This window comes from Gilliamella sp. Gris3-2 (assembly GCF_001690345.1).
GTDB lineage: Bacteria > Pseudomonadota > Gammaproteobacteria > Enterobacterales > Orbaceae > Gilliamella > Gilliamella bombi.
Genome location: NZ_LZHB01000040.1, coordinates 1 through 53,891, shown reverse-complemented (window position 1 = coordinate 53,891; position 53,891 = coordinate 1). Strand labels below are relative to the sequence as shown.

Below are 53,891 nucleotides of genomic sequence, written 5' to 3'. Positions count from 1 at the left end.
CCCATTTTTTAGCTTTGATATCCCACTTACAAAATTCAAACGGCTCTAACAGAGTAAAACCGTCTTTAATTTTACCGAGATAATCGATTTTTTCCGCACTTTTTGTATCAATGTTATATACCGTTTTTTCTCGATGATCCTCAACTAAAACCCATTTTCCGTTTTGTTCACATGGACAATAGCCGTTTTTGAATTCAGGCGCTATGCGTAACGCATTATCTGGCGGTAATGTGTCATCGTTCGCTTCTAATTCATGTGTGAATGGTTTTAGTTCATTTGTGTTATCAAAATAATAATTAATCATATTACACTCCCAAGTAAATAACAGGTGTCATACCGATGTTGATTGGTCTATTTTCGTGAGCTGTGGGGACTACATTTGAAGCATGAAAATCGTAACCGAACGCTGGCCAGTCCTTTTTCTGTTCAAACGCACCGTTTTCGGGATAAATTGCATTTGAGCCAGAAAACGCGCCGCGAGAGTAATTAGAATGATTATCTACAACACCTGTATCGAAATGTCCCCAGATGTCTCGAATAGCATCATCTTCTGGACTGCCTACCTGCCTACTTATACCATTAACCGCACGCTCAAAATAACCTCGACCGTCGGGCGCAAACGCTGTTGGTACATTAATGTATTGTTTGCCGTCAATTGTTTTGATTGTTATCCAGTGATCGGATTTATAATTAGCCGACAAATTATTTAAAGCTTGCCCTTGCGGTGAATCTAGCAAGAAATTATCACCGTTGCGAAAATACCACCCGAACGGCAGCTCATCACGACGAAACGGCATTAAGCGCTGGTCGCCAATCATGTCTTTTACAACTATATGATTACCAACAATGTAAGTAGGTGAACCGTTCACGTCCTCTTTAACGGCCGGAACAGCGCCGACATCATCAGCCGTCGGTTTATTATTCGGCGAGTAAACTCGTTGGCCTTGTTCATTTAGAACTTTTACATCTAACGCCCCGTCTATTGACTGATTTTCTTCACCTGTTTTCTTGATAAAACTTGTAGTGTCAACTGATAGCGCAGCATTTTTAGCTTCATCTGCTGATTTTTTAGCTTTTTGTTCAGATATTTTAGCGTTGTTTTCAGACGCTTTAGCAGCATTAGCGCTATTACTAGATTGCTGAGCTGAGTTACGAGATGCTGTTGCTGATGCGCTAGCACTATTTGCATATGATTTAGCTGAATCTGAATACGATTCAGCTGATGTACTAGCATTAGTTGCTATTGTTGCTGATTCACTTGCTGATTGTGCAAAATCTTTGCTTTGTTCAACAAGTTTTATCAACTCTTTTTGTATTGCATATTGAGATTTTATTGTGACAACTTGTCCATCTGGTGCTGTTAATGTTACCTCTCCATCACCCGTTAATAAGGTTTGCCAAGCGTCTAGTTGGATTTGATAATAATTCAACATTTCTGATACGCGCAATGCTAAAGCTTCAATGGAAACTTTGGGGGAAGTCGGTATTTCGTACGAGACTCCCGTCTTACTTACTCCGTTATACTCTTTTGCTAGTGTTAATTGAGTGTCTGATTGAATGGATGCAATCTCATAAATTTCTATTGTGCTTGATGTTTGTAGTATCAACATTTGCCCAGAACAAATGCCTATTAATGGATTAGCCCACTTAGTGTTAATTCCAGTTATTATTTTGCTGTTATTGGTTACGTTTACCGTACCAGTTTTGTACCAAGACATAATTTTCCTCAAATTTTAAACATAAAAAAACCGCCACATGAGCGGTTTTATTGAACAAATTGAATTATAATTTAAACAATGCCTTTAATTGCTTTTCTTTTTCGGTGTTTGCGCATTTGATATCAATTAAAGTATGAGTTTTCTCAGTCGGGAAATTATCTAATTTCTGCCGTATAGAGCCAGCTAACTTGAGCTTTAAATCATAGTGATTGTCATTGATTTTTTTAATCTTACTGATTTCAAAGCTTTTTATTGCACCTCCCAACGTGTTTTCTTTGTAAATTGCCTCACAATTTAATTGTTTGGAATACGAATTGCTAGAAAATAACAACATAAATAACAATATTATTTTTTTCATCATTGCTCCATTTTTAAAATTTAAAATAATTTTCAGCGTCTAAAATCATTAACGGAAAGTTTGAAGTAAATTTTCCATTAAATGGGTGGGTCCATTCATAATTTTCGTGATTTATATAAGATGGCGCTAGACTAAATCCATTTGAAGCAAAGCCAACTTGCTTAGTGATGCCACTGTATTTATCGAAACTCGCATAACCGCCAATTGATGTCGGAATGAACATGGGGCGTCTAATATTAGGTATACTGACGAATTCACCATGGCTAACAGCTCCAAAGCTGTATAGCTGTGGATTAATTAAAAGCCCTGATGTTGAATCACATACTGTTTCCCCATATGAATTATAAATCCTCATCCCGTATTTTGACAGGGTATTTATTGTTTCTTGTTTTGCAAAAACAACTACTTTTATGGAAATATCATAATTTAATCTTACACCATCTTTATTATGAGCAAATAAAGCATGTTCATAAAAATCACGATTAAACCCGATTCCGATTGAAGTATTTTGTTTGTCACTATAAACAAAGACTGCACAATTGTTGAAATTCAGGTGCGGATTAATATTGCTTGGTCGCCAACCATCTTTAGCTGATATTGTAATGTCTCCCTTAAATACCACGGGTGCACATAATGATGCTTGATTGATGGAAAAAAAGTTATTTTGACCTGTAAATGAAATCCCTATTCCTGAAGCCGGATTATGCATCGGATAACCAATTATTATACATAGTTGGTTATACCCACTACCGCTATCACCACCATACCCCCACGCGTTTGGGCCATTTGCCAAAATAACTTGTCGATTATTGTCTAGATAACTGCGTGAATCAAATGCGCCACAAACCCAAATATTGGTACCGTCTTCATCCATCTCAAAGTCAACATTATAACCAGAGCCGTTTGTTAAATGCACATAATACTGATACCCATCAGGAACATAAATGCCTGTTTGGTGCTGTTCAACACTACATATCCCTAAAATACAACACATAGTGTGAGATGAATCTAATATAATATCAGGTCCATCAGTACTAAAAATCTTTAAGCCGTAACTTGACACTTTTACCTCACAATTTACCTAGTTTTACTCTTAGTACATTTCTTTCATCAAAGACAGCTAATCCACTACCGTTTAATTCAATTCTTCCGCCTCCAAGAAATGAGCTATTTATCTCAAAATTGCCATCCTTAAATAACCGCCATCCCGATTTCCCGGGAACATAATTTTCAGATTGAATTGTGTCCGAAATTGTTGCGAAATTTAATGACGCCCTGCCGATGATTGCGCCATTCATGATTACATTGCCATCTTTTATGATAAAAGCTGGGACAGGGTTGCCATTTGCTTGGTTCATAACCATGAATTTATCAGCAAGAAAGATGACATTTGACTGCATGCCATTATCGGTATTCTCAACGCCCATTGTCATGCCTGCGACATATTGCTGTCCTTTATCATCGATCTTAACTTTCATTGTTCTGTGAGCTGAAATTTTGCCATTGAGATTATTTACAGTTTCGCTAACGTCAGAGATTGATGTAGATACGTCCCCCACTTTCGTGTTGATGGATTGAATGGCTTGTGCTGTAGCTGAATTTTGTTCTGCAGTAGTTTTTTTAAACTCTGTTAAATTACTGCTAACATCACCGTATTTAGAGTTTAACTCGCGTAATGCAATTGCGGTTGCCTCTTTTTCAGTTAATAAAACAGAATTAGTTTCTTTTATTTCAGCCGATAAGCTACCATTTTCAACTCTGCGACGGCGTGTTTCGGTATCATTAGCTAACGCATTTTCAATGATCGCTTTTGCGTTTTCTATTGAACTAATCGCCGCATTATCAACTGAATCAATAAGAGAGTTCCAAGCATCGGTTTCTTTGATTTCATCAAAAATATGGTCAGTTAAATCGTTGGTATTTGTACTAGAAATCCCTCTAACCCATTCTGTCCAATCACTAACGTTTCCGATCTTATCAACCAATCGAGCACGGTAGAAAAACACTTGACCAATTGATAATCCTGTTTGTGAATAACTACAACTTGGATACGTAACATTACTTAACAATAGCGCCTTTTCTTCACTCTCATTTGTAGAGTATTGGATTTCAGTATGACTTGTGTCACCGCTACCGTCAGGAAACGACCACTTTAAATCAACGCCAAAAACAACGTCATCACTAGCTGTAAACCCAATTGGTTTGTCTGGTTTACCAACCTTACCTTTAATTGAAGTCGCTTGTGAGTATGCCCAAGGTGAAGATACGTCAATTGCATTAACAGCTCTTACACGAACTTCATAGACACCTGAATAAACCCCCTCAACAGTAAAATTTGTGCCGTTTGTACGACCAACATTAATCCAAGCTGAATTATCTTTTCGCCATTGAGCAACGTAGTTTGTTGCTCCTTCCACTGTATCCCATGTTGCATTTAAAGATGCAATTGACAAGCCTTGAGAGATGTAGCTACTTTCTGAAACAACAATATTTTTTGGAGTAGAAATTGAACTTGGTGGAGTAACGGTAATAGGTTTTGACTCAATCCGAATACCCTCATCAATATATTTGAATTTATCAGGATCGTGCTGAATAGCCGTTATTGTAAACCGACCTTTTTCAGTTGCCGATATTGATGTCACTCTAAAATATTGAATTGCAATATTATCACTATCTATACACCAAACTGCACCAGCTACAGGTTCAATTTTATAGTTAGCAGAAACCGTAATCGTTTTTTTATCGGTACTGATTGCTTTGATGGTTCTGCTTTGAGCTGTACCATCTGGCAAGTTAATTACTAGTCGATCGCCAGCGCTATAATCAACAACTCTATCTAGCGTTATTTTTCGCCCAGAAACGGCATGAATTCGCCCACCGTTTTCTTTACCTGAACGAGACGGATCGGCTACTCCAATAATTCGTGCAGGCATAGGAATATAACCATCCAAGCCAACAGTAAAGGTTATTACTTCATCTTTCGCATTGGAAAGTAATGCCCAACGCCCTCTTCTCTGCGCCTCTGCTTGTGATGTACAGCCGATAGCTGTTAATTTCATTACATTAACATCGTATCGACGCATTAAATCATAGTCCCATACAGCTTCTACATCATCACAATAATGGTTATTGGGGTCAGAATAAGCAACTAAGCACGAAGTATATCTATTTTTATATGAACCACCTGAATATGCAAAATCACCGATAACGTTAGATGGATGATAGATGAAATCAGGCTCGTCTTGTGGCATGTCAGCCGTTAAACAAATCTGGTCATTACCCCAAAAAATTATCCCACGAAATGACGCCACCAAGTCTTTAAGTACTGTGTAAGCGTCCTCTTGACTTTGTATATATTCATTACAAGCAAAACGTGGCTCTTTGCCACCCTTCCCATCAGATACCATCTGATCGCAGTATTGCCCTAGTTGATAGATAGACCATTTATCTATCATAGTAGAATCAATCCGTAACCCCATGCCTGCTATCTCATCACGCATTAGATAATAAGCAAGCCAAGCAGGATTATTCGTGTAAGCCATTTTAAAGCCACCTCGCCAAATTCCCGAGTATGTTCGACTAACAGGATCATAATTATCGGGAACTTGAACAAGTTTTCCTTTTAACTTGCAACTAATCTTTGGCACGGCTCCGTTAAATTGACTAGCGTCCAACTCAATATAAAGCAAAGCGGTGTTAGGGTAGCGTAATTTGCTATCAATCACTTCTGCGTAAGAAGATACAGCAAATGCGTTAATTAATTTACTATTAGAGTTAGAATCTGGTGTTAATCGTCTTACTCGAATAGCCCAACCATTTACCGCACTTGGCAGATTTATGCGATGATCTCTTTGATATTCAGATGTGGTTTTACCATTAAATTCAGCATTCACAACCGTTTCAAAAGCACTACCATCTGTTGATAGATCAATTGCATACTTTGTGACTGTACCAACCATATCGCCATTTTCTTTATATTCAACATGAGTAGGCAAACTCAACTTAATTCTAATTGCATCTAAATCTAAATTAGAAAATGAGCGAACCCAAGGTTTATTGGCTTTTACTATATAATTCGCTCGCAACTCATTACTGATTTCAGGAATACCCTTAATATAATCTTGAGTTTGTGAGCCATTACGAAACTCCCACGTAACACCATTAAAATTACGTGAACCATCGGCATTAGCCAACGGGGTGTTATCAATATAAATATTTTGTTCTGTAATATCGCCTTGAATCTCACCCTCACTCAATGCAATCAATGCTTTAAGCTTAGCTGTTGAAAGTAGATTATCTGGTTGTTCATACGGCTTATGCTGTTTTTTACTACCACCTTTTTGACCCTCTATCAAATGCATAATTCACCTATTGTTGATCTTCTGAATAAATACCAGCATTAATTACTGCACCACCAATTTCACGCTCACCTAGCAAAATAGCTACAGGATAACCCACCGCGTTGGTATTAACTGGCGCACCAAATCCATAATTGGGCTTGTTTTCTGCGCTAGATGAACCGCCAGCGTTAAATTTCGGCTGAGGTGTGAGCAATTGAACAACCCCGCCAAGCATCATGCTAATACCGATTCCTGTTAAAATCGATGTTGCAGTAACCGTTGTGGCAGCCATCGCTGCTCCCCACGCCGCCAGTGACGCACCTGCCGTAAAAAATGCAGCCACTAACGCAATAGCACCAATAATAATTTGTAGCATTCCGCCACTTTTAGAGCCTTGAGCTACAGGCATGATCATGTAATTTTTACCACTTGCATTAATATCAAACTCATCAATACCAATGTTTTTGCCGTCAACAAAAAAAGCAAATTTGACACCTTTCATATGCGCTGAACTCATGTATTTTTCAAAGCCTTTTATCGTTGCGCATAACGCTCTTAACACTTCTTTAATATCTTGCACATCGTATTGATGATTCTTGCCAAATTGCTTAGCCATTGCGCCTTTAAACGTTACATTACTCAGCATTAAATAACTCCTTGTGTCGTACTATTCGAACGGTTCTATCTCTAAAATATTTACCGTATGGTGTTCTTGATGATAATTGACCATAAAGATGATGAAGAATAAGATTGTCACCAAAATAAATAGCAGCATGGTTTGTAACTTGCGCACCAATTCGCATCATAATGATGTCGCCAATCTGCATGTCTTTGAGGTCCACCTCAACAAACCCCTCTGATTGCCAGTTGTCATCATAAATATTTTCATCTCCACTCTCCCACCATTCATGAGTAACAGAATAGTTTTTTAAACCGATGTTATACTCACGTTTATAGTAATCCATGATCAATGCCCAGCAATCAGCATACCCTAGCAGCCATTGACGCCCCGTATAATCCCGATTTATACGCGGTGATATTGTGCAAAAATCACCATCAGGGACAGACATAATTCCCCATTCAACACCCGAATAATCGCATTGAATACGGTCAAATTCCGACGGGACAAGTGATACCACATCAGGATGAGAGTGAATAATCATAATGATTTCACCCTGTTTCTCAGCTTCTAGTTGCTCATCAGGTGAGATTAAAAAATGCTCTTTGGGATTGTCTGATATGTTTTTACAAGGTATATATTTTTGAGTTTTACCCGTATCCACAATTAGACCACACGCCTCGTTAGGATATTCACTTTCAACATGTTTTTTTATTGCATCTAATAATTTTTGTCTCATATTATTTACCTTGTAAATTTGCCGCAGGGAAACCACCAAAAGGAAGCGGATTATTACCATGGCGAGCTTTACAATCCTTTAATAAGCCACCGCATTGATCTTTAGCAGGATCATCAGTCTCTATGCCATCTTTAGTGAAATACTTATTGCCTGCATAGTCACATCCCGTCCCAGTTCTATACCAACCACGCATACACCAAGTGCAAACTGTTGTTATTTGCCGTGTGGGTAATTTAAGATTTTGTATGTCAAAAGGTGAACACAGCTCAAATTCAACGGTCGCTTTTGTTTCTTCGCGCTTGTTATTGATAAAAAATAACTGGACTCGTTCTTGTGTTGGGTCTGCAGTAGGATTTCCATTAAGCCAATTATCCGCATCAAGGTACTTAGCCATTGTCGTGTGGATTTTGACTTTTGCTTGGACCAAGTCATCATAATCAATACAAAGCCGAGTTACCCTACCGTCTATATTGCCAACCGATAATCTTGGTGTTGGTTGTGAGCCAGTGCTACTTAATTCAATGTCTTTTAACTCATATGGATACGGTAAATATTCTTTACCTTGCCATTTTATTGATGGTAAATTCTCAGTGGCAAATGACGCCCAACCGTCAGGTGAAATATTATGAGCATGAAATCTCAGTACTTCATCAAGACCAAATTTTGTGCCATCCACCTCTATTAGTTGTATAAGCTGGTTACCCTCAAGTGCTTGTAAATCTTGTGTTATTGGCATAGCTTTCTCCAGACATAAAAAAACCGCCACATGAGCGGTTTATTCAAATTAAAAATAAATTTAATAAAATCAACACCTTTACTACCATTTTTTAATCAAGGTGAATAAGCTTGAATAAATTTGAATGATAATGAAACAACTCTGCCGCCAACAAATTCGGATTCGATAGATTTATTCACAACTCGATACAATTTTTCTTCGCCGTACGGGTTTTTCCACTTAAACGACTTTATGATGTGCGAGTTTAAAAAATCACGAACTTCTTTTATTTCATTGATGCATCCTGTATAAGTTAAGTCCCAAGATTCGCTAACATTATTAATACCCGACACCCAAATTTGCGAATAACCGTCACCAAATCCAGCTTCGTTAATGTTTGATGAATCTGTATGTTTCGGATTGCCCATTGTTTTCCATTTAAAAACATCTATTGTCATTTCCTCCTCCTAATACCTATCTTGCGCGCATCAGGTTATATAAATCACCGCCCGGTGAAACAAGTTTTTTTATCGTTTCATTTACGCGCCGATCAATTATTGCAGCAGCTTGACTTTCAATAGAATTTGCATCAATGCTTGAGTTAGCCGCCCCTGATTCACTATTAGATTCCATGTTTAATGTCACATTAGTATTAACATTTATAGCGCTTGATGATTTATTAGACTTACGAGTAAAAGCAATTGGCGATGCGTGACCAAGATTAACTGCTCCACCGCTTGCGTACCCTCGCTGTGCTTCATTCATCAACGCGTAAAGATTGCCAACACCAAGGCGTTTTGTCGCTTCTTTAGTGAATACGAATTCGCCCTTGTGAACAATGCCCGCTGGTTCATACTTATTGCCTCGCCCTGTAAAACCGCACGAGTTAATGCTGTATCTAACATCCCCACCAGTTGCATATCCACGGATTAACCCTCCGTTGTATGCTTGCTGTAGCCCTCCCGTTGCTGCACCAGCACCAGCGCTAGCCATTCCAAACCATTTCATTGATGACTGTATTGCTTGAGCAACTAGCAACTTATTGATAATTTCAATAATGTTGGTGAGAATTGACTTTGTCAGGCTCTTGAAGCTCATTTTCCCAGTCGTAACAAATTCAGTTAATGAGTGGCTAACAGAACTCATGGTTTGTTGTCCTAAATCACGAAATGCATCAAACATGTTCCGTGAAGCATCTGAAAACTCATTAATACCCACTTTTAGCCCTGCGAACCAATCAGTTTGATTAATGTCTTCCTGCTGCCAGCTTTGTTGTAACGCTTGTTTTGCCTTGTTATATTCCTCGGTGATTTTTGTTATTTCTGTAGGGTTACTAGTACCTTTAAGCGCTATATCACGCTGAGCGTCAAGCTCTGACATTTCATTGTAGCGATTCGCATTTTTTGACGTCATGCCGAACGTAGCTTGACTAGCTTGAGATTTTGCAGATAAGTTTGTTGTGTACTCTTGCATTTTACGAAGCGCTTTAGTCGCCGTTTCGTATTGTGTAATTTCCTCACTAATGGCTGCATTTTTAGCAAACTGAGCAAGTAAAGCATCTTTATGTGCAAGTACATACTTTTCATGCGCTGACATTCTTGATTTATTGCCAGTACTTTCTAGCGTTTGAATCTGAGCTTGTAAATCAAAGTACTTTTTGCGCTCTGAAGTAATCGTGTTAACTGTTAAACTCTGTTCACGCAGTGCTTGAAGCTGACTTTTTAAGCTGATTTCTTGCTGTTGTGATGTGCGTAATAAATTGGTTGCTGAGCTTGTTTTTTCGGCGTTGTTAGCTCTAATCTTTGCTGCTGCTTTGTCTATATCCTCTTTTGTGACCGAGCCTGGAGCAATTTCGTTGGCTCTCTTTGCTGCGGCTTCCATTTCTTCAATTTCAGCTTTTGCGCGCTCGCTACGCGTCATTATCATTTGTGAGTATTGGTAGAACGGGCTTTTTGTTGGGTCTGTTGCTTTATCTGCATTCCCGCTTATTGCTTTTAAAAGCTGTAACTTTAATGATGCGTCGCTTGCTTTATTTGCAATTTCAATTAATCCATTAATTAGTCCTTGAAATTTGTCATTGCCATTGTCAGAAGTTTTATATAAATTTCCAAGTTTATTAATTAAGTCATTAATCTTTTCTGATGCTTTAATTGAATCGGTCTCAGCTTTAATGTTAGATAAATCAACAAGCAAATCTTGAGCTTGCTCTTCTGTTATATCGAAATATTCTGCATAACTAGAAACTTTACTTCTAATGCCGGATGCCGATTCCAAAGCTTCATCATTAACATTTTTAAGCGCTGCACCTAAATCCTGTCCACCCTTAGTGAGACGTTGAATAGAATCAAGAACTGCATCTAAATCCGAAGTGCCGCTACGCCCGAGCCTCTTAAGCGTTTCTTTCCACCCTACTTCAGCATCTTTAAATCCGTCTTGAAGCTGAGCCTTAATTCCTGAAATAGTTTTTTTTACATCTCTTTCGCTTGATTTTAACAACCCCTCAACTAACGGCCTATTTTTCTTAAGTAACTGCATCATATCGTCAGACAAGAAAGTAAAACCTGTTTTTTTGTCTGTATTCAGCACCCTATTTAAACGATCTTGCGCTGCCGCTAATTTATCTGTAGCGCTTTCAGTTTCAAAAAGCTTCGGTATCATGCTACCAAGCAAGCCGACCATGGCAGAAATGCCGATGTTCACAGGATTTAACGAGGTTAACAGCGTGCTAAAAGTATTGCCTATGCCATTTTTCATGATCATAGACATACTAGAAGTTTGTAGACCTGTGAAATTTCCTCGCATCATCTGTGTCGTCATTGTAGCTAACTGGTGCTTAGTAGCTAAAGAAGCTGTGCCTAATTTTTGGGTTTCTTTCGTTGCTTGCGTTAGTTTTCGAATATAAACATCAGCAGATGAGCTAACTCCAAGTTGTGCAGCTTGATATCGCAATAATTGCTCTTTTGATAGATTCTGAGTAGCAACCTGCGCTTTTAATTTATTTAAAAAATCAGTTCGCGCTTTGCTTGCAATGTTTTCAGCCGTCGTTACTTCTTTTTGCTTGATTGCAATATCTGAGAGCAATTGGCTATAATTGTGGATATCTATTTGACCGTCTTTATAAGTTTTTGCAAGCATTTTTCTAACTCTTGCAAGCTCTTTTGAGGCAGTATTAACATCTTTTAAACTGTCAATTTGATTTCGAAAACCAACATATAATCTATCGCTAGATTCAGCAAATTTTTTCGCCGAGTTTGTATTTTCTGTAAGGCTTTTACGATATTCGGCAATACGTCGATGAACTTCGTCAACCTCTTTAGCTGTTCGAGATAATGAGCTTTTGATAATTTGTTGTGAGTTTTCGAACTCATCAGTAGCAGACGCCGCACCCTCCGCCTTTTTACTAAAATCATCTAGTTTTTTATTCGCTTCATCGACGCTTTGCACATCAATCTTAAGCTTTAGCGATGTGATTTCTTCTGCCATAATTTTCTCCAGACATAAAAAAACCGCAATTAAGCGGTCTTATTTATTAAGTTTTGTGTTTAATTCTTTTTAAATACAAAAACGAATTTAATGCAATCTAAATCATAATCTAATGTTATTTTTTCTGCCAATTCAAAATTCATATTAACAATGCTATCAAGATCGGCGTCAACATAGATATAAAAAGCATGTATTTCATTTGCAGATGATTCCGTTTCTGTTCGTACGGGTGTTGTTTGATGCAATCTGCATATATTGACAAGCAAATTAAATAATTTATCGAATTGTATTGGTGACAGCATATTTTTTCCAGATAACAAAAACCCGCCGAAGCGGGTTTGAATTGCTTTGGTGGTCAATAACAAATTAACTAAATTTAAATAAGCCCGAAAGGGCTTTATGGTTATTTGATTCTGGTACAGTGCATTAATGTTTTAATTTTCTCATTGTCCTCTTGTTTATCTTGCGTTCTAGTGGACTCAGAAGTAAGTTTAAACTCATTATCTGATATATATTCAAGTTTGGTGAATCCGACTATTTTCCTGTCACCCAAAGAATCTTCGTAACTTTCGTTCAATTTTTTGAAATCCTGCTTTATTTTTTCATCACTATCAGGCAGCTTTACAAAAAGACTATCATTTTCTTTTAAATACGTAACTAATGATTTTCCGTGGTCAATTGTTGTTGAATAGTTTTGAAATACCCCATTCTTCCATTTTGCTCTTTGTTCGGTTGCGCCACACTCCCAATCCCCAATAAGCATTTCCTCAGTTACTTTTTTTTCTTCACAGCCAAATAAAACTAAGCTAACCAAGCTAATTAGTAAAATTCCTTTCATGCGATACATATGATCCTATTTTATATTAACTATTTTACGTTAATATTATGTGATCATTGAGTTAAGAGCAATAAAAAACCACCTTCAGATGGTTTGACTGATGGGTGATTTTTCAAATGTTACCCTTTAAACTAACAATTATTTTGATTTGTGCATTAATTTCAGGGCTTCGCTTTCCATGATTTGGATATCGTTAAAAATAGTCTCGTTTTCAGCTATGTTGTTAACTTTCATAACCCATGGTAAGCAATTGTAATCAAGCCCTGTAACGCCACCCATGCTTGTACGCCATTGGGTGGACATTGCTTTAAATAGCTTAAAAACATCTAAATTGTCTTGCCATATTTCTACATACTCATCAGCGTAATCATCTTCGGTTAGACCGAATGCCGCCAGTTCATCTTTTGACGGCTCGGGGGTATATAGAGCAATGGCAAGTTCAATTAGTTTTTTTCGCGCTGACCTAACATTTCTTTATAGTATGTATCGGTTATCGCACGCCAAGCAGCAGGATAGTTATTTAATAAGATTTGCATGTTTTCTTGATTAAATTCTTCATCCAAGCTCCAGCCTTGAACTATTTTCATGACAAGATCGATAATTTGTTTATCTTTAACTTCATCTTCAAGTTTAGTGAGTTTATCTGCTGAGTAATGGTTAAAGGTTAGTTCGATTTGCCCGTCCTCTTGACCTGCACGAGGAATTAAGACATTACACTTAAACGTTGGTTCTGCGACTAATTTAAATTTTGCCATTTAGTTTATCCTTATTTATCTTTATAAAATGTGATCGCTGGTGATTCGACGGTTGTGTTGATTTTTACGGTTTCAATCTCGTTGATAGCCGTCTCAGGTGTTGGGTCAAATGACACTCGTACAGCGTCGTAGCGAGTTTCTTTTGCTTTCGGTACATACATTTTCATTGCTACCACATCATTAGTTTGGTCCAACTCTTGAAGCACTGGATAAGCCGGTAAAGAACTATCATGAGCAATGGTGTAACTTTTACTTTTCGCCGATTTAATGGTCGGCAATTGCTTTTCTTTGTCATCTTCAAGGAATTGAATTTGAACATATTGTTGCTCACCACCCTCGGTTGAAACTTCTTTGATTTGAGGTAAACGTTCCCAAGATGTAATTTTAGTAACCGTCCCAGCCCCCTCGTCAACAGGAAACATATTTACATTGCCGGTGTTAATATTGCCCAATGTTACATCCGCAGCATTAACCCGAGTAATTTTGGCCACAACGTAATTAAGCCTTGCCCAACCCGATGTGATTAGAACCTCATCACCGACCACAAGCCCGTGATTCGCTTTCAATGTAACAACCGCTTCTTTGGCGTTTGTAATAGTTTCAAATGCTAAAGCCTCGCCTTTTGATTTTTGCACGTAAACACGTGCGCCGTTAGGTAATGCAAAACCCATAGTAAAACTCCTAATTTAATTAAATTAATGTATCAGCACGGTAATTCATGCTAATTGGTATGGTGTAAGTGGTTTTATCCGTGATAGCTGGATAAACGCTTGGTATTGAGTTGATGTAAAGTGAAAAATTATCTTTGGTTAACTCTGTATTGAGTTTGAAATGCGTAATAATCGCTTCTGATATCTGCTGAGAGTGTGATTTACCAGTGTTAATTGGAGCTACTACGCTAACTTGATAAACTCCTTTGTAAATCCGTGAATTACCGCCCAAATCAAAGCTGGTTGTGATTGCTGGCAATATGTTGGATTTTAAGTAGATTTCGTCATTAGGTGTTGCTTCGATGTTTTCATAAATGATTGGTAAACCCAGTTGGTTGGCAATGATATCTAAATGCGATTCGAGCAATCCTGAAATTGTCGAAATCAATGATTAACCTCCTTTTGTGGCGTTTTCAAAATGAACTTGAGCATTTAGTGCGGCGACCCTGACAATGCCGTTAGGCGCTTGTTTAGAGTGTCCAAACTCTAATCTCACACTATACGGTAGGTTGTTAGTAAAGTAGATTGACTGAACACCATTTGTATACCGCCCAATCTGCTCGATACCATCTTTTAACGTGTCCATTCCTGATGGATCAATTCTATCTAGTTCAACAGATGCAGGCACATTAAAGGTAACTTGCCAGTTGCCACGAAAACGTCCACCGACATAGCCTTTGGGTGCATAACCTTGCCATAATTCAGGCTGTCCTACTGGTGACATTCTGATAATGTCTTGCAAGATTTCGATACTAGCCTTTTTAACTACAAGCTCATTTTTTGCTTTCGCTTTATCTACAAACGCATTGATAGACGATAGAAAATTTTGGCTATTTGACATTTACGCTTTCCTTAACTGTGTTTTGTAGCATATAAGAACATCAGCAGGTTTTACTGGGTTTGGCTGTTTAATCAGATATTTTTTACCGTCAATGATTACAATATCGTTGATTTTTAGCTCAACATCAGCAGAAAAAACCATCTGAATATCGCCTGATTGAATGACAGTACCGTCAATCTCAATCGGGTTATAATTGGTTTTTATACCAATTGTCGTAAAGGTCTGATTTTCGGTAATAACTTCTTTACCGTTAACAATCGATACCTTACCCTTTCTTAATACTGAGTATTCCATGCCGTATTTTGAAAGGAGCTTCAAGGCTGTATTAAATGAACGTTCATAAAAGTTCACCATCACGACCTCTCGGCAATACAATTTATTGAAAACCCACTGCTAACAACCAAATCGCCCAATATTGATATAACAGCCGTATACTGCGGTTTAAAGCCAGATTCATCGACCGCATAAGCGACTGTTAACGCACCAGCTATAGACTCCGACTTTACTGGAGCTTCACGCACACTAGGTAATAAATCACCCGAAATAGCTTCAATAGCTAACATGCATTGAGCTGTTATTAGTGGAGTTGGGATCTCATTGCTAGGTAATAAATAGCCATCCAAAACAATATCCTTTCTAGGAAATGGTAAAGGTTGGTTTTGTTTGGCTTTCTTACCTGCCCAATTTAATCCATTCAAATAGTCCATTGCTTTAATGAGCAATGATTCTTTATTGTCAGGTAAACTTATATCTCTTGCATTAGCAAAATGCTCTAAATCATCAATGCTTGCATAACTGTTAAAGTTGCTAGAATTAGGATCGGCATTAATCATTCATTGCTCCATAAAAAGGGCGTAAAGCCCTTTGTTTTAATTATTTCCTTTGGCAGATCTGCTGTTAACGTTTGGCGCTCCTAGTTTTATTAAAACGCCAGCGGTAGATTTATTGCTGTCAAAGTGTTTTTTCCAGTTAACTTGATTGCTCAACTTAGCTAAATCTGGGTTAGCGCCTTTTGATGTATCCCAGCTGTAACCAAGTAAATCGATGTTAACTGTACCCTCTGCACGATATCCGATTGCTAAGTTTTCCTGCGTATTGATGTCATAAGAACGGAAGCCCGGAGCTTGTGACTCAGTGATTTTTACAGCACTTGCAACTAAACCTAAAATCGCATCAACTGGCGCAGAATCTGTAACTAATACAGGTTTGCCTAATGTGCCTGGTTGACCACCATAAACCACAACACCAGCTTCTTCGTATAGCTTGTTATCCATTGCCTGATCTACAATGTCAAAGTAGGTTGTAGAATGCATAACAAATAAAGCGACACGATTAAATTTGTCGCCATATTTGCGTAATCCTTTGGTTAATGTTTTCTTCCCATCAGTAGCTATATCTGCAGTTACTGTCATGTCAGTGTTAGCGCCAATAGCAGCCATTAGAGAATTGATGGCATATTTAACGTAGCCCTCTAATGTTGCATCTGCCACATCAACGCCGATCACCTCTGAAAATTCAGAAATATCACGCCCACGGCGTTTAAATGCTTCTTCTGTTGTTTCATAAGGTCCATATTTCCATGGCACTTTGACGCCCACAGCTTCGCCTGCACCGATTTTTTTACCTGTAACAGGATCAACCGAATTAACATCACGAGGGTCAATAGAGCCGTTAACCTTATAAAATGCTCGTTTACGAAAATCTCCTTCAATTAATTCATTGTCGATAAGAATTGCGCCATTAGATGCCGCATTAAATACATCCAAGTTATCTTGGCGTCGCTCTAAAAATGCGGTTTGTGCTAAATCGTTGTAAATGATTAAATCTGTATTTACTGTTGTTGCCATTATTTAACTTCCTCTTAATCTTTTGGTAATTTTAAATATGCTTGTTGACCATATTTCTGGATGTAGTTGTGTTTTTCCGTACTGGTCATTTTTGAACGAACTAAATTGGAACCACCTGCCTTATGTCCTCCTCCTCCAGTGCCTTCGGCTCTTGGAAATAGGTGTGGAGCATTATCTTTTAATGATTCCACCCACTCTTGAGGTGTTAAAGGAGTTTTACCGTCTTTACCAAGTAAAGGTTCGCCATCTTGTCCTACTGCGACAGCCTCGCCGTCATCACTTAAAATAAACATGCCTTTGGCACGTAAACTAATATCTTCTAATGCTTCTGGTAACGCTCCTGCTTTCAATGCCGCATTAGTCATTTTGTTGCTAAGCACAATACTGCTATACTTTTCAGCTTTCTTTTGCGCACTATCAGCTCGCTCTTGTTCCGCTTTGAGTTTTTTATCAAACTCGCTTCTAAACCGCTCTGTGCGTTTGTTTAATACCTCATCGATTTTCCCTGCTGAAATAAGTTTAGCTTCTTCGTCATCTGAAAATCGCTGTAAGATTGTTTTGACGGCGTCAGGATCAATTCCTTCAAACTGCTTTAGTTTTTCAGATAATGCCTTTTGCTTACCTAATAATTCGTTATTTTTATTTTTTAAGCCTTGCGTGTTTTCAGCAACTGCTTTATCAATTAAGGCTTGTACTTCTGGGGTGATTGTTGCGCCACCACCAGCATCGCCACCTTCTTGCGCTTCTGAATAAAACTTTCGGTTGATTTCTCTAAATAACATAATTTCCCCTCAGGATTTGAGCTTTGCTCTGAAAATAAAAAAGGCCGCATATAGCGACCTTGTAGATGTTAATAAATATTTATTTATCTATTGTTTTGCTGTTTTCCATTTTATTGGTAACTGCACTCATACTCATAGCTATCATACGTTTAATGGCTAAATTTGGCTCGTTATCAATTAACTTTTGTATCTCCACTAAGATATCATCATCCCACGGCTGTTTTTGAATTAAAGCGTGGACCTTTCTTAGATTATCGTTTGTCATGTTTTATTAACCATTCTAGTATTAAAGGATGAATTCTCTTTCTCGATTCAGTATCGCCAAGCATATACAAAGCAAAGCTTTCAGAAAAAAGTTCTTCATTTGAATCAGAAGAATAATAACTTAGCACATGCGCCCATTTGTCATTATATGCAATTTGAGTGATTTTAGATAAATACTTCTCATCTTGATAATACAGATAGTGCCCGAATTCGTGCGCTATTGTTCCTTTTATGCTTTGAACTGATGCGTAAGGCAAGACATCCAAGTTAGCAATTATCTGTGCTAGCTGTTTTTTATCTGGAGATAAATCAATTTCATAAATGGCCATATCTTTAAACCCTAGCATGGCGGCGTTTTCTGCAATTGCCTCCCATTCGCTTGGGTCTAACATCCATTGTGCCATGTGAATTGAGTTTTGAGATAAATTATAAGCACCAGCCGCAGTTTCCGAAAATTTATCTTTTGTCCCTAACCAAGAGAGTTTTGATAAATTGAACCTTTTAATAATATCTTCTGATATTTCAGCAACATCTTTAGCGCTTTCGAGAGATGTATCTTTCGGAAATTTAACATTAGCAGCTATGCTTTTTCTTTGCATCCAATTTTCAACTTCTTCAACTGTTCTTAAGTTTGAAAGTTGACCACTGAGTTGGTTGTTTAACTCGTCAATTGTTAATAAGTGTCCATCGCGAGTGAAAAACTTTTCTGGCTCAATTTCTCCATTTCGTAATAACCTCGCTCTTTCTACCCCTAATATTTGCTCTTGCCTCTCCTGTGATTGTGTTTTTAGCCAATCAAGATAAGAGGTTTTGGCTGGAACTTGACCATCCATTGATGCTCTTGTGCCTGTTGGCACCTCATCAATGTCGATCCCTAGTTCTCGATAACTTTTTAAGACAAATGTCTCAACAGACCGACAACAAAAATGTAATTTACCCGGTCCGTCACCGTATGGAATGTCATGACCTATAGGCTGGTTATCTAATGTATACTTTTTTAAATCGCGAATAATACACATCGGTGTAGTACTAGTATCAAGCGTAGATAGCCATTGTTTACCTTTTATTAAATCGCTATTAGCCTTTCCGAACTCATCACGAGAAACAGCGGCTGTGTGAGATACAGCAGAGCGAATTAATGATGATACATTTCTCTTACTCGTTTCTAAAACGCCATCTTTATAATTATTCTTTTTAGTACCTCTTACTCTCCTAATAATCTGTTCAGTGGTTTCGCCAGTTGCATAACCAGTTCTAACGGCATTGGTAACACGTTTAAGCCTGTCATCTTCGATATTGCTTACCCATTCAGATAATAAGCGCCCTTGAAATGGTTTTGCTTTTACCGCCGCAAATAACTGATTCGGCGATATCTGCATTAAAGGGTACTTATCTTTAACAATATCGGGTAATAACGATTCAAACAGTGAATATTGATAATTACTCTCATATTCACTAAATGCATTTAATTCACCAAAGAGATAATCAGAAAATGAATTTAATGATTTAACACTACTGAGCATTGATTCAAGTCGTGATATTTTAAATTCGCTAGAAGATAAATCATCTAACGCAATATATAGTTGGGCTGTTAACTGTTTATCAACGACGTTTAGTAGTTTAAGCGATTCTCTTATTAAGTTATGTTCATAACCAACTAGATTAACGCGGTGATAAATTGCTTCATCGCGAAGTTTTTTGTTAATTGTCATAAATTAATCCAGCAACTGAGGATCTGCGTCTTTTAGCTCCTGCTTAACGGTTTCAGGATCTGCGCTTGGGTCAATGATATCTAGTTTTTGCATTGCACGTATCATATCCTCATCCCTGATTGCGCCTGATTGCCATGAGCTAACAATAGCGGTAATCATGCCAGCATCAGCAATCTTAGAAATAAACTCTTGATTGATAGAACAGACAATGTCATCAACCACTATCCCAAGATAATGAGCGCACCATTTCAGCGCTATCGTGTAAGCCTCCGAAACGTTAGAGCAACATATACCGAGTACGGATGTTGATGCTGTTTGATCACCATTAGCTTGTGTTGCCGTTTTAGCTGATGAGTTTTGTTCTATTAACCTAGCGCCTAGTGCCACCATATAATTGCGCTTATCGTCCATACCCTCTTTAGCTAAAGTGTTAGGTTGCGCTTGAGCGTAAACAAAATTACCACCCTGAGGAAGTAATAATGGGGTACGAGATCCAATCTTGACACCATTCTTTTCCAAGAAATCTCGCCATTCAGTGTCTAATCCGATGATTGCAGGCTGAACCTGCCCACAAAAGAACAAACTATCTTCATAATCAGCACTATTGCGATAGTGTCCCAAATTGATTTCAATTAATGAAGATAAAGGGGATTCATCAATTGTTGGGTCGTTGTTTTGAGCCCCCACAAATGTAAATGGAATTTCGTGCCAATGATCTTCATTTTTTGGTTTTGGCTCATAAATAGAATCAATTTCATAAGGTCCACTGTTATTTTCTCCTGTGCGACGCCAAACCTTACAAATGAACTTGCCATCTTCAATAGCTAGCTCTCTGTATTGAGTGATATCTTTAAAACCATATCCATCTGAGACTTCAACAACTTCCCTAAGAACAACTAAAACCAGCTTATCTTTACCGTTAATTCGTTGTGTTCGCCAGTTAATAATATCTTCTGCTTTATACGATAAAATCATAGCCTCATTAGAATCTGAGGAATAATCAACATACAGACCATGACGACCAACTTCTAATACTGATTCAAGCGTTGATTGTGACTGTTGGTAAATACTTGTTCCCGCACCATCTGCATTGGTTTTGAGATATTCCAACTTTTTGGGTATGCTAATTGTTGGATCTTTGCGGAAAGCCATGCCAATTAAACCAATTTTTGTGTGACCAGTAATACTATAAAAAACCGCCCTTGCAATATAATCCTGGTTGCGTTTTTTATTACGTTCACTCTTATCGGTAGGATCTAAATAAGGTAAATACTGATTACCTTTTGATTTAATTATTTCAGCGCCAGCACAAACATCCCGCATTTTTTCCCAGTTAATAGATGCTTGTTTGTGCTCAGGTCGAATAAAAGTAATGTCATGATTCATTAGAATGTTGTTTCCATTTGAATTGTAAAAGCTTGTCTGCGTGCATTTCGATTAGCCACAGCAAAATATCTAAACGCATCCGCACCGTGCGATGTATGGTCATGTAGCGGTTTATCTCGCCAACAGCCGTTTTTATCATCCCATGCTTTTCGATAGGCTTCTAAATTAGCAATACCCTGTTCGCATTTGCTTGAATCAAATGCACAAAGAGGAAGAATTTCGCGAACTGATTCGATGCCATCATCAACACTTAGCCTTGGTGCTACATTAAATTTAATGCTGTATTTCTCACCGTCAATTTCATAGCCTTCTTTTGCTATCTGTTTACGGCTCTTACCATCACCCGATAATTCACGATTATCAATATCGTGCGGTGCCCAGTGCTCAGCATATTCATAACCAAGATTTTGGGCTTTATCTTTCAGGACCTTCATGTAGTGCCTGAGACCCTCGCCACTATTTTCGTAGTAGTCGATGATGTGAAATTCTTCACCCACTTTGCGCACAAACCAAATAGCGGTTGAATCACCAACTCCCAAGTCCCAATAGGTATAAACTGGTAAATGGCTATTATCAGGTAGTACGGTAATGCGTTTTTCTTTGTATAGCTCTCTGAATTGCCTTGCATAGTAAGCACCCTCGATTGATTGCTCAAATGCTTCACTTGGAATAGATGGATATTCGCGCTTCATATCATCGCCAAGCGTTTTCTCTTTAGCGTGATACCAAGCTTTTTGTTGTTCGGTTAAGTCGATACCATGCTTAGCTTTTATTTCGCTAAAATACTCTTCTAATCGAGTTGGTATCGGTTCAACTGGAGGAATTGCGTATAGCGGATTTTTCCACCAAGAGAAAAAAAAGAACTTCCAATCAAGTGATGATAATGGCTTTCCTTGAATATGGGCTTTTTCAGCTGTATTACAGTAATCGTAAAAATAACCACTTTTACCCTCAGCGGTACTTTCTATTGTAATGAAACAGCCTGTAGCAACCGCCTCAAACGCACCCGTGACGATTTCCTTGGCTTTATCAGGAAACTTAGCACAAATCTTACCAAACTCAGAAACATGTAAGTAACGCAGTGTACCACCACGGAATGAAGTTGATACATAAAGCGAGCCACCTTTTTTAAAGACCAACTCACCTGCCGCATCATTACTAGCAGGATTCGCTTGCTTTATTTCTTCTGGCAACCTGTCATACGCATATTTTACTTTTTCTCTAAATAATCGTTTAGCATCATTTAGAGTATGAGCAATCAACGCACACTTGGCTGATTCAAATAATGCCGCGTCTAGCTGAATAATGCACACCTCGGTAGTAAATCCTAATTGACGAGCTTTTAAAATGATATTCCTTGTATGCATCCCCTCGAAGTATTCAAGCTGTTCGGGGGTCATTGTGAAGCGAATTTGCTTACCTGCTTTATCCGTGATGTAGTAGAGATTATTTAAACGCCAAAGCTTATTACTGAGTTTTTTTAAATGACCAGGAGATAACATTAACCCTCCTGTGATAGTTTATCCATTAAATCCGAAAGTTGGCCAACTGAATTATCTTTTGGTGTGTCGTCAATGTTGTAAGCTTGACGCTCTAAAGTGATTAAATTTTTCAACGTTTCACTTAATGCTTTCATTGATTTTACCCTTTCAGGCATAGATATGACGGACATATAAACTTCATTGAGTTTGTCCCTACCGTTTTGGCCTGGATTTGCTAATAACTCACCAAGTTTTTTGAATGCCTCTATATCTGCACATTCAGCGCCAAGCTCTTCAAATAAGGCGTTGGTAATATTACGAGCTTTACGAATATCGCCTCGGTGTTCCATGCGAATATTGGCTATTACTTCGGCGTTAGCTTCAATTAATACCCTTTCTGATAATGAGTTTTCCGTGCGTACCTTTGTGCGTACCTCTTTAGTGCGTACCAATTCATCAGATTTATTTTTAATCTTTTCTGATAAGTCTCTGGACCAATTTTCTTTTTTTGCCCTTTTCCTGATAGCTCCGTCGGTTATCCCGTTTTTGCTTGCTATCTCTCTTATGGACAACAAACCAGCCCTGTAGGCTGATTCGATAGCCTCCCAGTCTGGCTTTTTCATAATCTTTCCTTAAATTAATAATTGAATTTGTGATTGCTCTTGTAGTTTTTGCATCCTATTTGTTAACTCTGGCTTTTTCTCTTTACCCCAACGTCTTAATAAGCGACCTGACATACTAGCTACATCTTTTTCTTTCATGTACTCAAGCATTAAGTCATTATGTTGTTTCATGTAGCTATGTTGCATTTTAGTAAGTTGTTCAGCCATCCAGTTAAATGCGTCGATGTAAGCCTCTTTAATTTGCGCAGCTTTCTCTCCAGTAAACCCCATAATTAAAAATATGCAGCCATCTTTGGTAAGATTGTACATTTCCCTAGCCTCGCCTTTTTCATCAATATAATTAACGGGCACAAAATTGCGCTCGTTAAACTTCTTCGAGCAATTTAGATTTCTAATTGCCCTTAATATTGTTTTATGCTTTCTTCCAAAATATTTGGCAACTTTTAAAGATGTGGTCATCACTTGATTACCTTGTAAAGTAACCATGTTTTCAAATTTGAATTGAGTTATAGTCATATTATGTCTCTCTATAGAATGAGCCTAAGTCACACAGAATAAACAGCCCCAAGAGTTCAGACATTAGCTGTCATTCTCTTAGGCTCATTCTGTAAAGCTCTTGGTTAATATTTGCCGTGTGATGGCATTATGATTGATTGAAAAGTGAATTGGATTTGTGGTGTTTCAAACATTTTAGATATAAAAAAACCGCACGAGGCGGTTTAGCAAATTTTATATTAGCAACATTAAAATGCTATGAGTTAAAAGATAGCATATTGAGAAAAGCTGTTGCAGAAAAGGTTAAACTTAAAAGAGCCATGCTGAAAAGTATGCATAAAAGAAAACCACAAAGCTCTCTAAAATGTTCTCTCACGCTTTTGATAAAACCTTTAAAGTTTAATTTCTTTTCTTTTATTGCGTATAAACAATAGCTAGAACGGATTATATAAAATGCAATTAAAACGTATATTAATATAGCTAAAACGTATAATTTTTTATTATCCAGAATTTCCGACAACGAAATGAATAAAGCTAATATAAAAGATAAATTAAATAATTTATTAAAAATATTAATAACATTTTCAGCTAAATTAAATAAAAAATTATTTTCTTGTTTCATTTTTTCCTCTCATAGTTTTAATTAATGGAGGAAGATTGTACTTTATTTTTTAATATCAATAATATGTTTTTGCAATTTACTAATTACATTAATTTGATTAAATATGCAGTTATTTTTTATAACCGCCCGGGATTTTTTATAGTTTATGCGGTAAAAGTGAATAGTTATTTATTAATTTCCCTTATCGCCCTTTTATCCGCATTACACTTCTCAATAACATTTAGCAAATGCTCGTTATATCTGAGGCTATCGCCAAATGTCATTGATTTCGGCGGTAAATTTGGTAGGCAGTCACTTAATAGATTGGCTGGTATCTGCCGATTGACGTAAACCTTTCGCTCTGTTGTACAAGCTGTTAGAGATAACACTAGGAACACGCTCATTAGCACAGCCATTATTTTTGAGTTGCTCATTGATTTGCTCCTGACGTTCTAGTGATTGGTTTTCTAGCTCGCGCTTGCTTTGCTCATTATCTGCTATGATTTTATTGTTTTTAGCGATATTCTGCTCCAACTGTTCGATTTTTCCGAACAGTTCAGCTTTATCTTTTTGTAGCCGTTTCTTCTCTTGATAATTGTTGTAACCGAAATAGACAGCAAAGACAAAAACAGCAATGGTTAATGCGATACTTAATATCTTTTCTTTACTCATACCAAACCACTTAAATAAACCGTTTTACCGCCCTGCTTAACTGCTGTTAACACTATTTGACGATTGTTAGTTGGACTAAACCCGATATGCACCCATTGATTATGCTCTTGAATTAATTTATCGAACTGTACGCCAGAATCGATTAATCGTTGACAAATCTCTTTAGGTGTTCCAAATGATGATTTAAAATCTACCGCTAATCCTTGCGTATGGGCACTTGTTGCTACACCGCCAACTTTAGCATTTAGTGCAGGACAACGATATCCAGACGTGATAATGATTGGCTTACCCAAAGCTTTTCTTACCAACTCCAGCTTAATAGCTGTTAATTGCACGTTAGGCATTAAATTTTCAGGCACAGAGTTATTGATTTTTAATCTGCTGGCTGTTGTCGAGCGAGTAAATTCTTCTAGTGTGAAATGTTCAGTTAGCTTGGTCATCGTTGTTATCAATCCTTTTTCTTAACATTGAATTTGATATTTGACGTAATTTATCAACCCCTAAAAATCCAATTGCGCCACCAATAAAAGGATTCATGCTAACGGGTAAGCCAAAATAATCTAATCCACTGCTAGCGGCTAATGACAACGCACCACACAATAACGCTTCTACCCATTTACGACGTCCACCCACACCATCATACGTTAAACGACCGTAGGCGATGATGATGGACAAAACGACGCCATAAATTAACGGCGCATTCGATTGCAACCATTCCATGATTGATGATTTATACATGTTATTATTCTTCTTGTTAGTTAATGATGTGACAGCGTACTAGCTATTGTGTAGTTATGTGTGCGTGTCTAGCTTTGCTGTCGATTTGGCTAACCACGTCAATGGTGACGAGGTCGTAATTTTTTCTACACTTGGTAGATAAGATGTAAAACAATACACCGAGATCAATCGGTGTTGCCAAAATGAACGCATCTTAGATTGGTCTTCAAGCTCCTCGCAGGGAATCAAAAATCATAGATGCCCCCAAACGTATCAAATCTCAGTATTAAGCAGAATTACTGCTACTTGACCAAAATAAGTAGAGGTGCGAGGGGGACTGTTATGGTGGGTCTAGCTGGACTCGAGCCAAGCTACCTTTCAATTATGAGTTGACCGCTCATACCGTATGAGCTTTAGACTCTTGAAAATGATTGACCTAAACGTAATTACAGAGGTTTAGGCACGGTCACGACTCGACGACATCAATGTCGCCGACATTTGTAATATTGATTATTAAAGCGACATAACCCAAGCTAACATTGCTTCATCGCTTTCTAATGCGTAAAGCGGAATTTCTAGCGAACCCGCTTTTTCTGAGCTGTTTAGCGCATCTAAAATATCGATTAAATATTTATCTTGTAAATCCGCTAGTTCTTTTGTTGATGTATTTTGCATATAAAAAAACCGACTTACGTCGGCTTAAATTAATTACATTGTGAAGTAATGAACTTATTATCATTACCCTGAATTTTTTCTATTAACTTGTTACGCTCGCATTCCCATTTTTTTGGCGGAAACATTTTATCCCACGCTGTCATCAGTTTTTCTTCTTGATTAGATAAATTAATTTTGTATTTATCAGACATATATAGATATGTGCGTGCTATCACCCCTCGAATTTCATCGCGCGGCTGAAATTTTCTTTCTTTGAAATCTACAGCAGTTTTACATTGCCCGTATTGATCAAACATATCTGTAAACAGCGAATAACGATAGTTAGAACGGTCACCGTTTACTTCACCGATAGCGGGTTGCAAGTTGTGCATGTCACCTTCCATTTTATTAAAAGTAACATCTTTTTTACACGCTTTACGTCCACCGTCTCGCCAACATTGCAGGTGACGTCCGAAATTCTCAGCAGGCATGACATGCTCCCATTCAATGCGTTCAGCTCTATTTAAATTCTTTCTTGGCTTATAACCGCATTTACCAAAATCGACAACACCTTTTTTACCCACCCATGAAATATCACATCCGCAATAAAATTCTGTTTGTGTTGAATTTGATTTATACAATCTAGTAAGCTGAGTTTTCGCATTGTCAAAATTTTGCTTACTAATTGCAACCTGTTCGGCTGTTGGTGTTGGCTTTTTCGGCTTAGGCGTCGGTGCTACTGAATACGTTCCTATTCGACATGTTTTAGATGCTGATATGCACGAATTGCCGCAAGGTATGCCTTTTCTGCAATTCTTAGCGTTTGAAATCGACGGGAATAATAAAAATAAAACCAAAATTAAAGCTATTTTTTTCATAATTTAATATTACCTGCGTTTAAAAAACACGCAGTTTAATATAAAAAATTACAAAATGAAAACAAAAAAGCCCAACTTATTAAAGTCGGGCTTCTATTTAAAAACAGTTTGGATACAAAAATTCCAGTCTGGGTACTTTATACCACTGTGCTCTTAAGAAATCAAGATTTTTTTAAAAAAACCGCTTATTCAGCGGTAATATTGCTAAAAAAATAAAATGTCATGTTTTTCAACTATCTATTCGATAGTAACTGTACTTATAATTTAAACATTTAAACTATTTAGTGAAAATTAATTCCACACATTGAAGCTACATGTAAAAATCTATCCATTAAATTGTAAGGGTCATGTGGCAATTCTTCATGCTTTTCACTTGTTAAATCAACTACAAGTGAATTTCTAATCTTGCAACCACCTCTTTCCGCAATTAAGCGATAATCTGATTGATCTTTATTACAATATACAGCAACAGAAGTACCATTTAAAGCCATTCTTGAAATATAGTGAGAGAATTTAAAACCTTTCATAATAATTTACCTTTTAAGTAACTCTGGAATCTGCCAGATCAGTTGAGCTATGTCTTAACTCTGGATATATAATATAATGGCGCGCGCCATTGGTCAACTGTTATTTTTGGCTTTCTCCAATTTTTCTTTAAGCAATGTTAGACCTTGAAATATTGCCGCTTTCTGGGAGCCATAGATAACGGCTAATTCTTTTAATAATAAACTTTCTTCTTCTGTTAAATATGCACCTGGCAGACGTGGTCGTCCAGCATTACGAGATCGGTACGCTTGTTCGTTTTTTCGTTGCTTTTCTCTATTCATTATTCAGCTCTGCATCTTTCGAAAGATAACAATCATCACCAGTTTTCGACTGATAACGATACACATTAATTTTTTTGCTATTGCATGTCATCAATAAAAGATGTTTGCTATCGTACTGCTGATTGTATAATTGCCAAAAAGCCATTTTTGCTATCTCAAAGCTGGTAGTATTTGTTCTTGTTTCTGAAAGTATTTCACTGCCACCTTTTCTTTGTTTTAATACGTAGACTCTGTATGTTTTTAAATTCTCAGATGTTGCCACTCTCTTCCCCTTAGGTCGTTATAAAGTTCTGTTGTAGTGCTGTATTTATGCCCAAGCAAAACTTGCGTATTAATTCCTTGTTGCCTGTATAATCTTTCGGCCAATGATCTTATTTCAAAAAAAGAAGGCGGGTTATATTCTCGCCAATACTCTGACGGAAATAACTCGTCTCGTAATTTACAAAAATCTCTATTAACTCGCCAGTATTCAACTCGTTTATTTTTGAATTCGATAAAATACTGTTTGCCGCCTGATATTTCTATTATATCACGCAATGACATGTCAACTATATTTAGTCGTAAATCAAGCGGTAAAGCTATCTTACTTCCCTTTTTAACTAACTTTAGTTCTTTGTCAATTTCAATATATTTTCTACCTTTTTGTTGATGAATGAATAAATGATCATCCTTAATAAAATAATCCAACTGGTTTGCTCCCATTTCTAAAACATCGGCAGGGCGTTGCGCTGTAATTATAGTCAACATAAACATATTATATAAGTATGCTGGATAATTCGTTTTCGCTCGCGCAGTTAAAGCCAAAAATTCATCAAACAGCAAGCGTGCACGTTTCACTCTTTGGGAGGGATATTTTAGCGGCCAAATTGGATTATTTTCTATATATCCGTAAATTATCGCCTCATTGAATACATCTTTTATCAAAGCATACATTGACTTTGCTGTGCTTGACTTATCGGCTAACACATACCCATTAATGATACTTTTTAAATGAATCGGCTTTATCTCACATAAATTTAACTCACCAATTTTATTACAAATAATCTTCAAGAATCGTCGTTTTTCATTTACTGTTTTAGCGCTAAAGTTCTTCTTCAGTAAAAGACTTTCATATTGTGACAACCAATGGTGAAAAATAATCATTTTTATTCTTCTCCTTTTGTTGTTTTAATTTCTTTCAAATTAAGAATTTCATCTAATCCAATACTGCTGGGAAAATCACGATCTGGACGGTTATAGTTCATATATACTAATTTATCTAACCCATTGCTAGATATACCCGCTTCTCGAAGTTGCATAACCGCATTTTCAATAACCTTTTGCGCATCCCAAAAATCACGCTTTGCATTAGCTCGCTGTATTTTAATCGTTCTAGACATAATGCTTATTGATTTTTGAATTTCATCAATACTAATAACTCGTTTTAATTTATCAATCAGAACTTCTTTTTTTGCTTCCGCATCATTTCTTATTGCGCTATGTTTAGCTTCTAGAATTGATAAAGATGCTTGTTTGTTATTGAGCATATCAATGCAATCTTGATATTTTTTGATTCTTTTTTGATATAGATTTATTTTTCGATTAGTTGATTCAATTAACAAATCTAATTTATTAATAATGGATTTTAATTCTGCAAGTGTAGCCATAATAATTTACCTTTTAAGTAAACTCGGAATCTGCCGAGCCAGTTAGAGTTGTTTCTTAACTCTGAAGTAATAATATAATGGCGCGCGCCATGAGTCAACTATTATTTTTATCTTTTTGTGCTATTAAATAATTCTGTCTTTAACCATCTCTAACTCAAATCCAGACTGAACTTTTAAAGATGCAAAATAACCTCGCAAGTAGTCTTCACCTCTTTTTTTTAGCTTGTCTACCGCATTCCAGTTTGTATTAAGTTTTCTTGCTATATCTTGTACTGACCGAGGTTTAACTATATAGATGTTGTCAACTCTAATACCTTTAGATAGTTGTTTACACGGCGCATCATGAATGCCACTTGCATGCTTTTTCCATTCATTTCTTACATATCCTTCCGTTGCAATGTAATCCGTAATTACCTGTTTTTCACCGAAATAAGACAATATGAGCGTGTCATAAATATCTTTTGATTGCTGACCGCTTAAAACTAAAATAGACAAAAAAGCTTGATTAATTACTTGAGCATCATTGTCGGAGCAGATTTCTCTCATTTTTTTTGGTTGAGAGTTATAATAAGATGGCGTATTTTGCTTTAAATATAAATTTTTTCTAGACCAGTTACCGAATCGTGTGCAAACCTCGGTAATATCATAATCAGCTTTAAATCTCACGCTTTTAATCTGCTTGATAATTTTTTCTGGCTCATCATCAACGTATACATATTCTGCTAGCATTTGTTACCTACCCTTTAACTCTTTTAATTTTTGCTTATACTCAGCTTTAATCTGCTTTATTTGCTCTATCGTGTATTTTTTCGGGTCATGATACCCTTCTAACCATTCAACTTTTTCTACACCTATTTTTTTCACTAAATTAATTCTGTACTCAATGATATTCCCTGATTTGTGATTGTTACATGCTGAACATTGCTTATGTACATTTAGTTCACAGAATCGTAACTCTGGACACGCACCGACACTTCGATAGTGTCCTGCGTGATATTGCCCGTTATGATGACGCCCACAACTGATACACGGCTCGCTTTTATCTCTTTCTCGAATAAATGCATTAAATGCTGTTTGTGCATCTCTTAAATGCTCTGAGCGTGTTTTTATGCTTTCTTTTGCTATTCGTGCTAACTTAATTCTTGTTCGCTCTTGAACTTTGTTATCTTTTGCATACTGAATAGCACAATCAACCGAACATACTTGAGCAAGCGAGTTAAATAGCGCAAATTTTTTGCCACAGCTTTTACATTTTTTCTGTTTTATTTCTCGTTTCATCGTCTAAACTTCGTTTTATTCTTGTAAAACTTACCGCAAGAGCCTTTTACTTCACCATCAACGCCAATTAGCGGTCTATTGCAGACATACAAATCCCAATCAACGTTATATAAGCACTCTCCACCGCATTCTGGGCATTTAAAATCAGTTTTAATTAGTTTGTGTTTCTTCGGCATTGTCGTTAACCCTGTTTAAATTATGCTGATTAATGTATTCTCTGCGCTGTTCTCTAACTATTGCTATTGCTCGCTCTAATTCTTGCTCTTTATCATCGTATAATTTCAGTTGTTCTTTGTGTTCGTTGTTCATCATGCCACCTTTGATAATTGGTCTTTGTACCAATCAAATATTAATAAATCTGTCTTAGACTGCTCGCTCCAATTAACGCCTTTCTCAGCTCCAAATGCATATGCTAACTCCAATAAATTACTCAATTCTTTTTTACTCATTCTTCTTGTTGATTGACCTAAAACAATAAAGCCTGTCCCATCTAAATTGGGTACCGTTTTTTGTCCTTTTAGTGTTGCTGTAAAAACGTGCTTCCATTCTTCTGGAGTTAGCGTTAATCCGTGCCAATTAACTTGTTTCGATATATCCGTTAATGTTGCCCACATGCGGGCGTTTTGCTCTAAAGTTCTAGTCATCTCTTGAATACAAACTACTAATGGATTTTTACTATCAACTGGCAATGAGCGAATAAAATTAATTAAATTGTTTTTTACTGTTTCGCTAACTAGTTTAAATATTTTCTTATTTGCCATTACTTAGTTACTCTCCAAATTACGAATCCCCAAAAAACAAACTCAACTATCAATACAATCGCTGCATCACTCATCGTCTACTCCCCAGTCAACGCACAGATGTTTTTTATTTTCAAAAATCTTCTCGTACTCGTTTGCTTTTGCGATATCTTGCTCTAACGCATCTTTTTTACCTGCCCTGATTCGATATTTCAGAATGTTACCTAGGCAAAATCCCCTAAACTGCTCTACAGTCATGCTACGCGCTATGATGTCGATAGATTCGACACCCTCGATTATTTGATAGTGCTTTGGATTTTTTACGTTGTCGTTCATCACTTATCTCACTCATAAAATTTTTTAATTCTTTGTTGTTTTTGCTTTTCTATCTCTTTTAAAAAGGGTTTTAAAACTAAATTATCAAATCGATACTGAGTGCGAATTGATGGTCTAAACTGTTCTTTATCACTTAGATATGCTCCATTTTTTGCTTCAAGTTTGTACGAAGCGTATGGGTAACCATCAATCCAAATTTGATAACTATCACCGTTGTGTTGAAGTGTTACGTAATATCGATTCGATTCTACAATCTCAAAATCATCAAGAATTTCATTGAGTTTTCTGTCCCAATCTTTATTAAATTTATTGAGATGCTTTACAAAAACTCGTCTTAAAAAATATATTAAATATCTCATTGCTCACCCCGATCCCCGTCTAATTCAGCTAGCACCTGCCAACTTGACCAACGCTCATTTATTGATCCGCTCACATAACGATTTTCATCAATTAAATAATCGTGACCACCAACAAAACCATAAACACTCGAAAGCCATTTTTCAAAAAGCGCACGCTCTTTTTCTAACTCTTGCTGTGTTAATTTAGTCATCACTAAACCCTCACGCACTCAAAATTACGGACCAACACATCAACTTTAGTATTGCCAAATGAGTTTTTAACTGTAGCCAGTGTTTTAATTAAACCTTTTTCTGTGAGTTTTGAATTACGATGCAATACGATTGTCCCCCACGCTTGCCAACCCTTTTTTACTTCTGCTGTTATTTTGTAAACCATTTCTGTATCAACTCCCTCAATTTTGCCTTATCTTCTTCTGAATATTTTTTAACTCGTTCTGCCATTTCATGCTTAATCTTTGCCGTATTTGCTCCCCTGCTCTTTATCGCTCTCACATAGTCGTACGCTATTTTGTCGAGCATGTGATTAAGACCAAGTGGGCAGTGGTTAACTCTCCGCAACACAAGCTCTACCTGTTTTTAACATCTGCTTAATGCTAGCAATATGCATCATGCTTTTACTTGATGCTCCCTGCTCAGTTTTGCATTCCAACATTGCAAACGTATTCTCTGGTTTTGGTAGATAATGATTAGCTCGCTCTTGTGTTAATAGCCCAGTAAAAACAGCATGGTTTATAGCATCAGCACGCTTTGCTTTATCGCTACCTAGCGAAACAAACACTTCAACGGCACGCCCGTACATCATCGATTCATCAACCATTCGCTCATATGCATCAATAAACGTTCGTCTTGCTCCAATTTTGTCGCCATTTCGGTAGACAATTTCAGCTTGTGCCCACGCTTTTGCTATTTCATTAGTCCAAACAACCGTATTGGTTTCATCGCTAGCAAGTATTGCAATCGACCACGCTTCATCTGGTGATAAATGATTACTTGAACCACCCATTAGCTTGATTAAATCCGCAGGCTTAGGCATAAATTGACTTTTAAGCACCCAAGCATGTGCAGCGGCTTTTAACGATTGAATCGGATATTGCCCAAGTGTTGACCAGTAAATATTAACCTTGACTGTGCTTGCTTGCTGTCCGTAAACCTCAAGTAATCCACCAATAACCGCTAAAAATTCATCTGTAATCTTTGCCATGGTTAAGCCCTCATACTCTCTAAAACTGCCCTGTTACGCTCAGCAAGGGTCATGAATTTTTCAGGTGGTTTATTTGATTTTTTATAACCGTTAGCATTGCGTAACCAGTTGTTAAAAGCCGCATTCCAATCAATATATTTTTTGCCATTCGCCAAGCAGTAATCCCTGAATTTAACAAACTCATTATCCAAATTGATGTTTTCATTCATCGCTATATCTCGATGATGATCGTTCGGTTTAAATTCATCAGGAAACTGACAAGGTCGCTTTGGCTGTTGCGATTTATTCGCAATAATATTTGTAGTATTCTCTGTAGTAGTCTTTGTAGTATTCTCTTGATATAACGAACTTGATTTTGTAGTCGTCTCGACATCTACATTGTAGAGATCGGGGTAACTACTTTTCATTTGTCGTGATGATTGAGTTATAGAGTTGGCGAAATCGCTTAAAACTTGATTAACTTTTTCATTATCAATCTTGTAAAAAGTCTTATGCTCTAACCTCTTTTCTGTAACAATTAACACGCCTTTTTCTTTTAGTTTTTTGATAGCCGTTCTTTGTTCGTTATGAGATAAACCAGTTTCATCTTCAAGCTCATCACGTGTTTTATACACACCTAAATCAGACGTAGCCTTGTCTTGCCAATAAAATAATTGTGAGAATAAAACAGCAGGACTCACACCACCCAGTGGCTTAGCTAGCTTAGGATAATAGGCATTCGGACGCCCTATTAGTTTTAATATTTCAACTGCGTTCATTGCTTACCCTCTTTCTTGGGAAAAGTTCTGGTAAATCAGGTCTAATATCGCAAGCTGCAACTTCCCCGTTAGTTGCTTTTACTATTAAATGAACATGTTCAGGACTAACATCAGACAATCCGTGCAGCCACTTCCATACTGATGTCTGAGTTTTCCCACACGCATCAGCTAATTTTTTCTGGCTTCCGGTAATTAAAATAGCTTTCTCAATTGCTTTATTTTTCATACAAACTCTCTTTTAACAACTTATGTTGTGAATATTATCTTTTGTTTTTGATTGTGTCAACAACTTAAGATGTTTTACTTTATACAACTTTGGTTGTATTTTATTTAAATGAAAAAGGAGCTTAAAAAATGACATTAGCAGATCGACTAACCTCAATAATGAAAGAAAAGAAGATTTCTCAAGCGAAATTGGGAGAGGCTATTGGTATGTCTCAAACCACAATATGGAAATTAATGACAGGCAAAACAAAATCAAATAGAAATCTATTGAAGATCGCTGATTATTTAGGTGTTTCGGTTGAATGGTTAGCTAAAGGAGAAGGTCCTCAGCTTAAACAGCAACGAGACGGAACGCCGATGGATGAATTATCAACAAGAGACGTAGACGAATGGGATGATAAAACCCCATTAAATGATGATGAAGTTGAAGTTCCATATTTCAAATCAATTGAACTTGCAGCAGGACATGGTTGTTCAAGCACGGAAGATCACAACGGATATAAGCTCAGATTTAGCAAATCTTTTTTTAGAAGAAAAAACGCACAAAAAGAATTTGTCATTTGTTTTCCAGCTAAAGGAAACAGCATGGAGCCAGTTATTCCAAATGGTGCAACGGTCGCTGTAAACACACTACAAAAAGATATTCGTGATGGCGATGTTTATGCAATATGCCAAGACGGATTGTGTCGGCTAAAAAGATTGTATTTATTACCAGCAGGAAAAATAAGAATTGTTTCTTACAACTCTGAAGAATTTCCTGATGAAATTGATGATTCAAAAAATATAGAAATAATCGGGCGAGTATTTCATTGTTCATTTGAAATGTAATCAATGCTATAAAAAATGGTTAATACCAAAAAAAGGTTTTAATGAAAAAATTATTATTAATTAGTTTTTTATCGGCATCAACGATAGCTTGTGCAAAAAAAGAATCAGCACAAAACAACGTTAACATGGCTAATCCTGCATCAGTTTATTGCGAAAGTCTTGGCGGTAAATCTGAAATAGTAAAGGACAGCAAAGGTTGGTATGGATTATGCCACCTACCCGACGGAACTACTGTCGATGAATGGAAATTATACAGAGATAAACATTAATAACCGCTTCGGCGGTTAAATAAAAAAAGATCATAAAGATACTGACTATTTCTTGAAGTTTCTAGTTTCATAATAATTGAAGGTAGTATATCATACCTAATAGATTCAGTTAATTTGATAATTCATTTAAAATAACACACTGTTTATTTTTACTACATGATACAACAACTATTACTTAAGAGAACTAAGCTCATATGAAGTTTAATGTTAACATAGAAAACTTTGGTAAAATTCAAAACGCAAATATAACATTAAGTAATTTTACTGTGATAGCAGGCAGGAATGGTTGCGGAAAAAGTTTTGTAACTAGGGCTTTTTATAGCTTCTTTAATACAATAAATAAAGATCATTTAACAAAAAATTTGCTAAATGATATTGGAGTAACTGACTTTTTTTTAAATAAAATATTATCAACAAGTAAACTCAATACAAAAGAAACTACATCACTCTTATTAATGAAACAAGCGATTGATGACTGCGTTAATTTCATACAACATAATGTTGATGCTCATTATTTATCAGAGCAATTTTTGTTGACAAAACAATTAAATGAAAAATTAAAAAACATAATAAATAATTTCAAAGACTTTAAAAACGAGCTTGGAAGTAAACAAAAAATACAATCTTTCGTTGAAGAATTAATAGGATTAGATGATATCATTCACAATTTAGATCTTTTAGCTAAAGACCCTATTAATAATATAGCAAAATCAATTGAACAAGATCTTAGATCTGAATTACAAGAAAATTTTCAAATTGCTAAATTATCTCAATTAATTAATTATAATAACAATAAAAAATTTTCTTTTAACTTTGAAAAATTAGGCACAATAAGTTTGCAATATAATGAAAGAGAAAAGCAAGACAGCATTGCATTTGAACTTAATTCAGCTAGTATAGATCAGTTTCAACAGCTCAATAATATTGTGTATATAGAATCCCCTATATTTTGGAAAATACGACCTGCTTTAAATTTAATCAAAAGAAATCAATTTCTTAATAGATCTCTTCGTTCTAAATTTTTTCAAAAAGAATTGTTGGGTATCCCAAAATATTTTTTTGATTTATCGAACTTATTGGAGGTTAATTATACATTATCACCAATAGTTACTAAATTTGAGGAAATATCTTCCACCCTAAAAGATGCAATTGGCGGAAAATTTGATATTTCTGACAGTGGGGACATTCTTTTCAAAGAAAAGAATTGCGAAAACAGTTCTTTTTCACTTTATTTAACTTCTACAGGAACAACAAACCTAGGAATGCTATCTTTATTATTAGATAAAGGAATTATTTCTGATGGTAGCTATTTATTTATTGACGAACCAGAAATTAATCTACACCCGAATTGGCAAAGAATGATGGTTGAGTGTTTATTAGAGTTATCAAAATTAAACGTTCATGTTGTAATCGCTACTCATAGTATTGATATGATTAAATGTATCGAATTGTTAATTAATAAAAATGAAGATTTAGTAAGTAATGATCACTTTGCAATTAATCAGCTATCATCAGAAGGTATCTCAATCAACAATGAAGAAAATATATTCAACAAAATTAAAGCGATTAAAGATGATTTGGGTGAATCTTTTTTACAGATGTTTTTAGAAGAAAATGGCTAAAATTGAATTAAATAAATTTTTTAAAAAAATAGATCCAGAATTTAGAGATATAACAAAGGAATTGCTAGAACGATTACCTAATGGTTATTTGCTTGATAATGATGATGGGTTAAAAAAACATTGTAATTGTGATAATTTAAAATCTGTTGATTTTCTATTAGAAAAAGATGGAAATCTATATTTTACCGAATTCAGTGATTTAAATGCTGAAGATGGAAATATTAGAAAGAAAATAACACAACAGATTAATTGTTGTGAACAGGCAAAATCTTGTCCAGTTAAAGGACACTATCCCAAGCTACTTCAGAATATTAAAGTAAATGATTTTGCTTTAAAATACAAAGATACTTTATTATTATTACTCTCAATTAAAAACGATCTGGAACCTAAAACCATATTTCATGAAAATACAGATAAATGGCATTTTTTAATAGTTTATAATAAAAAAACTAATCTTGATCTTGCAAGATATTTAGATTTATTAAAATCGACTATAACATCTTCATTACCTAAAAGATTATTGAATGAAGATAACTTTAAAATTCAAAATTTAAATGACTTCATCAATAATTTTTAGTCCGTCGTGTATTTACTCTAGTTAAAGCTGCTTAGTTCATTCGAGATAAAATAAAGCCCCTTCTGGGGCTTTTTTTACACCTAAAACCCCCTACAGCTTTAAAACAATTCGTTGATTAAAAAATAAGCAAACAAATAACAATCAATCACACAAAAACAACAACTTAACAACTTAATTAAAAATAATAACAACTTTAGGTGTTGATATTAATAACAACTTATGTTGTAATAATCACATCAAAACAAATCAACTTACCAAAGTTGAAGCTCTTTAAAAACTCGGAAAGTCGGAACAACTTATAAAGTGTTATTCAAGTAGATAGTGTGAAAGCGAAGCTCATCTTAGAACGAAATGCCTAGCTCCCTCTAAGCTGATGAACGAATAACGCAGAGTAAGGGAGCGCAGAAACTCGTGACCATCGAGATAATTTGGTTAACAAATGGGAGGAAACAAGAATTGCGAAATTAAAGCGGATTGAACCGCGCCTAGGTGAAAAGTATAGCGTTATTATTACGCTCCCGAGTTTGCATGACAAAGCTGGAAATGACATAGAGTCATACACGCAGCCAGTTAGGGTTAATGTTGAAAAAGAGCGTGCGGGTAAGACGAGATAATGAGCCAATTATCACCCGTGATTACTCATTACGATGAGACTCTTTGGCAAGAGCGCGGCTACTGCGAGAGTGTAGCATTCAAATCAAAGCGCATTTAAACAAGTGGGCTTGAGTTTGAGATTGATAAGAATAATAGAGGTGAGTTATGCAATTACATAGAGCTGTAGAGAACGGTTACGAAAGAGCATATTGCAAAATGATAAGCGATGTCGAAATGCAAGACGCTAAAGATGATTGGATTGAAGCTAGAGCCGAAGAATTGCTTAAAAATTTCGGTAACGACAACGATTGGCAAATAGTAGAGCTTTTAAAAATAAAGCTAGAAAGTAAAAACATTGATGCTGATATTTACAATCAGTTTATAACTGATATGTGTTACTCACAAGCTAAAGCTGAGTATAACAAAAGATTTTGACAACTCGGAAAGACGAGCACATGCAAATCCTTTGCCCTCTTTTGAGGGCTTTTTTGAGGGATTCATTAAATGAATAAAAAAATCAAAGAAGCTAGCGATTTAACTAACAAATTAATCTCTGATGCTGTTAAAAATCTTCAATCAAATAATGACGATTACATTATAGATTATTTTGCTGAGTTGATTTTATCTGTCAAAGCTGAGCTTGGTATAGCTACATATACAAACGCAAAGAGCGCAATAAAAAATGAAATAAAAATTAGCCCAAGTTTTATGACATCGCTAGATAGCGCTATAGTTTTTGCAAGAAGAATCATCTATTTTAATTTAGTTTTGAGACCCGAAACGGCTTGGCGCTTGCCGTAAAAGCGCTATTATTCCTTTCATCCTTTGCCCGTGAATTGAGTAACGGGCTTTTTTACAGAATTAGCGGCTAGAATTCATGAGGATTAAACAATGACAAGTAAAAAGATTATTGAGCAATTGCAACAGCTAGATTGGTATGTTGAATGTAAAACTGAGCATGAATTAGCGTTAGTGTTAAATGCTTGTTTAGATGCGGATGTTGGTTGGTCAAACAGAGTAAACGCAATAAGTCTTAAATGTAGCATTCCTGCCCCAACATTAATTGGACGCTCATCTCGTCGTTGGAGTGACGGTTTGTGGTTTTCCAACACTTTAGCTGATGAAGATTTAAAGCACTATAGTGACATAACAGATTGGTTTTTCGAAGAATTGAGGGAATAGCATGAACACAATCCCAATTGATTACGTCGGCTGTAATGTTTATCAAACAGACCGATTTAATATTAATTACAAACTAAACAAGGGCGAGCAAGTATACGCCCTTTTTTGTGTCTTAATTGTGACATTCGGCGGATTGTTTATGTGGTTTAGCTGGATGTTAGAAGTGGCAACTAATTAAAGGAAATATAAAAATGGCAGAATCGTTTGAAAAGAAAATTTGGGAAACTCTATCGCAGGTTAATGTTAACGACAAAGTAGAAAAAAAGAACGGATTAACATATCTGTCTTGGGCGTGGGCATGGGGTGTTTTAATGGAGTATTATCCTCAATCATCATACATAATTAACCCGCCAACAATTGAACTGGATGGCTCTATGATGGTTAGCGTAACACTAACAATAAAAGAGGATATCAACGAAGCAACTCGATTTATGTGGCTACCAGTTATGGACTTTAAAAACCACGCTATTAAGTCGCCAAATTCAGTAGATATCAACAAAGCGACAATGCGATGTTTAACCAAGGCTATATCAATGTTTGGATTGGGTTTTTATATTTACGCTGGTGAGGATTTGCCAGAAGAAGAAAAACAGGCGCAAAAAATTAATGAAGATGCGTTAAACAAAAAACGCGAATCATTAATCAAAGCAGTTGAACAATCTGCACAAAAAGGCATTGATGCAATGGGTGAGTTTTGGAAATCATTATCAATTGAAGACCAAAAACTTATCGGGTCCAGTGAAAAACGTCGTATCTATGATATGGCAAAAGAGGCTGATAATGGAACAGCGAACGGATGAATGGTTTAACGCACGACTAGGTAAAGTTACAGCTAGCCGAATTAGTGATGTGATGGCTAAAACAAAAAGCGGTTATTCAACTAGCCGCCAAAATTACATGGCTCAGCTAATTTGCGAACGTCTAACAGAAAAACCAACCGAATCATACTCTAACGCCGCTATGCAACGCGGCACAGAGTTAGAGCCAACAGCAAGAGAAATGTACATGCTAAACCAATTTGACGTAACCGTTAAAGAAGTTGGCTTTATTCCCCACCCTACAATCGAAAACGCTGGCGCTAGCCCCGATGGACTAGTAAATGATGATGGATTAATTGAAATCAAATGCCCAAACACGTGGACGCACTTAGAATTTATGCAATCACTAAAGCCAAAGCGTGAGTACATCTTACAAATGCAATGGCAAATGATGTGCACGGGTCGAAAATGGTGCGATTTTGTCAGTTATGACGATAGGTTACCAGATAATTTGAGCTTTAGGTGCATACGAATTCATTACGACGAAGCATTAGCTCAAGAGATAGAAGCAGAAGTTATCAAATTCCTGCAAGAACTAGATGAGAAAATCAAACAAATAGAAGCCGCATAACCGTCCTAGTGACGGTTTTTTATTAAAAGGAAAGAATCATGACAAGATTAACTAAATCTATCAAAGAACAAATTTGTAAAAATGCAATTGAGCAATCACTAGCAAATAAAGAGCTGAAAACAGCAAATGAAAATTTATCTAAATTAGCTCTTGATGTTTATAACGATAACGTAACCGCTGAGCTTCTCAAAGAAGCGGATGAAATAAGAGCCCGAGTAAAAGAGTTGCCATTTGATTATTATTCTGTTTTTCGAATTTGTGAAGGTGTGAGATGTAATTTTAATGGGTTAAGTGCATATCTAACATTACCTTCTGAGCGTATTTTTTATGGATTAGACGAAAATCCAACATACACCGCCGATCATGAGTTTTCAAAACGGTTTTTATCATTACAGAATCAGTTCAAATATCTAGAAAAACAAAAAAATGATTTAGAGCATGAAATTATGGCTATTTTAAATAGTTGTGCAACTCTCAAAAAATTACAAGAAATATGGCCAGAATCAATCAACTTTTTAGACGGTATACAAGTGGATATCACAAAAACCAATTTACCTGCCGTTGTCGTTGAAAACTTAAATAAAAAACTAGGTATAACAACAAGCTAAAAATAACGTCTGGTATATGCGTTGATGATTAGTGTTAGCAGAGACACTGTCCGCAATTGCAGTTAGCCCGCTAATTTGAAATATACAAGCCATATTGTTTGACATGACGGTAGTCACGCCGTTGGCGACAGAGTGGCAATTACTTAATACAACAAGGAGTAATTATGTCAGAAAAAATAACGTTTGTTGTGTATGCACGGATTGGACCGTCAAGAAATGAAGAAAAAATCGAAATTGATAAAGCTGAATATGAAGCTCTGGAAAATAAGGATGTGTACCTGCAAGAGTTAATTAATTCTTATCTTCCCGATCTTGTAGACAGCGGAATATATATTGAGGATTAGATTATGAAATATTTTACTTATGACTATCACGACGATGGTTTTGAATATCACAACACTGAAGAAGAAGCGAAAAATTACGCTCAGCAATGTTTGGATTATTACATACAAAACGATAATCATGATTTCGTTGATATTTGTTGGGGTGAGATAAAAGAGTCTGTGCATTCAAATGATGCAGTGCTTGAGTTAAAAGAGGTTAAATAATATGCAATGGATAGACAACAATTTAATAGATGATAAAAACAAATATTTAGTCGGTTTTGAACGTGGTGGTGACTGCTGTGACTGGGCTGATATCACTGTTTATGATAATGACGGAAATGATATAACAGAAGATGATCTAACAGATTGGGAGTTTTGCGAATTTCCAGATTTAAGCAATATAGACGGTGAAGATAGGATCGCTATTGTTAATAAAAAACTTGGCGTTACAGGTTATGTGCATTGTGAAAGCTCGAATAATGGCTATTATTCAGCATGTTATTGGGCTGAAAAAACGGAGTAAATTATGATTACAGATGAAGAGTGGAAAAAGCTAAAGTCGGGGGATGTTATTTGGTATGCAGATCAACATGCATTAAAACCACAAAATCTCATAATTGTAAAAATAACCAAAAATAGTGTTTATTGTGACAAGAAAAAAATTGATAAGGAGAGTTATTTATTGCATTCAAGTTTAAACGACGCAACACAAGCTGTAAATTTTAGATTAAAAGCACACATTGAAAAAATACAGCATCAAATTGACGAAAATTTAAAACAACTGGAGCAAGAAAATGGCAATTAACACAATGAAGTAGAAATAGAAGTTGATAAAGCTGAATATGAAGCTGCGGAAGATAAAAATGCTTACGAACAAGAGTTAGTTGATTCTTATCTTCAAGAACTTGTAGCGATTGGGATCGGTATTAAGGAGTAAATTATGATTAAAGATAAAAACCCATTAACACGAACTGAACTATTAAAAGAGGCTATTGCTTGCGTTAAAGAAATTGAAAAAATGCAAAAACAAATTGATAAACGATTGGAGCAAGAAAATGGCAAATAATTTAAATCAGTGTTTATTCACTGGCAGAATTGGGAAAATTGAAGAGCGTTACACTTCTGATAATAAGTTAATCGTTAATTTCAGCATGGCAATTGGTAGCTACAAGAAGAATGGTGATAGCTATGAAGATGTCACAGACTGGGCTAATTTACGAGCGTTCGGTAAGATTGCGGAAAAAGTGCGAGATAAAGGCAAAGGCGCTTTTATTCGTGTTACAGCTCGCTATAAAACAGATAAATGGCAGGATCAATACGGCAACAACAAAACAGCTATTTATTTTATAGTTGATGATTTTGAGGCGTTAACGTTCGATAAAAGCAGTAATCAGCCAGAACAACAACCTAAACCGCAAGCAACTACTCAGGCTCAGCAAGATACATTTGATGATGATATTCCCTTTTAAATCAATTATTTAAATAAACCGCTCATGTAGCGGTTTTTTATTGTGAGTTATATTATGAAACATCTACCGAACAATGATAATCAGTTTTACCCTACGCCGTCTCGGCTAAAATCATTAATGTTTAGCAAAATCGACACATATAAAACACGTCGAATTCTCGACCCGTCAGCAGGCAAAGGCGACTTGCTGAAACTGTTTAGCTCAAACCAATTTGAACTGTACGCTATTGAAATTGATACTAATTTACAAAAAATACTAAAACAAGACGGGTTTAGAATAGTAGATAGTGATTTTTTAACGTACAACGGTATTGATAAATATGATTTAATCATAATGAACCCGCCGTTTAAAAATGGCGAAAAACATCTGCTCCACGCATTAAATTTTGTTGTCGATGGTCAAATAGTTTGCATACTAAATGCCGAAACAATTAAAAATCCGTATTCAAATACTAGAAAAGATTTGATTCAACGATTGAATGATTTAAACGCAGAAATTGAATATTATCAGGATATGTTTATTGATGCTGAACGCTCAACATGCGTTGAAATAGCGTTAATTAACATAAAAATTCAAAATACCGTTGAACAGCTATTCAATCCAAAAAAATTCGAAATGGATGACAATAATATTATTTTAGAAGATAGAAATGATGTTAAAAAGCACGGAACAATCAATATTCACGAACTGATTAATGATTATAATCGTGAAAAAGAACAGGGAATTAAAGCTATCTCTAATTTTTTTAGAGATAGCTACGGATTACGCTCAGAATTACAGTTATCAGTCCGCGGGGAATCATCTCACTACAATGACGGTCGATATTCTGCAACTGAATATAAGCAAGCTATTCAGCAATATAGTAGAAATCTAAAAAAACACTACTGGGAAACGCTCATCAAATTACCAAAATTTGAAGAAAAATTAACAGTAGAAACAAAGGAAAAATTCTTTAAATTAATCAATGACTATCGAGATATGGAATTCAACGAGAATAATATTAATATTCTGTATGAGCATCTCATTAGTCTTGGCACAGAATTGATCGAACAATGTATTGATAAACTATTTAATAAAATAACACGTCAACACGCATATTATTCTGAAAGTAAGAAAAATATCTATCTCTACAACGGCTGGAAAACAAATAACGGTTACAAAATTAATAAAAAATTTATATTACCAGTGCATAACCCTGGTGCGTTTGACGGCGGGTGGAGAGTGCAAGAAGAATTAAGTGATATAGAAAAAGTATTTTCTTTTTTTAACAACGGCAGAAAACCAGATGCATCTATCGCAGATATTTACAATAAATGGCGACATTCTCATACAGATAATCATATTGAAAATGATTTATTTAAAATATGTTTTTACAAAAAAGGAACTGCGCATTTTACAGTTAAAGATGACGCGTTATTGCGACGTTTTAATGTGTTTGTCGGCAAAAAAAGGCAATGGTTACCGCCCGATTATGCGATGAAAAATTATAATGATTGTAATAATGAGGAAAAACGTGTTATTGATGAGTTTGAGGGCAAAAAACAATACACATCTAGTCTAAACGATCCTTTGTTAACAAATTCAAATAAATCAATATTAATGCTTAACTCTATCTAATTTTTCACCCCGAAAAATCTGTTAATAACTCACTGAGCAACCACCCTATTCTATTAATTTTACAAATATCTGCGCTGATTATTTGGCGTAGATACTTTTTATGGGAATAATTATGCAAATTGATGAATCCGTATTTAACCACGGCAAAATCGAATTTCAACATATCGACTATGGTTATGTTTTCTTGTTTGATAACGAGCTTTATATGAAGATCGAATTAGACCCGATTATTCTGTCGTTTGTTTTCAAGTGCTCATCTAAAGGTGTACACGAAATAACTAACGGATGCGCAATCAATCTTATTAGCGGCCAAGGAGAAGTATTTGCTGATAACTGTATGGTCGAACCAGTAAAAGCTGTAATTAAAAGGAAACAACCATGACGACACACGAACTAAAAATTAAATCAGAGTATTTTATGGATGTTGTAAAAGACATAAAAAAAGCTGAAATACGCTACAACGACCGAAATTACAAGGTCGGAGATATTCTAGTTTTGCATGAAATTGATGGGCACGGTAATCGTACGGGCAATCAATGTACTGTTATTGTCTCTCATATTTTAGACGATACTGAGTATTTGCGCGAGGGTTATGTGATGTTGAGTATAGATAATTTGTTAACAAAAACTGGACTGTCAGCACACAAGAGTAATTCTGAGACGTCAGCACAACGAACGCTATCACGGCTTGGATATACAGATAATGGCGGAGAAGAATGGACACCTCCTCTTGGTAAACCTCCTAGATTTGATTTAATTGATGAGCTACGTAAAGAGATAGCAGAATTAAAATCACAAAAACACATCAACGAAATCAAAGCTCAAGGAATCGAGGAAGCCGTAAAAAATGCTGATAACCAAACGTACATCGGTGTTACTGGAGGTGAATTTTCACCACAAAAACAATACAGGGCTGAAATTCTGGTATTTGCTGATAATTTAAGAGGTAAAAATGACTAATAAATATTATATATACGTTAAATGCAAACGGTGCAAAGGAACAGGGAGAGTTACCGATCACATGATGGGAGTATGCGGATTTGGACTTGGATATCTAGCGCAAAAACTAGATAGCGGATTTAAAGCTGAGTACCCAGAATGTGATGGTTACGGCACAGTCAAAAAGAGGGTTTACAGTGAATAAATACAGCAAATTATGCAATCAAACAAGGATTATTCATGAAAAAACGTAGAGCGGTAACAATAAGCGTAACTCCAGATGAATATGATTCTATTTGCACTGCGTTCGGAGAGTATTTTAATAAATGCGAAGGCGCTGATGATGATGTTTTTGTTGAAGACGCTAATCTGGACGGAAATAATTTTAAAACGTTTCAAGCAAAATATAAAAAAGCATGTCAAAGACAATTAGTAAGAGACACTATTAAAGGAGCACTGACTACGCAAAAAAGCAAAGAGCAATAATTGCTATTGCTGAGTGTTATTTGTTGATGAGAGATGAGAAAAGATTATAGGAGTAAATAATGGTAAATAATTTAACAATTGAAGACCCAAGATATAGCAAATCACAGGTTTGCGACTACATGGGCGGATTAGATCAAACCACGTTAGACAAATGGGTGGCGAAAGGAGAATTTCCAAGGCCCGATTTATATTTAGGTAGACATCCGCGTTGGAAGCTGTCTACCATCAACGCTTATCTTGCCCAAAAAGAACAAGAATATCAATCATGCGGTTAGGCTATCTATATAGTCCGCATACCATTGCATCATCTCACGACGCCCCTCCAAATATTGTGCGTGATTGTAAATACCACGCACATTCCCTTCTTCGTGATTTAATTGTTTTTCTATCCAGTCACGATTAAAACCATGCTCATTTAACACACTTGAAAACTGATGCCTAAAGCCGTGCCCAGTTGCACGGTTAGCAAATCCCAATCGTTTTATTAAACCTAAAATAGCGCCGTTAGACATGTGTTTTGAACTGCTATTTCTACCAAAAAAAACATATTCTCCCCGCCCTGTAATTGGTTGTAAAAATTTCAGAATATTAATAGCTTGATTAGATAGCGGTACCACGTGAACCCTTGATTTTTTCATTGATTCTTTTGGTAGAATTATGTATCGTTTATCCAGATCTACATATTCCCATTTACAGCTCAATAATTCCATGGTCCTGACAGCAGTCAATATTAATAATTCTGTAGCATAACGAACTAAAATATTACCCGAATACGATTGTAACGCTTTCATAAATTCACGCATATCATCCTCCATTAAAAAGGCGTAATTTTCTGGCGTATGCGTGACCATGGCTTTAGCTAATTCACGTGCCGGATTGTTTTCTGCTCTTTCGGTAATAATTGCATATTGAAAAACCTCAGTACATCGTTGACGCATCTTTTTTGCAATTTCCAATGCGCCTCTATTTTCTATTTGTTTTAAACAGTTTAGCATTTCTAGAGGCTTGATTTGCGCAATATCCATATCGCCAACGAACGGGAATATATCTTTTTCAAAATACCGAATAATCATTTCTCTGGTATTGATAGACCAATTCCGTTTTTTTGTATCAAACCATTCAAGGGTTATTTTTTTAAAAGTATTTCCTTGCGCGATATTAGCAAGTAAAGTTTTTCTTTTTCGCTCAACAGCAGGATCTTTGCCGTAAGCAAGCATCTGCCGAGCTAATTCTTTTTCGTTGCGTGCATCAGATAAACTAATATACGGATACTTACCGATCGTTAGCGTTTTTCTTTTGCCGTTGAACTGATAATCATAGCGCCAAGATTTAGTTCCTGTAGGTGTGATGTATAGATATAGGCTTTCAAAGTCTGGCAACTTGTACGGTTTTTCTTTTGGTTTTGCTGATTCAATGGCTTTTACAGTTAGCATAATTACGGTATTTTTGGTCACGGTATTAAAATATACCGTAAATATACCGTTTAAATGTTTGCGTTGTCAATCGTTTAGAATCGTGTTTAGTCGTGTCGAAACGCCTTAAAACACTGTTAAAATAAGGCTTAAATCGTAGAATATCGTTTTTAATCTTGTTTGCGATCTCGACCTCAGCAGGAATCGAACCTGCAACTAGCCCTTAGGAGGGGCTTGTTATATCCATTTAACTATGAGGTCATAGGGTTGTACATTTTAATAAATTTTATTAGATAATGCCATTTAAATAACGAAAAATTTTCTATTTTAAGTAATCATGATACAATCGCATCATAATTAACCTCATTACTTTTAATCGAAGATACTATGAAAAAACGAATTGTTGGTATGATGTTTTCTGTAATGGCACTCACAAGTTGTGCTACTTATCAAGCCGAAACTAATTCCTATAGTGATCCGTTATCAGGTTTTAACAAAACCATGTTTGATGTTAACTACTATGCGCTTGATCCCTATGTTTTGCGTCCTGCCGCAGTAGCTTGGAAAGATTATGTTCCGTCTCCTGTTCGTACAGGTGTAGTTAACTTTTCATCTAACCTTTCTGAACCAGCTTCAATGGTGAACAACTTATTACAAGGTGACGTTCATAAAGCTGGAACACATTTAGCACGATTCTTTTTAAATACCGTTTTCGGTTTTGCTGGTTTGATGGATGTTGCTAGCATGTCTGATCCACAATTACAAAAAGGCGGCAAACGAACTTTTGGTGATGTTCTTGGTCATTACGATGTACCTTATGGTCCTTATGTTGTACTGCCATTTTATGGTTCAGCAACATTGAGAGAAGAAGGTGGTGGTATTGTTGACACCCTTTATCCTCCACTTGTTTGGATAGATTGGCAATGGATGTTGGCACGTGGTGTAATTGATGGCGTTGAAGCACGTGCAATGGCAATCGAGTATGAAGATCTGATTAAAAATAGCGATGATCCTTATAACTTTATGCGTAATGCTTACTTCCAGCGTAATGACTTTATCGCATCGGGTGGTAAAGTAGATGAAAATAAACAAAAACAACGTGAAGAATCGATTAATGATGTTATTAATGATATCGATTCGCAATAACTTTTGTTAAATTATGTACTTTTATTAAATCATGTTAAAAACCGCCGTTATTTGGCGGTTTTTTATGTTCTTTTATTTATGATGATACTAATTTAGTCATTTTTTATTTACATATTTATTTTGATATTGATATTGATTTCATTTCTGGTAAATATTGCCAAAATCGGCTTGGCATTTGCTGGCGTTGTAATTTAGGATTGATTCGTTCTTTTATAGTTAATGCATTACAATAGCGTAACCACATATTCTGAAATAGTACTTCGTCCTTAGATAGATAATTTTGATTCACCTGACTATTAATAATCAGATCATCTTTATCAACGAGCGAGATCGGTTCAATACTGTGTAAATTATAGATATAACCGTATTCGCGCTTTTCATCATATATAGCCCACTTTTGATCGGCAAAACGATCTTTAAAAAATTTAAGAACCAAAGGCAATACGTTATAAATAGGAGCAATATTCGAAAAATAGATCTTATCTTCCCTTTCATTAGGCACCGTCGTATCTTTAATAGGATTGTCAATTGCACTAAAACGTACAAATTGCATTATACGATGTCGCTCCCGACTAACTTTTTTGGCAATATCATGTACAAATAACACATCTTTATCGGCAAAATCCGTTTCGATTGATTTAGATGATTTAAATACCTTGCAAATATAACGAAAAACAATTAAATCACTTTCAGGCAATTCTGATAACCAAACATACATTAAATGACGAAGCGCCGCTTTACTAATCTTATTAATTAACGCCAAACGTACACGCTCATATTTAAGATCACAAAATTCAACATTATGCCTATTAGACACTAATAGCGGTTCAACCTGCCCAATAGCCAACAGGCATTCGGGCATCTTTTTGAGTTTAAAAGCATCAAATACCGCACATAGCAATCCTTCAAAGCTTTTATCATAATAAAACGCCAACATGTCTACCACTCCATGACTAATTGCTGTGAAATATTATCTTGTTTATCTTCTAACAAAGGCGGATCTTGTAACGATAGTCGGATATATTCGGCCGAAGAATCAAGCAATTTAAATTTTCTCATTTCATGACAAACAACAAAAAATTTTGCTCGCTTTAAAACAACACCAATACGTTTAAGCGCATCAAAAGTAAGCTTACGATGACGTCTTGCCATCACAATTAACTTGGCCGATTTAACACCAATGCCTGGTACTCGCAAAATTTTTTGATAGCTATCACGGTTAACATCAACGGGAAAAAAATGCGGATTACGGATAGCCCAAGCCAGTTTAGGATCAACGCTTAAATCAAGATCAGGATATTGATCGTTAACAATTTCATCAACATTAAAATCATAAAAACGCAATAACCAATCGGCTTGATATAAACGATTTTCTCGTACTCTTGGTACGTCTTGTACAACAGGCAACCGCTTGTCGTAACCATTAACAGGAATAAATCCCGAGTAATAAACTCGTTTCATACTTGGGCGTTTGTAAAGCTTAGCGGTTAATTGCAAAATCTGTTTATCTGATTCATCGGTTGCGCCAATAATAACTTGAGTACTTTGCCCAGCAGGTACAAATTTGGGTGTAGTGCGAAATTTTTTGCGATCTTCGATATTTTCTAACACATTTTGATGTATTTGACGCATAGGCTGATAGATACTTTGATGATCTTTATCAGGCGCTAATAATTTAAGATTTTCTTCAGTTGGAATTTCTAAATTAACACTCATTCTATCAACCAATAAACCTGCTTGATTAATTAACTCATTACTAGCACCAGGAATCGCTTTCATATGAATATAGCCATTAAAACCATATTCATTTCGCAAAATCTTTACCACTTTAATCATTCTTTCCATGGTATGATCTGGACTTCTTACAATGCCTGAACTAATAAATAAACCTTCAATATAATTACGGCGATAAAATTCAATGGTCACATCAGCCAACTCACGTGGTGTAAAACCTGCTCTTGGAATATCATTACTTTGACGATTAATACAATAAGCACAATCAAACATACAATAATTAGTGAGCATAATTTTAAGTAACGAAACGCATCGCCCATCGGCAGTAAATGTATGACAAATACCAGACTTATGTGCACTACCAATGCCTTTACCTTTATTACCTCTTGAAGTGCCACTTGATGAGCAAGAAATATCATACTTTGCCGATTCAGCTAATATCTCAAGTTTAGTTATCATTTTTTCGTTCATATTGTGCCATTAAAATAACTGTTTATTTATACAGTGTACAGTAATTATATTAAGCTTAGCAAGTAAATATTGTCGACAAAATCACTGTTACCTACGCTACTTAGGCAATTCTATTGATTTGATTACTTTTATATAAATAATTAAGACAATATCAAAAGATATAAATAAAAACATGGCAAGGTATTGTTCAGCTTACAACTGTACGCTATAATCAACAAACTTTTTTATATGAAGCCAGATAACTTAGGAGCTAAATAGTAAATGAAACGAGTTGTAATTACAGGGTTAGGAATTCTTTCAAGTATTGGGAATAATACTAAAGAAGTCTTAGAATCACTAAAAGTAGGTCGTAGTGGTATTACCTTTTCTCAAGAAATGAAAGATAGCGGGATGCGTAGCCATGTATGCGGAAATGTAAAACTTGACACTACTGGGCTCATTGATCGCAAAGTTGTTCGTTTTATGAATGATGCTTCTATTTACGGTTATCTTGCTTTACAACAGGCTATTGAAGACGCAAAATTAACCCCTGAACAAGTCTCTAACCCTCGTACTGGCTTAATTGCTGGTTATGGTGGCTCAACTAAAACACAATACAATGTAGTAGCTGGAATGAAAGAAAAGGGATTACGAGGTGTAGGTCCTTATGCTGTAACCAAATCAATGTCATCGGCGATTTCGGCTTGCTTAGCAACTCCATTTAAAATTAAAGGAATTAGCTACTCAATGACATCTGCTTGTGCGACATCAGTTCACTGTATTGGTCATGCTGCTGAACTTATTCAACTTGGCAAACAAGACATCGTCTTTGCGGGTGGTGGTGAAGAACTTTGCTGGGAAATGTCTTGCGAATTTGATGCCATGGGCGCTTTATCAACCAAATATAACGACAACCCAGAAAAAGCATCACGTGCTTATGATAAAAACCGTGATGGTTTTGTTATTGCTGGCGGTGCAGGTATGGTTGTAGTTGAAGAATTAGAACATGCGCTTGCTCGTGGTGCTCATATTTATGGCGAACTGGTTGGATATGGCGCAACGTCGGACGGTCATGACATGGTTGCCCCATCAGGTGAAGGCGCAATGCGCTGTATGCAACTTGCCATTCAAGATTTAGATGTACCAGTTGATTACATCAACACCCACGGCACATCAACCCCAGTTGGTGATGTCAAAGAATTATGGGCAATCAAACAAGTATTTGGCGATAACATCCCTGCTATTTCATCAACCAAATCAATGACTGGTCATTCATTAAGTGCAACAGGTGCGCAAGAGCTTATCTATTCATTATTAATGTTAGAACATGGCTTTATTACACCAAGTATCAATATTGATGAACTTGATGAAGCAGCAATCGGCATGAACATTATTACTGAACCAACCGAGCGTGAACTAACAACAGTCATGTCAAATAGCTTTGGTTTTGGTGGTACTAATGCCTCAATTGTAATGAAAAAATATAAAGCCTAATAAGTAAATTTAATTAATATCAACCAATAAAAAACCGTTCTAGATTGAACGGTTTTTTTGTAGGATTAATAATGAAAATTAAATATTTATAAAACGTTACTTAAAAATAGCCGTGTTTGTTCAGCAGCAATCTTAATCAACAAAGGCAATAGCAATAAGCAAAGCTTCGGCTTTAGCAATAGCATCGATTTTAGTCATCTTTTTGACATCCATATAATTATCTGCATTCGGCTTTGATGCCATGATGAGGCAAACTTATCAAAATTATGGTGCTATAAACGTCTTTCTTACTTTAAAACTGTTCAGGTAGACTATTTATTTTATTGAATTTTTTATCTTTAAATAAAATCATATACTTATAGGCTAGTTGTTTATTACGTTGAATTTGGCTTTTTAAGAAAGGCGCTTTTGTTATTTGATAATAGCTATTTATAACAGACTGTTAATCAGAACTAATTAATAACAAAAGCGCAAGCTTTCTGCGTCGGGGACGGTGGCGGCGCAATTGTGGCTTTGCCACAACTGCGCAACTCTAAGGGATGCCCCCACACTTACGCAGGGGCTTTATTCTTTTTTATATTGTCCTATCAAGCGCCATAACCACCTTCCGCGCTCTAAGGATTAAGAACTAAGAACTAAAAGTTAAGGTGTGACACAAAAGCCCAGAAATTTGCTGTTCGAGTCGTCATAGGTGTAGGTGTAGTAGCCGTTGCGCGCGCTTATAACGACGTAATGGTAATATCCGATGGAGCAAGTGCCCTTCGACGACCACCGCTCGCAGTCACCTGACCAGTAGTACCGCATGTAGGTGCCTCCATCACTGAAACCCGCATCAGCGTACTTCGCCAGATAGCCCCACTCCGAGAAAAATCCCCCACCTATTCGACGCTGGTAATTATGAGGCCATGGTGAGTAAGGTTTGGCGGCGTCAGGAGCCCCCCAGTTTAGTGCATTGCTTAAATCTCTTATCAGTGGCATTCGATGATAACCCAAACGATCACACCAATGCTCATGATTCGAACGTCTTTCCATTGCCCCCCCCCGATGGACAAACCACATCCTCAATTCAAATCCATATTTCACCATTACTCGCCCACTAGCATCCTTGCCTTCTAGTACGAAGGTATGAGGTAAATTTGGCTTGTGAATTT

Annotated in this window: 79 protein-coding genes, 2 tRNA genes and 1 pseudogene (1 of these 82 running past the window's edge); 26 read left to right on the top strand and 56 right to left on the bottom strand. The window is 36.2% G+C overall.

Features of this window, described 5'->3' with window-relative positions; genetic code table 11:
• The 34 genes and pseudogenes from A9G32_RS06365 to A9G32_RS06210 all read right to left on the bottom strand — a co-directional run.
• On the bottom strand, window positions 1-304 hold the 5' portion of the coding sequence (locus A9G32_RS06365; protein WP_065590000.1) for a tail fiber assembly protein. It extends 233 nt beyond the left edge of the window; only the first 304 of its 537 coding nucleotides appear in the window; the start codon lies at window positions 302-304; its stop codon lies off the left edge, out of view.
• A gap of 1 nt (window position 305) precedes the next feature.
• Window positions 306-1,718, bottom strand: coding sequence for a hypothetical protein (locus A9G32_RS13235; RefSeq protein WP_218055862.1), 1,413 nt, complete (start codon window positions 1,716-1,718; stop codon window positions 306-308).
• 64 nt (window positions 1,719-1,782) lie between these two features.
• Window positions 1,783-2,076 (bottom strand): hypothetical protein, encoded by a 294-nt coding sequence (locus A9G32_RS06355; protein ID WP_065590001.1) that lies wholly within the window; start codon window positions 2,074-2,076, stop codon window positions 1,783-1,785.
• A 13-nt stretch (window positions 2,077-2,089) separates the two neighbouring features.
• Window positions 2,090-3,139 carry a hypothetical protein gene (locus A9G32_RS06350; RefSeq protein WP_065590002.1) on the bottom strand — a complete coding sequence of 350 codons (1,050 nt, stop codon included), beginning with the start codon at window positions 3,137-3,139 and terminating at the stop codon, window positions 2,090-2,092.
• A gap of 7 nt (window positions 3,140-3,146) precedes the next feature.
• Window positions 3,147-6,437 carry a host specificity protein J gene (locus A9G32_RS06345; RefSeq protein ID WP_065590003.1) on the bottom strand — a complete coding sequence of 1,097 codons (3,291 nt, stop codon included), beginning with the start codon at window positions 6,435-6,437 and terminating at the stop codon, window positions 3,147-3,149.
• Between the two features lie 7 nt (window positions 6,438-6,444).
• Window positions 6,445-7,062 carry a tail assembly protein gene (locus A9G32_RS06340; RefSeq protein WP_065590004.1) on the bottom strand — a complete coding sequence of 206 codons (618 nt, stop codon included), beginning with the start codon at window positions 7,060-7,062 and terminating at the stop codon, window positions 6,445-6,447.
• Window positions 7,052-7,774, bottom strand: coding sequence for a C40 family peptidase (locus A9G32_RS06335; protein ID WP_065590005.1), 723 nt, complete (start codon window positions 7,772-7,774; stop codon window positions 7,052-7,054). Before A9G32_RS06335 ends, A9G32_RS06340 begins: the two co-directional genes overlap by 11 nt.
• Window position 7,775: 1 nt before the next feature.
• Window positions 7,776-8,510, bottom strand: a complete 735-nt coding sequence (locus tag A9G32_RS06330; protein ID WP_065590006.1) for a phage minor tail protein L — start codon at window positions 8,508-8,510, stop codon at window positions 7,776-7,778.
• Between the two features lie 95 nt (window positions 8,511-8,605).
• Window positions 8,606-8,947, bottom strand: a complete 342-nt coding sequence (locus tag A9G32_RS06325) for a phage tail protein (protein ID WP_065590007.1) — start codon at window positions 8,945-8,947, stop codon at window positions 8,606-8,608.
• A gap of 16 nt (window positions 8,948-8,963) precedes the next feature.
• Window positions 8,964-11,972: a phage tail tape measure protein gene (locus A9G32_RS06320; protein ID WP_065590008.1), complete on the bottom strand. Its 3,009-nt coding sequence runs from the start codon at window positions 11,970-11,972 to the stop codon at window positions 8,964-8,966.
• A gap of 403 nt (window positions 11,973-12,375) precedes the next feature.
• Window positions 12,376-12,810 carry a hypothetical protein gene (locus A9G32_RS06310; protein WP_065590010.1) on the bottom strand — a complete coding sequence of 145 codons (435 nt, stop codon included), beginning with the start codon at window positions 12,808-12,810 and terminating at the stop codon, window positions 12,376-12,378.
• Window positions 12,811-12,948: 138 nt separating this feature from the next.
• The gene (locus tag A9G32_RS06305; protein ID WP_080702287.1) at window positions 12,949-13,206 is read right to left on the bottom strand and encodes a DUF1799 domain-containing protein; all 258 of its coding nucleotides are present in this window, start codon (window positions 13,204-13,206) and stop codon (window positions 12,949-12,951) included.
• A 47-nt stretch (window positions 13,207-13,253) separates the two neighbouring features.
• Window positions 13,254-13,565, bottom strand: coding sequence for a phage tail assembly chaperone (locus A9G32_RS06300; protein ID WP_065590011.1), 312 nt, complete (start codon window positions 13,563-13,565; stop codon window positions 13,254-13,256).
• Window positions 13,566-13,576: 11 nt separating this feature from the next.
• Window positions 13,577-14,236, bottom strand: coding sequence for a phage tail protein (locus tag A9G32_RS06295; RefSeq protein ID WP_065590012.1), 660 nt, complete (start codon window positions 14,234-14,236; stop codon window positions 13,577-13,579).
• A gap of 19 nt (window positions 14,237-14,255) precedes the next feature.
• Window positions 14,256-14,663: a phage tail terminator-like protein gene (locus A9G32_RS06290; protein ID WP_081296776.1), complete on the bottom strand. Its 408-nt coding sequence runs from the start codon at window positions 14,661-14,663 to the stop codon at window positions 14,256-14,258.
• Between the two features lie 3 nt (window positions 14,664-14,666).
• Window positions 14,667-15,116: a hypothetical protein gene (locus A9G32_RS06285; RefSeq protein ID WP_065575163.1), complete on the bottom strand. Its 450-nt coding sequence runs from the start codon at window positions 15,114-15,116 to the stop codon at window positions 14,667-14,669.
• Window positions 15,117-15,470, bottom strand: a complete 354-nt coding sequence (locus A9G32_RS06280) for a hypothetical protein (RefSeq protein ID WP_065590013.1) — start codon at window positions 15,468-15,470, stop codon at window positions 15,117-15,119.
• Complete coding sequence (locus A9G32_RS06275; protein ID WP_065590014.1) at window positions 15,470-15,949, bottom strand: DnaT-like ssDNA-binding protein; 480 nt, start codon at window positions 15,947-15,949, stop codon at window positions 15,470-15,472. The genes A9G32_RS06280 and A9G32_RS06275 overlap by 1 nt, the downstream gene beginning before the upstream one ends.
• A 36-nt stretch (window positions 15,950-15,985) precedes the next feature.
• Window positions 15,986-16,963, bottom strand: coding sequence for a major capsid protein (locus tag A9G32_RS06270; protein WP_065590015.1), 978 nt, complete (start codon window positions 16,961-16,963; stop codon window positions 15,986-15,988).
• A 14-nt stretch (window positions 16,964-16,977) separates the two neighbouring features.
• Entirely contained in the window at window positions 16,978-17,745 is a 768-nt protein-coding gene (locus A9G32_RS06265; protein ID WP_034910070.1) for a hypothetical protein, read from the bottom strand.
• A 79-nt stretch (window positions 17,746-17,824) separates the two neighbouring features.
• Window positions 17,825-18,010 carry a hypothetical protein gene (locus A9G32_RS06260; protein ID WP_065590016.1) on the bottom strand — a complete coding sequence of 62 codons (186 nt, stop codon included), beginning with the start codon at window positions 18,008-18,010 and terminating at the stop codon, window positions 17,825-17,827.
• 649 nt (window positions 18,011-18,659) lie between these two features.
• Window positions 18,660-19,721, bottom strand: a pseudogene (locus tag A9G32_RS13600) (hypothetical protein); the annotation flags it as partial.
• Between the two features lie 3 nt (window positions 19,722-19,724).
• Entirely contained in the window at window positions 19,725-21,107 is a 1,383-nt protein-coding gene (locus A9G32_RS06250; RefSeq protein ID WP_065590018.1) for a DUF4055 domain-containing protein, read from the bottom strand.
• A complete protein-coding gene (locus A9G32_RS06245; protein ID WP_065590019.1) occupies window positions 21,107-22,609 on the bottom strand; it encodes a terminase in 1,503 nt (500 codons plus the stop codon). The genes A9G32_RS06250 and A9G32_RS06245 overlap by 1 nt, the downstream gene beginning before the upstream one ends.
• Window positions 22,609-23,211 carry a hypothetical protein gene (locus A9G32_RS06240; RefSeq protein WP_065590020.1) on the bottom strand — a complete coding sequence of 201 codons (603 nt, stop codon included), beginning with the start codon at window positions 23,209-23,211 and terminating at the stop codon, window positions 22,609-22,611. The genes A9G32_RS06245 and A9G32_RS06240 overlap by 1 nt, the downstream gene beginning before the upstream one ends.
• Before the next feature lie 9 nt (window positions 23,212-23,220).
• Complete coding sequence (locus tag A9G32_RS06235; RefSeq protein ID WP_218055861.1) at window positions 23,221-23,727, bottom strand: Rha family transcriptional regulator; 507 nt, start codon at window positions 23,725-23,727, stop codon at window positions 23,221-23,223.
• A gap of 235 nt (window positions 23,728-23,962) precedes the next feature.
• The gene (locus A9G32_RS06230; RefSeq protein ID WP_065590021.1) at window positions 23,963-24,328 is read right to left on the bottom strand and encodes a hypothetical protein; all 366 of its coding nucleotides are present in this window, start codon (window positions 24,326-24,328) and stop codon (window positions 23,963-23,965) included.
• 164 nt (window positions 24,329-24,492) lie between these two features.
• Window positions 24,493-24,711, bottom strand: coding sequence for an Rz1-like lysis system protein LysC (gene lysC / locus A9G32_RS13595; RefSeq protein ID WP_442902943.1), 219 nt, complete (start codon window positions 24,709-24,711; stop codon window positions 24,493-24,495).
• Window positions 24,620-24,979, bottom strand: a complete 360-nt coding sequence (locus A9G32_RS06225; protein ID WP_065590022.1) for a DUF2570 domain-containing protein — start codon at window positions 24,977-24,979, stop codon at window positions 24,620-24,622. Before A9G32_RS06225 ends, lysC begins: the two co-directional genes overlap by 92 nt.
• Window positions 24,976-25,419, bottom strand: a complete 444-nt coding sequence (locus A9G32_RS06220) for a D-Ala-D-Ala carboxypeptidase family metallohydrolase (protein ID WP_065590023.1) — start codon at window positions 25,417-25,419, stop codon at window positions 24,976-24,978. Before A9G32_RS06220 ends, A9G32_RS06225 begins: the two co-directional genes overlap by 4 nt.
• Window positions 25,403-25,717, bottom strand: a complete 315-nt coding sequence (locus A9G32_RS06215; protein ID WP_065590024.1) for a phage holin, lambda family — start codon at window positions 25,715-25,717, stop codon at window positions 25,403-25,405. Before A9G32_RS06215 ends, A9G32_RS06220 begins: the two co-directional genes overlap by 17 nt.
• Window positions 25,718-26,039: 322 nt before the next feature.
• Window positions 26,040-26,117, bottom strand: a tRNA-Met gene (locus A9G32_RS13010).
• 92 nt (window positions 26,118-26,209) lie between these two features.
• The gene (locus A9G32_RS13005; RefSeq protein WP_176701324.1) at window positions 26,210-26,371 is read right to left on the bottom strand and encodes a hypothetical protein; all 162 of its coding nucleotides are present in this window, start codon (window positions 26,369-26,371) and stop codon (window positions 26,210-26,212) included.
• 29 nt (window positions 26,372-26,400) lie between these two features.
• Window positions 26,401-26,991, bottom strand: a complete 591-nt coding sequence (locus A9G32_RS06210) for an endonuclease (protein ID WP_218055860.1) — start codon at window positions 26,989-26,991, stop codon at window positions 26,401-26,403.
• A 22-nt stretch (window positions 26,992-27,013) separates the two neighbouring features.
• On the opposite strand from A9G32_RS06210, the gene A9G32_RS13225 reads away from it, so the two are divergent.
• Window positions 27,014-27,235, top strand: coding sequence for a hypothetical protein (locus A9G32_RS13225; RefSeq protein WP_218055859.1), 222 nt, complete (start codon window positions 27,014-27,016; stop codon window positions 27,233-27,235).
• 274 nt (window positions 27,236-27,509) lie between these two features.
• Here the strand turns inward: A9G32_RS13225 and A9G32_RS06205 are convergent, their stop codons facing one another.
• The 17 genes from A9G32_RS06205 to A9G32_RS06135 all read right to left on the bottom strand — a co-directional run bounded on the left by A9G32_RS06205 (window position 27,510) and on the right by A9G32_RS06135 (window position 34,599).
• The gene (locus tag A9G32_RS06205) at window positions 27,510-27,755 is read right to left on the bottom strand and encodes a hypothetical protein (RefSeq protein ID WP_065590025.1); all 246 of its coding nucleotides are present in this window, start codon (window positions 27,753-27,755) and stop codon (window positions 27,510-27,512) included.
• A 93-nt stretch (window positions 27,756-27,848) separates the two neighbouring features.
• Window positions 27,849-28,055 (bottom strand): hypothetical protein, encoded by a 207-nt coding sequence (locus A9G32_RS06200; protein WP_065590026.1) that lies wholly within the window; start codon window positions 28,053-28,055, stop codon window positions 27,849-27,851.
• The gene (locus tag A9G32_RS06195; RefSeq protein WP_065590027.1) at window positions 28,048-28,317 is read right to left on the bottom strand and encodes a hypothetical protein; all 270 of its coding nucleotides are present in this window, start codon (window positions 28,315-28,317) and stop codon (window positions 28,048-28,050) included. Before A9G32_RS06195 ends, A9G32_RS06200 begins: the two co-directional genes overlap by 8 nt.
• Window positions 28,296-29,198: a tyrosine-type recombinase/integrase gene (locus A9G32_RS06190; RefSeq protein WP_065590028.1), complete on the bottom strand. Its 903-nt coding sequence runs from the start codon at window positions 29,196-29,198 to the stop codon at window positions 28,296-28,298. Before A9G32_RS06190 ends, A9G32_RS06195 begins: the two co-directional genes overlap by 22 nt.
• Before the next feature lie 2 nt (window positions 29,199-29,200).
• Window positions 29,201-29,701, bottom strand: coding sequence for a hypothetical protein (locus A9G32_RS06185; RefSeq protein ID WP_065590029.1), 501 nt, complete (start codon window positions 29,699-29,701; stop codon window positions 29,201-29,203).
• Between the two features lie 123 nt (window positions 29,702-29,824).
• Window positions 29,825-30,430 (bottom strand): hypothetical protein, encoded by a 606-nt coding sequence (locus A9G32_RS06180; protein ID WP_065590030.1) that lies wholly within the window; start codon window positions 30,428-30,430, stop codon window positions 29,825-29,827.
• 3 nt (window positions 30,431-30,433) lie between these two features.
• Window positions 30,434-30,979 (bottom strand): recombination protein NinG, encoded by a 546-nt coding sequence (locus A9G32_RS06175; protein WP_065590031.1) that lies wholly within the window; start codon window positions 30,977-30,979, stop codon window positions 30,434-30,436.
• Window positions 30,976-31,155, bottom strand: coding sequence for a hypothetical protein (locus A9G32_RS12785; protein ID WP_065590032.1), 180 nt, complete (start codon window positions 31,153-31,155; stop codon window positions 30,976-30,978). The genes A9G32_RS06175 and A9G32_RS12785 overlap by 4 nt, the downstream gene beginning before the upstream one ends.
• On the bottom strand, window positions 31,130-31,288 hold the full coding sequence (locus A9G32_RS13000) for a hypothetical protein (protein ID WP_176701323.1): 159 nt from the start codon (window positions 31,286-31,288) through the stop codon (window positions 31,130-31,132). The genes A9G32_RS12785 and A9G32_RS13000 overlap by 26 nt, the downstream gene beginning before the upstream one ends.
• On the bottom strand, window positions 31,288-31,740 hold the full coding sequence (locus A9G32_RS06170) for a recombination protein NinB (protein ID WP_065590033.1): 453 nt from the start codon (window positions 31,738-31,740) through the stop codon (window positions 31,288-31,290). Before A9G32_RS06170 ends, A9G32_RS13000 begins: the two co-directional genes overlap by 1 nt.
• Before the next feature lie 66 nt (window positions 31,741-31,806).
• Window positions 31,807-32,055: a DUF3310 domain-containing protein gene (locus tag A9G32_RS06165; protein WP_065590034.1), complete on the bottom strand. Its 249-nt coding sequence runs from the start codon at window positions 32,053-32,055 to the stop codon at window positions 31,807-31,809.
• An 8-nt stretch (window positions 32,056-32,063) separates the two neighbouring features.
• Window positions 32,064-32,414, bottom strand: coding sequence for a hypothetical protein (locus tag A9G32_RS06160; protein WP_065590035.1), 351 nt, complete (start codon window positions 32,412-32,414; stop codon window positions 32,064-32,066).
• A complete protein-coding gene (locus A9G32_RS06155) occupies window positions 32,411-32,605 on the bottom strand; it encodes a hypothetical protein (RefSeq protein WP_065590036.1) in 195 nt (64 codons plus the stop codon). Before A9G32_RS06155 ends, A9G32_RS06160 begins: the two co-directional genes overlap by 4 nt.
• 2 nt (window positions 32,606-32,607) lie before the next feature.
• Window positions 32,608-32,790, bottom strand: coding sequence for a hypothetical protein (locus A9G32_RS06150; RefSeq protein WP_065590037.1), 183 nt, complete (start codon window positions 32,788-32,790; stop codon window positions 32,608-32,610).
• 168 nt (window positions 32,791-32,958) lie between these two features.
• Entirely contained in the window at window positions 32,959-33,615 is a 657-nt protein-coding gene (locus A9G32_RS06145) for a hypothetical protein (protein WP_065590038.1), read from the bottom strand.
• Between the two features lie 2 nt (window positions 33,616-33,617).
• Window positions 33,618-34,373: a hypothetical protein gene (locus tag A9G32_RS06140; protein WP_051634134.1), complete on the bottom strand. Its 756-nt coding sequence runs from the start codon at window positions 34,371-34,373 to the stop codon at window positions 33,618-33,620.
• Window positions 34,360-34,599 carry a helix-turn-helix domain-containing protein gene (locus A9G32_RS06135; RefSeq protein ID WP_034910089.1) on the bottom strand — a complete coding sequence of 80 codons (240 nt, stop codon included), beginning with the start codon at window positions 34,597-34,599 and terminating at the stop codon, window positions 34,360-34,362. The genes A9G32_RS06140 and A9G32_RS06135 overlap by 14 nt, the downstream gene beginning before the upstream one ends.
• A 128-nt stretch (window positions 34,600-34,727) precedes the next feature.
• Between A9G32_RS06135 and A9G32_RS06130 the strand changes: the two genes are divergently transcribed.
• The 23 genes from A9G32_RS06130 (at window position 34,728) to A9G32_RS06025 (ending at window position 46,779) form a co-directional block, all read left to right on the top strand.
• Window positions 34,728-35,426 carry an XRE family transcriptional regulator gene (locus A9G32_RS06130; protein ID WP_034910090.1) on the top strand — a complete coding sequence of 233 codons (699 nt, stop codon included), beginning with the start codon at window positions 34,728-34,730 and terminating at the stop codon, window positions 35,424-35,426.
• Window positions 35,427-35,467: 41 nt separating this feature from the next.
• The gene (locus A9G32_RS06125) at window positions 35,468-35,695 is read left to right on the top strand and encodes a putative hemolysin (RefSeq protein WP_065590039.1); all 228 of its coding nucleotides are present in this window, start codon (window positions 35,468-35,470) and stop codon (window positions 35,693-35,695) included.
• Window positions 35,696-35,889: 194 nt separating this feature from the next.
• Complete coding sequence (locus A9G32_RS06120) at window positions 35,890-37,317, top strand: AAA family ATPase (protein WP_065590040.1); 1,428 nt, start codon at window positions 35,890-35,892, stop codon at window positions 37,315-37,317.
• The gene (locus tag A9G32_RS06115) at window positions 37,310-37,894 is read left to right on the top strand and encodes a hypothetical protein (protein ID WP_065590041.1); all 585 of its coding nucleotides are present in this window, start codon (window positions 37,310-37,312) and stop codon (window positions 37,892-37,894) included. The genes A9G32_RS06120 and A9G32_RS06115 overlap by 8 nt, the downstream gene beginning before the upstream one ends.
• 759 nt (window positions 37,895-38,653) lie before the next feature.
• Entirely contained in the window at window positions 38,654-38,923 is a 270-nt protein-coding gene (locus tag A9G32_RS06105) for a hypothetical protein (protein WP_065590043.1), read from the top strand.
• A 69-nt stretch (window positions 38,924-38,992) separates the two neighbouring features.
• Window positions 38,993-39,289, top strand: a complete 297-nt coding sequence (locus A9G32_RS06100) for a hypothetical protein (protein ID WP_065590044.1) — start codon at window positions 38,993-38,995, stop codon at window positions 39,287-39,289.
• Between the two features lie 90 nt (window positions 39,290-39,379).
• Window positions 39,380-39,670 (top strand): hypothetical protein, encoded by a 291-nt coding sequence (locus A9G32_RS06095; protein WP_065590045.1) that lies wholly within the window; start codon window positions 39,380-39,382, stop codon window positions 39,668-39,670.
• Window position 39,671: 1 nt separating this feature from the next.
• On the top strand, window positions 39,672-39,848 hold the full coding sequence (locus A9G32_RS12995; RefSeq protein WP_176701322.1) for a hypothetical protein: 177 nt from the start codon (window positions 39,672-39,674) through the stop codon (window positions 39,846-39,848).
• Window positions 39,849-39,861: 13 nt separating this feature from the next.
• Window positions 39,862-40,470, top strand: coding sequence for a Sak single strand annealing protein (locus tag A9G32_RS06090; RefSeq protein WP_065589192.1), 609 nt, complete (start codon window positions 39,862-39,864; stop codon window positions 40,468-40,470).
• Window positions 40,451-41,059, top strand: a complete 609-nt coding sequence (locus A9G32_RS06085; protein ID WP_065589193.1) for a lambda exonuclease family protein — start codon at window positions 40,451-40,453, stop codon at window positions 41,057-41,059. The genes A9G32_RS06090 and A9G32_RS06085 overlap by 20 nt, the downstream gene beginning before the upstream one ends.
• 38 nt (window positions 41,060-41,097) lie before the next feature.
• Window positions 41,098-41,667, top strand: coding sequence for an Nmad5 family putative nucleotide modification protein (locus A9G32_RS12570; RefSeq protein ID WP_081296774.1), 570 nt, complete (start codon window positions 41,098-41,100; stop codon window positions 41,665-41,667).
• Between the two features lie 164 nt (window positions 41,668-41,831).
• Complete coding sequence (locus tag A9G32_RS06075; RefSeq protein WP_065589194.1) at window positions 41,832-42,011, top strand: hypothetical protein; 180 nt, start codon at window positions 41,832-41,834, stop codon at window positions 42,009-42,011.
• Window positions 42,012-42,014: 3 nt separating this feature from the next.
• A complete protein-coding gene (locus tag A9G32_RS06070) occupies window positions 42,015-42,215 on the top strand; it encodes a hypothetical protein (protein ID WP_065589195.1) in 201 nt (66 codons plus the stop codon).
• Window position 42,216: 1 nt separating this feature from the next.
• Window positions 42,217-42,516: a hypothetical protein gene (locus A9G32_RS06065; RefSeq protein ID WP_065589196.1), complete on the top strand. Its 300-nt coding sequence runs from the start codon at window positions 42,217-42,219 to the stop codon at window positions 42,514-42,516.
• Between the two features lie 3 nt (window positions 42,517-42,519).
• Window positions 42,520-42,798 (top strand): hypothetical protein, encoded by a 279-nt coding sequence (locus tag A9G32_RS06060; RefSeq protein WP_065589197.1) that lies wholly within the window; start codon window positions 42,520-42,522, stop codon window positions 42,796-42,798.
• Between the two features lie 135 nt (window positions 42,799-42,933).
• Window positions 42,934-43,059, top strand: a complete 126-nt coding sequence (locus A9G32_RS13360) for a hypothetical protein (RefSeq protein ID WP_255306778.1) — start codon at window positions 42,934-42,936, stop codon at window positions 43,057-43,059.
• Window positions 43,049-43,462, top strand: coding sequence for a single-stranded DNA-binding protein (locus A9G32_RS06055; RefSeq protein ID WP_065589198.1), 414 nt, complete (start codon window positions 43,049-43,051; stop codon window positions 43,460-43,462). The genes A9G32_RS13360 and A9G32_RS06055 overlap by 11 nt, the downstream gene beginning before the upstream one ends.
• Window positions 43,463-43,516: 54 nt before the next feature.
• On the top strand, window positions 43,517-45,079 hold the full coding sequence (locus A9G32_RS06050; protein ID WP_081296773.1) for a DUF4942 domain-containing protein: 1,563 nt from the start codon (window positions 43,517-43,519) through the stop codon (window positions 45,077-45,079).
• A gap of 100 nt (window positions 45,080-45,179) precedes the next feature.
• Window positions 45,180-45,461, top strand: coding sequence for a hypothetical protein (locus A9G32_RS06045; protein ID WP_141672675.1), 282 nt, complete (start codon window positions 45,180-45,182; stop codon window positions 45,459-45,461).
• A complete protein-coding gene (locus A9G32_RS06040) occupies window positions 45,458-46,039 on the top strand; it encodes a DUF3850 domain-containing protein (RefSeq protein ID WP_065589592.1) in 582 nt (193 codons plus the stop codon). Before A9G32_RS06045 ends, A9G32_RS06040 begins: the two co-directional genes overlap by 4 nt.
• 61 nt (window positions 46,040-46,100) lie before the next feature.
• A complete protein-coding gene (locus tag A9G32_RS13355) occupies window positions 46,101-46,223 on the top strand; it encodes a hypothetical protein (protein WP_255306794.1) in 123 nt (40 codons plus the stop codon).
• Window positions 46,224-46,258: 35 nt separating this feature from the next.
• Entirely contained in the window at window positions 46,259-46,504 is a 246-nt protein-coding gene (locus A9G32_RS06030; RefSeq protein ID WP_065589590.1) for a hypothetical protein, read from the top strand.
• Window positions 46,505-46,563: 59 nt separating this feature from the next.
• The gene (locus A9G32_RS06025; RefSeq protein WP_065589589.1) at window positions 46,564-46,779 is read left to right on the top strand and encodes a helix-turn-helix transcriptional regulator; all 216 of its coding nucleotides are present in this window, start codon (window positions 46,564-46,566) and stop codon (window positions 46,777-46,779) included.
• Here the strand turns inward: A9G32_RS06025 and A9G32_RS06020 are convergent.
• A complete protein-coding gene (locus A9G32_RS06020; RefSeq protein WP_218055858.1) occupies window positions 46,768-47,958 on the bottom strand; it encodes a tyrosine-type recombinase/integrase in 1,191 nt (396 codons plus the stop codon). The genes A9G32_RS06025 and A9G32_RS06020 overlap by 12 nt on opposite strands.
• 147 nt (window positions 47,959-48,105) lie before the next feature.
• Window positions 48,106-48,177: transfer RNA gene (locus tag A9G32_RS06015), tRNA-Arg, on the bottom strand.
• A 126-nt stretch (window positions 48,178-48,303) separates the two neighbouring features.
• On the opposite strand from A9G32_RS06015, the gene A9G32_RS06010 reads away from it, so the two are divergent.
• On the top strand, window positions 48,304-49,062 hold the full coding sequence (locus tag A9G32_RS06010) for an MlaA family lipoprotein (protein WP_065589588.1): 759 nt from the start codon (window positions 48,304-48,306) through the stop codon (window positions 49,060-49,062).
• A gap of 115 nt (window positions 49,063-49,177) precedes the next feature.
• Here A9G32_RS06010 and A9G32_RS06005 read toward each other — a convergent pair whose 3' ends face one another.
• Together A9G32_RS06005 and A9G32_RS06000 are read right to left on the bottom strand one after the other, a co-directional pair.
• Window positions 49,178-49,999 (bottom strand): TIGR03915 family putative DNA repair protein, encoded by an 822-nt coding sequence (locus tag A9G32_RS06005; protein WP_065589587.1) that lies wholly within the window; start codon window positions 49,997-49,999, stop codon window positions 49,178-49,180.
• Window positions 50,000-50,001: 2 nt separating this feature from the next.
• Entirely contained in the window at window positions 50,002-51,267 is a 1,266-nt protein-coding gene (locus tag A9G32_RS06000) for a putative DNA modification/repair radical SAM protein (RefSeq protein ID WP_065589586.1), read from the bottom strand.
• Window positions 51,268-51,528: 261 nt separating this feature from the next.
• Here A9G32_RS06000 and fabB point away from each other — a divergent pair, with 261 nt between their 5' ends.
• The gene (fabB, locus tag A9G32_RS05995) at window positions 51,529-52,740 is read left to right on the top strand and encodes a beta-ketoacyl-ACP synthase I (RefSeq protein ID WP_034910913.1); all 1,212 of its coding nucleotides are present in this window, start codon (window positions 51,529-51,531) and stop codon (window positions 52,738-52,740) included.
• A 642-nt stretch (window positions 52,741-53,382) separates the two neighbouring features.
• Here fabB and A9G32_RS13220 read toward each other — a convergent pair.
• A partial coding sequence (locus A9G32_RS13220) for a hypothetical protein (RefSeq protein WP_218055857.1) occupies window positions 53,383-53,891 on the bottom strand: 509 nt, incomplete at its 5' end.

What these genes read in the sequence shown, in the direction of transcription:
- A9G32_RS06185 (WP_065590029.1), bottom strand. Translation starts at nt 29,701, where the DNA reads ATGGCTACACTTGCAGAATTAAAATCCATTATTAATAAATTAGATTTG.
- A9G32_RS06065 (WP_065589196.1), top strand. Translation starts at nt 42,217, where the DNA reads ATGCAATGGATAGACAACAATTTAATAGATGATAAAAACAAATATTTA.
- A9G32_RS06310 (WP_065590010.1), bottom strand. Translation starts at nt 12,810, where the DNA reads ATGAAAGGAATTTTACTAATTAGCTTGGTTAGCTTAGTTTTATTTGGC.
- lysC (WP_442902943.1), bottom strand. Translation starts at nt 24,711, where the DNA reads ATGAGCGTGTTCCTAGTGTTATCTCTAACAGCTTGTACAACAGAGCGA.
- A9G32_RS06275 (WP_065590014.1), bottom strand. Translation starts at nt 15,949, where the DNA reads ATGATTAATGCCGATCCTAATTCTAGCAACTTTAACAGTTATGCAAGC.
- A9G32_RS06355 (WP_065590001.1), bottom strand. Translation starts at nt 2,076, where the DNA reads ATGAAAAAAATAATATTGTTATTTATGTTGTTATTTTCTAGCAATTCG.
- A9G32_RS06325 (WP_065590007.1), bottom strand. Translation starts at nt 8,947, where the DNA reads ATGACAATAGATGTTTTTAAATGGAAAACAATGGGCAATCCGAAACAT.
- A9G32_RS06200 (WP_065590026.1), bottom strand. Translation starts at nt 28,055, where the DNA reads ATGAATAGAGAAAAGCAACGAAAAAACGAACAAGCGTACCGATCTCGT.
- A9G32_RS06045 (WP_141672675.1), top strand. Translation starts at nt 45,180, where the DNA reads ATGGGAATAATTATGCAAATTGATGAATCCGTATTTAACCACGGCAAA.
- A9G32_RS06235 (WP_218055861.1), bottom strand. Translation starts at nt 23,727, where the DNA reads ATGACTATAACTCAATTCAAATTTGAAAACATGGTTACTTTACAAGGT.
- A9G32_RS06040 (WP_065589592.1), top strand. Translation starts at nt 45,458, where the DNA reads ATGACGACACACGAACTAAAAATTAAATCAGAGTATTTTATGGATGTT.
- A9G32_RS06125 (WP_065590039.1), top strand. Translation starts at nt 35,468, where the DNA reads ATGAAAAAATTATTATTAATTAGTTTTTTATCGGCATCAACGATAGCT.
- A9G32_RS13235 (WP_218055862.1), bottom strand. Translation starts at nt 1,718, where the DNA reads ATGTCTTGGTACAAAACTGGTACGGTAAACGTAACCAATAACAGCAAA.
- A9G32_RS06055 (WP_065589198.1), top strand. Translation starts at nt 43,049, where the DNA reads ATGGCAAATAATTTAAATCAGTGTTTATTCACTGGCAGAATTGGGAAA.
- A9G32_RS06105 (WP_065590043.1), top strand. Translation starts at nt 38,654, where the DNA reads ATGCAATTACATAGAGCTGTAGAGAACGGTTACGAAAGAGCATATTGC.
- A9G32_RS06010 (WP_065589588.1), top strand. Translation starts at nt 48,304, where the DNA reads ATGAAAAAACGAATTGTTGGTATGATGTTTTCTGTAATGGCACTCACA.
- A9G32_RS13360 (WP_255306778.1), top strand. Translation starts at nt 42,934, where the DNA reads ATGATTAAAGATAAAAACCCATTAACACGAACTGAACTATTAAAAGAG.
- A9G32_RS06130 (WP_034910090.1), top strand. Translation starts at nt 34,728, where the DNA reads ATGACATTAGCAGATCGACTAACCTCAATAATGAAAGAAAAGAAGATT.
- A9G32_RS12995 (WP_176701322.1), top strand. Translation starts at nt 39,672, where the DNA reads ATGAACACAATCCCAATTGATTACGTCGGCTGTAATGTTTATCAAACA.
- A9G32_RS06190 (WP_065590028.1), bottom strand. Translation starts at nt 29,198, where the DNA reads ATGATTATTTTTCACCATTGGTTGTCACAATATGAAAGTCTTTTACTG.
- A9G32_RS13000 (WP_176701323.1), bottom strand. Translation starts at nt 31,288, where the DNA reads ATGAACAACGAACACAAAGAACAACTGAAATTATACGATGATAAAGAG.
- A9G32_RS06095 (WP_065590045.1), top strand. Translation starts at nt 39,380, where the DNA reads ATGACAAGTAAAAAGATTATTGAGCAATTGCAACAGCTAGATTGGTAT.
- A9G32_RS06245 (WP_065590019.1), bottom strand. Translation starts at nt 22,609, where the DNA reads ATGTTATCTCCTGGTCATTTAAAAAAACTCAGTAATAAGCTTTGGCGT.
- A9G32_RS06220 (WP_065590023.1), bottom strand. Translation starts at nt 25,419, where the DNA reads ATGACCAAGCTAACTGAACATTTCACACTAGAAGAATTTACTCGCTCG.
- A9G32_RS06160 (WP_065590035.1), bottom strand. Translation starts at nt 32,414, where the DNA reads ATGAGATATTTAATATATTTTTTAAGACGAGTTTTTGTAAAGCATCTC.
- A9G32_RS06280 (WP_065590013.1), bottom strand. Translation starts at nt 15,470, where the DNA reads ATGGTGAACTTTTATGAACGTTCATTTAATACAGCCTTGAAGCTCCTT.
- A9G32_RS06240 (WP_065590020.1), bottom strand. Translation starts at nt 23,211, where the DNA reads ATGAAAAAGCCAGACTGGGAGGCTATCGAATCAGCCTACAGGGCTGGT.
- A9G32_RS06025 (WP_065589589.1), top strand. Translation starts at nt 46,564, where the DNA reads ATGGTAAATAATTTAACAATTGAAGACCCAAGATATAGCAAATCACAG.
- A9G32_RS06260 (WP_065590016.1), bottom strand. Translation starts at nt 18,010, where the DNA reads ATGACAAACGATAATCTAAGAAAGGTCCACGCTTTAATTCAAAAACAG.
- A9G32_RS06215 (WP_065590024.1), bottom strand. Translation starts at nt 25,717, where the DNA reads ATGTATAAATCATCAATCATGGAATGGTTGCAATCGAATGCGCCGTTA.
- A9G32_RS06150 (WP_065590037.1), bottom strand. Translation starts at nt 32,790, where the DNA reads ATGGTTTACAAAATAACAGCAGAAGTAAAAAAGGGTTGGCAAGCGTGG.
- A9G32_RS06340 (WP_065590004.1), bottom strand. Translation starts at nt 7,062, where the DNA reads ATGCTGAGTAATGTAACGTTTAAAGGCGCAATGGCTAAGCAATTTGGC.
- A9G32_RS06175 (WP_065590031.1), bottom strand. Translation starts at nt 30,979, where the DNA reads ATGAAACGAGAAATAAAACAGAAAAAATGTAAAAGCTGTGGCAAAAAA.
- A9G32_RS06330 (WP_065590006.1), bottom strand. Translation starts at nt 8,510, where the DNA reads ATGCCAATAACACAAGATTTACAAGCACTTGAGGGTAACCAGCTTATA.
- A9G32_RS06155 (WP_065590036.1), bottom strand. Translation starts at nt 32,605, where the DNA reads ATGACTAAATTAACACAGCAAGAGTTAGAAAAAGAGCGTGCGCTTTTT.
- A9G32_RS06285 (WP_065575163.1), bottom strand. Translation starts at nt 15,116, where the DNA reads ATGTCAAATAGCCAAAATTTTCTATCGTCTATCAATGCGTTTGTAGAT.
- A9G32_RS06090 (WP_065589192.1), top strand. Translation starts at nt 39,862, where the DNA reads ATGGCAGAATCGTTTGAAAAGAAAATTTGGGAAACTCTATCGCAGGTT.
- A9G32_RS12785 (WP_065590032.1), bottom strand. Translation starts at nt 31,155, where the DNA reads ATGCCGAAGAAACACAAACTAATTAAAACTGATTTTAAATGCCCAGAA.
- A9G32_RS06170 (WP_065590033.1), bottom strand. Translation starts at nt 31,740, where the DNA reads ATGGCAAATAAGAAAATATTTAAACTAGTTAGCGAAACAGTAAAAAAC.
- A9G32_RS06225 (WP_065590022.1), bottom strand. Translation starts at nt 24,979, where the DNA reads ATGAGTAAAGAAAAGATATTAAGTATCGCATTAACCATTGCTGTTTTT.
- A9G32_RS06100 (WP_065590044.1), top strand. Translation starts at nt 38,993, where the DNA reads ATGAATAAAAAAATCAAAGAAGCTAGCGATTTAACTAACAAATTAATC.
- A9G32_RS06070 (WP_065589195.1), top strand. Translation starts at nt 42,015, where the DNA reads ATGAAATATTTTACTTATGACTATCACGACGATGGTTTTGAATATCAC.
- A9G32_RS06295 (WP_065590012.1), bottom strand. Translation starts at nt 14,236, where the DNA reads ATGGGTTTTGCATTACCTAACGGCGCACGTGTTTACGTGCAAAAATCA.
- A9G32_RS06345 (WP_065590003.1), bottom strand. Translation starts at nt 6,437, where the DNA reads ATGCATTTGATAGAGGGTCAAAAAGGTGGTAGTAAAAAACAGCATAAG.
- A9G32_RS06270 (WP_065590015.1), bottom strand. Translation starts at nt 16,963, where the DNA reads ATGGCAACAACAGTAAATACAGATTTAATCATTTACAACGATTTAGCA.
- A9G32_RS06005 (WP_065589587.1), bottom strand. Translation starts at nt 49,999, where the DNA reads ATGTTGGCGTTTTATTATGATAAAAGCTTTGAAGGATTGCTATGTGCG.
- fabB (WP_034910913.1), top strand. Translation starts at nt 51,529, where the DNA reads ATGAAACGAGTTGTAATTACAGGGTTAGGAATTCTTTCAAGTATTGGG.
- A9G32_RS06230 (WP_065590021.1), bottom strand. Translation starts at nt 24,328, where the DNA reads ATGAAACAAGAAAATAATTTTTTATTTAATTTAGCTGAAAATGTTATT.
- A9G32_RS06120 (WP_065590040.1), top strand. Translation starts at nt 35,890, where the DNA reads ATGAAGTTTAATGTTAACATAGAAAACTTTGGTAAAATTCAAAACGCA.
- A9G32_RS06145 (WP_065590038.1), bottom strand. Translation starts at nt 33,615, where the DNA reads ATGGCAAAGATTACAGATGAATTTTTAGCGGTTATTGGTGGATTACTT.
- A9G32_RS13005 (WP_176701324.1), bottom strand. Translation starts at nt 26,371, where the DNA reads ATGCAAAATACATCAACAAAAGAACTAGCGGATTTACAAGATAAATAT.
- A9G32_RS06075 (WP_065589194.1), top strand. Translation starts at nt 41,832, where the DNA reads ATGTCAGAAAAAATAACGTTTGTTGTGTATGCACGGATTGGACCGTCA.
- A9G32_RS06165 (WP_065590034.1), bottom strand. Translation starts at nt 32,055, where the DNA reads ATGAACGACAACGTAAAAAATCCAAAGCACTATCAAATAATCGAGGGT.
- A9G32_RS06030 (WP_065589590.1), top strand. Translation starts at nt 46,259, where the DNA reads ATGAAAAAACGTAGAGCGGTAACAATAAGCGTAACTCCAGATGAATAT.
- A9G32_RS13355 (WP_255306794.1), top strand. Translation starts at nt 46,101, where the DNA reads ATGATGGGAGTATGCGGATTTGGACTTGGATATCTAGCGCAAAAACTA.
- A9G32_RS06135 (WP_034910089.1), bottom strand. Translation starts at nt 34,599, where the DNA reads ATGAAAAATAAAGCAATTGAGAAAGCTATTTTAATTACCGGAAGCCAG.
- A9G32_RS06115 (WP_065590041.1), top strand. Translation starts at nt 37,310, where the DNA reads ATGGCTAAAATTGAATTAAATAAATTTTTTAAAAAAATAGATCCAGAA.
- A9G32_RS06140 (WP_051634134.1), bottom strand. Translation starts at nt 34,373, where the DNA reads ATGAACGCAGTTGAAATATTAAAACTAATAGGGCGTCCGAATGCCTAT.
- A9G32_RS06205 (WP_065590025.1), bottom strand. Translation starts at nt 27,755, where the DNA reads ATGAAAGGTTTTAAATTCTCTCACTATATTTCAAGAATGGCTTTAAAT.
- A9G32_RS06320 (WP_065590008.1), bottom strand. Translation starts at nt 11,972, where the DNA reads ATGGCAGAAGAAATCACATCGCTAAAGCTTAAGATTGATGTGCAAAGC.
- A9G32_RS06180 (WP_065590030.1), bottom strand. Translation starts at nt 30,430, where the DNA reads ATGCTAGCAGAATATGTATACGTTGATGATGAGCCAGAAAAAATTATC.
- A9G32_RS06335 (WP_065590005.1), bottom strand. Translation starts at nt 7,774, where the DNA reads ATGAGACAAAAATTATTAGATGCAATAAAAAAACATGTTGAAAGTGAA.
- A9G32_RS06265 (WP_034910070.1), bottom strand. Translation starts at nt 17,745, where the DNA reads ATGTTATTTAGAGAAATCAACCGAAAGTTTTATTCAGAAGCGCAAGAA.
- A9G32_RS12570 (WP_081296774.1), top strand. Translation starts at nt 41,098, where the DNA reads ATGACAAGATTAACTAAATCTATCAAAGAACAAATTTGTAAAAATGCA.
- A9G32_RS06300 (WP_065590011.1), bottom strand. Translation starts at nt 13,565, where the DNA reads ATGGCAAAATTTAAATTAGTCGCAGAACCAACGTTTAAGTGTAATGTC.
- A9G32_RS06000 (WP_065589586.1), bottom strand. Translation starts at nt 51,267, where the DNA reads ATGAACGAAAAAATGATAACTAAACTTGAGATATTAGCTGAATCGGCA.
- A9G32_RS06250 (WP_065590018.1), bottom strand. Translation starts at nt 21,107, where the DNA reads ATGAATCATGACATTACTTTTATTCGACCTGAGCACAAACAAGCATCT.
- A9G32_RS06060 (WP_065589197.1), top strand. Translation starts at nt 42,520, where the DNA reads ATGATTACAGATGAAGAGTGGAAAAAGCTAAAGTCGGGGGATGTTATT.
- A9G32_RS06050 (WP_081296773.1), top strand. Translation starts at nt 43,517, where the DNA reads ATGAAACATCTACCGAACAATGATAATCAGTTTTACCCTACGCCGTCT.
- A9G32_RS06085 (WP_065589193.1), top strand. Translation starts at nt 40,451, where the DNA reads ATGGAACAGCGAACGGATGAATGGTTTAACGCACGACTAGGTAAAGTT.